Source organism: Cryobacterium zhongshanensis, from assembly GCF_022760445.1.
Taxonomy (GTDB): Bacteria; Actinomycetota; Actinomycetes; order Actinomycetales; family Microbacteriaceae; genus Cryobacterium; species Cryobacterium algoricola.
The window spans coordinates 638,581-692,868 of sequence record NZ_JALGAR010000002.1; the positions used below are offsets into that span (position 1 = coordinate 638,581).

Sequence of the window (54,288 nt, forward strand, 5' to 3'; positions counted from 1 at the left end):
TTCCCGACATCGATATGCCGTTCTTCGGCGGACTTAACACGGCCTTCCGGCTGGCCGCAAAACTAGCCCGGGAGCATGGCGTGCTCAACCGGTTTGTGGTCCTCGCAGCTCCGAACCGAGCGTTCGTCGCTTCGGCTCTCACCGCGGCCTTCCCCGAACTCGCAGCGGCGGAAATCGCCTTCTACGACGGCTCGGATGAACAGATTGCTCTGATACCACCGGCCGACGCCGCTGTGGCCACATTGTGGCTGACGGCCATTCACGTGGCCAAGTCACAAGGCGTCAAGCGGAAGTTCTACCTGATGCAGGACTATGAACCCAGTTTCTATCCGGCCAGCACTCTCTTCGCAATGGCTGAGGAGAGCTATCGGCTGGGCCTGTACGGCCTCTGCAACACGGTCAGCATGCACAGTATCTACACGGAGATGTATCAGGGCTCCGCGACCTACTTCACTCCGGCCGTCGATCAGTCCATTTATCATGCGGAGGGCCGGCGCGAGAAGCTGGCCACTGAGCCAGTCACGATTTTCGCGTATGCCCGGGATCACTTCCGCAATTGCTGGGAACTTGTCTACACGGCTCTCACGGAGATCAAGCGAATTCACGGGGACGGCGTTCGAATCGTCGCAGCCGGCGCTCGCTACCTCCCAGCGAGCGCGGACTTCATCGACATGGGTCTTCTCGACTATCGGGCAACCGGCCGGCTCTACCGGGAGATGGATATCGGTCTCACCATGCAGATTTCGAGGCATCCGTCGTATCTGCCACTCGAATTGATGAGTAGCGGAGTCGCGATGGTTGCCCCGGCCAGCAACTGGTTCACGTGGCTGTTCGACGACGAAGAGAACTCGCTTCTGACCATGCGGACCCTCGACGACATCGTTGCGAAGCTTGATCGACTCGTGCGCGACGCCGAACTCCGACACGAGATTTCGGCTCGGGCCATCAGCACGATTGCGGAGTCACATGCCGACTGGGATGTTGCACTCGGTGGCATCCATGCGTACATGTCTGATCCGGAGAACGCTGAAGCGAAGACGTCTGACAGCTAATGATGAGCGCCTTCGTATCCGCAGCCTGAATCAGGTACAGTCTCATGAAGGGCTGCAGGCAGCCGGCCCTGGGGTAATTGCCGGCCTCGGGCCGCCGTTCGGGCGGATTCACATGCCACCGATCGGCAGGGTAGGCGTTCTCCATGAAATCCCAGCGACTTCGTTCGCTCGCGATCGTTCTCGGCTTCGTGACGGTTCTTTCAGGTCTGCAGTTCGCGCCTGCTCCACCAGCACATGCGGTCGCCGGCTCCGATTTCGATCCCGGCTATCTCATCAGCGACGAGCGCTTCTTCGATCAGAATGCCATGGACGAAGCCGGGATTCAGAATTTCCTCGACGGAGAGGTCCTGACGTGTAGAGCGGGGTACACCTGCCTCAAGGATTACGCGGAGACGACGTTCACCCGTGCCGCCGTCGCCCCTGGCCACTGCGACCAGTACTCCGGCGAGACCAATGAACGAGCAAGCCGGATCATCGCCAAGGTGTCCCAGGCCTGTCACATCAGCCCGCAGACTCTGCTCGTCCTCCTTGAAAAGGAAACCGGCCTCGTCACAGACACCTGGCCGACCGCAGGCGAGTACCGCAAGGCCACCGGATACGGCTGCCCCGATACAAGCAGTTGCGACGCTGCTTTCTACGGTTTTTACAATCAGGTCTACAAGGCGGCGTGGCAGTTCCGTCAGTACACGAACTTTCCCGACCGCCAGTTCAGAATCGGGAACGTAGCCATCGGGTATCACCCCAACGCCGGGTGCGGCTCGTCGACGGTTCTGATCAGGAACCAAGCGACGGCCGACCTATACAACTACACCCCCTATCAACCCAACAACGCCGCGCTCGGGAACCTGTACGGAACCGGTGACACGTGTTCCTCCTACGGCAACCGGAACTTCTGGCGGATCTTCTCAGACTGGTTCGGACAGACCGTCGTACCCCCGCTCTCGCCCGTCGGTAATTTGGAGATCGCGACTGCTTCCTTGGACTCGGCCACGTTCCGCGGGTGGACTTTCGACCCGGAGACATCCGCACCGATCGCAGTGCATCTCTACATCAACGACCAGTGGGGCGGAGCCTTCCGGGCGGACACGCCACGCAGCGACATATCGCTCGCATACCCGTCCTACGGGGCAAGTCACGGTTTCTCATTCACCGTTCCGATAACTGCGGGTGCGGGTGCCTTCCGCGCGTGCCTGTACGCGATCAATGTCGGCGCCGGTGCCAACCAACTGTTGGGGTGCCGGACACTCACGACTCCGACCGGTCCGCCCGTGGGCAGTCTCGACAACGCAACTCTCTCCGGCAACACGGTGAGCTTGAGCGGCTGGGCCTTGGATCCTGATGCTGCGGCGAGCATCGATACCCACGTCTACGTCAATGGGCGCTGGGCCGGTGCATTCCCGGCAGCAACGCTGCGCAACGATGTCGGCCGGGCCTACCCCGGGTATGGAAATAACCATGGCTTCGCGATGGACCTCAATCTAGCGGTTGGGACGAGCGAGGTCTGCGTCTACGGAATCAACATCGGGGGCGGGGCCAACAAAGTCATCGGGTGCCGTACCGTGTCTACGGCTTCGGGTCCGCCCATCGGAAATGTCGAATCCAGCTCTGCAGCAGTCGGGATGGCCCACATCGGTGGCTGGGCCCTCGACCCCGATAGCCCGGACCCCATCGCCGTGCATGTCTACGTGGACGGTCGCTGGGGCGGGGCGTTCACGGCGAACGGTGAACGCACAGACGTCGCCAGGTCCTACCCCGGCTACGGATCAGGCCATGGGTTCAGCGCGGATGTCGCCGTTCCCGGAGGTTCAAGCCAGGTGTGCGTCTATGGCATCAACCTGATGTCCGGGTACAACTCCCTGATCCGGTGCACCACCGTCACCAGCGCTTCTGGTGCGCCCTTCGGGAACTTCGAACCTCCGTCGATCGCAAGTGGTCACGTCACTCTGCAGGGCTGGGTCATTGACCCTGACACTGTCGCGCCGATCGTCGTGCATGTCTACGTGAACGGTCAGTGGGGTGGAGCGTTCACCGGTGACGCTGGCCGAGCGGATGTCGGTCGTGCGTACCCGACATTCGGAACGGCGCACGGCTTCAGCATTCCGATCGTCCTGCCACTCGGACAAAACCAGGTGTGCGTGTTCGCGATCAACGTCGGTCCCGGGTTCAACCCACAGCTCGGCTGCAGGACGGTGGCGGGCTGAGCTGGTCGCCCGTCCAAGGACAGGCGAAGCCGGCGGGACAGGCTGGGCCGGTCTCCCACAGGGGCGCCAGGTGAAGCCTCTTCGCGAGAATTGTTAGACTCTCGGAGCACGTTCAGACCACGAAAGGGCTTTCATGCCGAAAATCCGACCAGGAGTCGTCTCTGTCGTACTCGTCAATTTCAAGGGTGCAGCAGACACGATCGAGGCCATCGCGCACCTGGACCGGGTCGATTGGCCGCAGGAACGGCTCGAGATCGTGGTCGTTGAGAACGCATCCGGTGACGGAAGTGCCGAATTGCTGCGTGCGGCAGTCCCGCACGCCAAGATCGTCGTGTCCCGATCCAACCTCGGGTTCGCGGGCGGTTGCAACCTCGGCGTTGCTGAAAGCAACGGCGAGTATGTCGCGTTTCTGAACAATGACGCCAAGCCGGATCCGCAATGGATACGAGCTGCCGTCGAGAGGTTCTCCGAGTCACCCGCTATCGGCGCCGTGGCCAGCAAGGTCCTCGACTGGGACGGTAACCACGTCGACTATCTGGGATCTGCCCTGACCTGGTTCGGGATGGGATATAAACCCCTGACCGCAGAACCTGTACCTTCGGCGGAGACTCCCGGGATGGACGTCCTGTTCGGGACCGGATCCGCCATGTTCGTGCGTCGTTCGGTTTTCGACGCACTGAAAGGTTTTGACGAACGTTTCTTCATGTTCTTCGAGGACGTCGACCTGGGATGGCGGCTGAACCTTCTGGGGTGGCGCTACGCGTATGAACCGCGTTCCATCGCCTTCCACAAGCATCATGCATCCATGAACTCGTTCGGCTCGTTCAAGGAGACCTATCTCCTGGAACGCAATGCGCTCTTCGCCCTGTACAAGAACCTCGGGAGTGACGCGCTCCGCGAGGCCCTCCCCGCAGCAATGGCACTTTCAGTGCGCCGGGGTATCGCGAAAGGGAAGATCGACTCGACCTCGCTGGATATTCGAAAAGGCAGCGACGACAGCGAGACCCACTCTATTTTCCCCAAGGACTCCGCGGCCTCGCTGTTCGCTCTTGACCAGTTCGTCGAAGAACTGCCGGGGTTGAAGGCGTCTCGGGACGAGATCCAGGCGTCAAGAGTGGTTCCGGACGGTCGCCTGTGGAAGTTGTTCGGACTCACGGATGCGCCGTCGTTCCAAGACGACTACTACCTCGAGGGGTACGAGAAGATTGTGACCGCATTTGATGTGACGGAGCCAGCCGCAGTTCTGAAGGTCGTCATTGTGACCGGCGATCCGATCGGCGCAAAGATGGCCGGTCCGGCCATCCGTGCCTGGAACATCGCGCTCGCGCTGTCGAAGACTCACCTGGTGACCCTCGTGACACTGTCCGGTCTTGAACCTGTCGATGCTCCATTCGACATCGTGCATATTCCGGCGGGTGACGACCGGGCGTTCAGCAAGCTTGAGCGCTGGACGGACGTCATCATCTTCCAGGGCCATGCAATGGCCGTCTTCGACTCGCTGAGACGGTCGAAGAAGATTCTGGTTGTCGATATCTACGACCCGATGCACCTGGAACAGCTGGAACAAGGACGCGAGCTTCCTGCCGCCGTCTGGGACAAGCAGGTTTCCGACGCGACGGCGGTTCTCAATGAGCAGCTGGGCAGAGGAGACTTCTTTCTCTGCGCGTCAGATCGACAACGCCAGTTCTATCTCGGCCAGCTGGCAGGCCTCGGCCGGATCAACCCCGCAAACTATGCCTCAGATCCTGACCTGCTCGGATTGATCAGCGTCGTGCCTTTCGGCCTGGACCGAGTTCCACCCAAACACGTCAAACAGGTTCTGAAGTCGGTGGTGCCGGGTATCGGCGACAACGACAAGGTTATTCTCTGGAGTGGTGGGCTTTACAACTGGTTCGACCCGAAGACTCTGATCAGGGCAGTCGCGGCGTTGTCGGTGGCACACCCGGACGTCCGACTCTTCTTCCAAGGGACCAAGCATCCTCACCCGGGAGTTCCGGAAATGGCGGTCGTTTCGGAATCTCGACAGCTCGCCTCTGAGCTCGGAGCGCTGGAACGGACGGTCTTCTTCAACGCCTCATGGGTTGACTACGCTGATCGGCAGAATTTCCTCACGGAGGCGGATGCGGGCGTGAGTACCCACTTCTCGCACATCGAAACGACGTTTTCGTTCCGGACCCGCGTGCTTGACTACCTCTGGGCGGAGCTTCCTATGGTGCTCACCAAGGGCGACTACTTCGCTGAGCTCGTCGAGGCCGAAAATCTCGGAATTGTCGTTGATTCCGGCGACGAGGTCCAACTTGCGGCAGCACTTGAGAAGATCTTGTACGACCCGGAGTTCATCGCCCTGGCCAAGGCGAACATCGGCCGGGTGCGCGAGAAGTTCTTCTGGGACAACGCTTTAGCGCCTCTCGTCGAATTCATGGAGAACCCGCACCATGCTGCAGATCAGACCGTCAGAGGCCAGAGTCGCTCGCATGCGTCGCTCGAGGAGAGCCGACCACGACGACGTGTGAAGAAGCATGGTTTCCGACATGACCTGGGCTTGGTCATGTTCTACTTCCGCAACGGCGGCCTCCCGGTAATTTCGCGCAAGATCTCGCGGCGCCTTCGCCGTCGGCTGAAGTGACCGTGCCCGCCGCAGCCGACCGAACGGGTGCAAAAATGAATTCTGAAGTGCAACGCCAGGGTTTGATTCCGGCGCCCTCGAGCAGATGGACAGTGCGCGACTGGTTGCTCTGCGGCCTTCTAGTGATAGCCAGCCTGATGGTCGGCCTGGTTCACGTCCCTCAACACGACTCGATCTCGCCGATCGATGAGTTCGTCTACATCGACTATCTGGCCAAGGTACCGACCGAGGGCGTCGTTCATCGCGGTGAGGAAACCGGCGCGTACGCCCGGGAATACTTCGCTTGCCACGGGGTGCGCATGTACATCGGCCCTCAACCGACGCTGTGCCAGTCGAGTTCCTTCAACGACGACGTGGCGTTCCCCTTCAACGGCAAGACATCCGCCGACCTCTATGCGCCTCTCTATTTCGGAACAACGTGGGTCCTTGCCCAGCCGCTCATGTGGGTGGGCATGACTGACTTGACCGAAGCGGGCCGGTACACCGGATGGATCTGGTTGGCAGCAGCGTTGGTGCTTCTGTACATGACGTTTCGCCGACTCAACGTTCCCCGAGGGCTCGGGTTCGGTCTGGGGATACTCCTCGCCGGATCACTGCCCGCTTATTGGTCTCACACCTACATAAGTACCGATGCCACGGCCCTTCCGGCAGGGGCGCTGATGATCTTTCTGGCCATTCGCTACCTTCAGACCCGGCGCCACGGCTGGCTATTGCCGCTCGCTGCGATTGTGGTGGCACTGTTCAAGTTGCAGAATCTCATGGCTGTGGCTGCGGTCGCCGTATTCTTCCTCCTCTACTCCGCTGCAAACGCCACCGGACCCGCCGGCATCGACGCGAGTAGTCGGATCACGGCATGGCGCCGGAGCTCCATTACCCGATTGGGCGTCTTCACCCTCGTCGCCGCGGTGGCCGCCCAAGCGGTCTGGACAGTCACTCGATCGTTGATTGCTGTCGGCCCCGCCCCCGACCAACTCGTCGCAACGCAATTAGGCGGCAAGGCGTTGCTGTCTGAGGTCTTCAAGTTCTTCCCTGGCGCCATCAGCGGAGCCGTTGACCCTTCCTCCCTCGGCATGTACGCCATTGTGATCGCAGGTATCGGTACTAGCGTCGTGGCGGCCGGGGTCTTGGGGCTTCTCGCCACCTCCCCGCCAAAATCGATGCAGGCTTTGTTGGCCTTCTCCGTCTTGCTTGTCGCGCTAGTGTCCGGCCCGGCCTTGGGCGTCGCCAACCTGTTGACCAGTGGATTCTATTTCCCGCTTCCCGCTCGTTACGGCCTTGCTCTTGTCCCGATGTTCCTGTGTTGCGCCGCATTGCTCTTTTCGAATAGGAGATGGGTCGGCAACGCCGTGGGGGCGTGTGGAGTTCTCGTCTTCCTCCTGTCGTTCAGGCTCGCTGAGACACTGACCTGATTCAACGGGTAGCCGTATCCAGGCCCACCGGAGGTGACAGCGTTGCGTGGATGTGGATGTGGATGAGTCGCCGACATCGCACCTGCTGCGGTGTCGGTAGCTCTAGCCGGCAGAAGCGGGGCTCGTCCGCCGACCCGTTGGAGCGGAGAAGACCCAGTAGCGGTACGCGAAGTAGTTCCACGCGGTCGTGATGACCGTGGCCGAGATTTTTCCCGCCCCCCAGCCCCAACCGGTCAGGTCTACCAGCGCGACAATACCGATTGTGGCCAGCGTGTTGAAGGCAAGGAGAGTCAGGTATTTCGCGAGCGTGCTCGCGTGCGGAGATTCCGAACTGAATGAAAAGGCGCGCTGCATGAAGTAGCTGAAGACGAAGCTCGTGAGGAATGCCGTGCCGGTGGCGAGCCACAGCGGCCAGTCGAACACCTGGAAGAGCAGGGCGAGCAAGCCGAAGTCGATGATAAAACTGGCCCCTCCGACGACGAGATAGCGGAAACCGCTGTGGTCGAAGATGATGCGGATCCACGTTCGCTTTGCCGGGTCTGCGGGTGGAACCGGCGACACAGCGGCTTGCTTCGCTTTAGCGGCCACGGTCGGTCCGGTCGTCCTCGGCCTCGGTGCCCGATCCGCTTCCCGCGTCCAGGAGGCGAACCCTCAGTTCGAGCAACGCGACGTGCTCGGCGAGAGTGCGGGTCTTTTCCTCGAGGCGGGTCAACTCGGAGCTGTGCTGCACACTCACGATGACCAGGAGTATCACGCTGACGAAGAATGCGAGATTGCTCGGAATCTCGACTCCAACGGCGGTAGCAGCGAACTGCAGGGTGTCGGGAAAGATGCTTACGACCAGGGAAACAACGGCAGCAAGGAGCCACCAGACAGCGTGGCGTTCGCGAAAGCGCTGGCGCCGGAGCATTTCAACGACAGCGATCAGAGCGAGCGCCGCTGCCGCGATGACGAAGGCGTGAGTGACTGGATTCATGAAAGTACACCTTGTTCGTGTGCCGGAGCCGTTATCGGAGTGCGGAGGAGGGCGATCAGGAGAGCCATACCGGCCCGGCCCAGGTAGATCGCAGAGGTGAACGGATTCTGCGAAGGCACGCCGCCGGCGCGCGGCCGCATCGATACCGGCACCTGGGCGACCGTGCAGCCACCACGCGATGCGACCACGAGGGATTCGATCGTGTCGCCGAGGTACTCGGCAGGATAGTTGTCAGCAAAGAGTCGGACAGCACGTGGCCCGGCGGCCTTGAATCCGCTCGTGACGTCTGTGAGACGGGTGCGGGCGATCCTGCTGAGCGCGACGGCCAGAACTTTCATCGCCCACTTGCGAGGGCCACCGACCTCGTAGTCACCCTCGCCCGCGAATCGCGCGCCGATCACAATGTCCGCTTTGTCCAACTTCTCGAGCAATTCAGGGACGCTACGGGGGTTGTGTTGCCCATCAGAATCGAGCTGGACGACATTGTCGTACCCATTCGCGATGGCGTATTTGAACCCCAGTCGCATGGCTCCGCCCACACCGAGATTGAATGGCAGCACAAGCACCGTTGCGCCGGCGCGCTCGGCGATAGACGCCGTGGCGTCCGTCGAACCGTCGCTGATGACGAGGCAATGGACACCCGGCAAAGTCTCGAGCACCTCTCGAACAACATCACCGACTGCCTCCTCTTCATTGAATGCGGGCATGACAATGAGTGTCTCTTCCAGGGATGACATGATTACGACTCTACCTAAGTGTCCCCGATGATTCCGTTTCGAGACAGCGGAGCGACGGGAACCTGCGTCGGATCATGGCGAGCCGCCGAGCGAGGGGGCCACCGACATGACATAGAGTATGTCCGAGCTTCCCAGCGGAGACGCGGGTGCGCTGGGGAAGATTTCTTCTCCCCTCAACCGGTGGTGGGCTCGGCGCCCACGACGGAAACGGATCAAGACTCAAGTGACGTCCCAACTGGAAGATGACACGCGAGGGATTCCGGTTTCTCGTCCGACTTTGTCCGACCGACCGCGATTCGCGCGAGGGGCGTGGTCGACCTTTGCCGTGGCCTTCGCCATGCTCTTTACCCTTTCCGCCCTGTGGTCGCTCGCCAGTCCGATCTTCTCCGTCCCCGATGAGAGCGCTCACGCCGTGAAGGCGATTGCGCAGGTGCGTGGTGAACTGACCGGCCACGCGATGGAGGGAGTCCGACACCCGGTCGTCGACCTGCCCACCGGGTATGAATTCAGTCCACAGATCCTTTGTTTTGCGTTCCGCCCTGACCAGTCGGCCAGTTGTGGGGCCGAATTGGGGGAACCTACGGGTACCTCCTGGGCGGCGACCTGGGTCGGAACATACAATCCGATCTACTATTACGCGATCGGCTGGCCGAGCCTGCTCTTCACGGGTAGCGCGGGCATCTATGCCATGCGCCTGATCAGTGCGCTGCTTGCTTCGCTCCTCATCGCCGCGGCCTTCCAGATCTCCGTTTCCGGGCGGCGATCCCGGTGGATGCCCTTGGCGGTTGCCTTCATTGCCGCACCGATGAACCTGTATCTGCTGGGGGCGGTCAACCCGAATGGCATCGAAGTCGCCTCCGCACTGGCCCTGTGGGTTGCGTTGCTGCGGCTCCTGCAGGCCTATGTCCCCGCACGACCCTGGCGGTCTACCGTGCCTCGGTGGTATCTATGGGCCGTTGTCACGGTATCTTCGATCGTGCTGGCCAACGCACGGGCACTCGGGCCGCTCTGGGTCGTGCTCGTGGTCGCCTTCTGCCTGGTCGTGAGTGGCTGGCGACCAGTCAAGGCCTTATTCGTCTCGATCCGCAGCTACTGGTGGCTGGGGGCGATCGCAGTCGGAGGCGTGTTTTCGTTGTGGTGGACGCTCAAGGGTGGGAGCCTCTCCGGTCAGGCGAGCGCTGCCGACGCACCGTACGTCGGCGGAACGTTCCTCCAGGGATTCGCCTACGTGATCCGGACGACCCCCAACTTCCTTCAGCAGGCGATCGGATACTTCGGCTGGCTGGACACCCCCCTGCCGGTATGGTCCTATTGGCCCGCGATCGCCGCTGTCTCGGTTCTCCTTGTGATCGCGTTCACGGCGATGGGCCGGCGCCACGTACTGCTGCTCGCCCTCGTTGCCGCCGCGTCACTCCTGGTGCCCGCGCTCGTCCAGGGCTACAGCGTCTCCCAGACGGGCATCATCTGGCAGGGCCGATACGGGCTATTTCTCTACTTGGGGGTGCTGGTCGTCGCCGGATGGCTCCTCTCGGAGCGGGACGGTCGCCGGGTAGCCTTCCTGTCGACCAGGGTCACCTGGATTGGGTCCGCCCTGATCGCCGCGTTCGGCGTGCTGGCGTTCTTCTTCGTGCTGCAGCGTTATGTGATCGGCGGGGCCCTGCCGATCAGCACGATGTGGAAGAACCCGACCTGGCAGCCGCCGTTCGGCTGGATCGTGCTGTTCGGTCTCTACGGTCTCGTCTCCCTCGCCTTCGTCGTGTTCGTCGGCCGGCTCGGCGCGGCGGCGGCCCGGCGCGACCCCGTCGCCGAGGTTCTGGACGGTGAACCGGACTCCAGCGACGCCCTGCCCGACCTGGCTGTCCGTGCCTGAACCAAGAGTCGCGATCGCCTACGACTGCATCTTCCCGCTGAACACCGGCGGCGGTGAGCGGGTCTACCGGCGCATCGCCGAGCTGCTGCAGGACCGGGGCTGCTCCGTCGAGTACGTGACCCGTGGCCAGTGGGCGGAGGGAGAGGTGCCGCAGGCGCCCTTCCCGATCACCTCGGTGTGGCGCGGCGACATCTACGACCCGGCCGGCACCCGCACGCCGGCGAGTGCCGTGGCCTTCGCCCGTGGCCTCTTCACGCACTTCCGGCGGCACCGGCGCGACTACGACCTCGTCATCGTGAGTGCCCTGCCGGTGCTCAACGTGTTCGCGGTGCGGCTCGCGCTCCTCGGCACCCGCAGTTACCTCGTCACCGACTGGCTCGAAGTGTGGAGCTGGCGGAAATGGCGACGCTACTCCGGCCCGCTCGTCGGCACCGTGGCATCCGCCTTGCAATTCGTGGCGCTGCGTCTCGGCGACCTGCACACCGTCAATAGCCGGTTCACCCGCGCCAAGGTCCAGGCGTACCGCTCAGCGGCCGACCCCGTCGTGCTCGGCCTGGTCGACCTGGTCGACGTCGCCGACCGTGCCGAGCCGGGGGCGCATGCCGCCGGCCCGGTCGAGCGCCCAGCCACCGTGCTCTTCGTCGGCCGCCACATTGCCGACAAGCGCCTGACGGACTTGCCCGCGGCTCTCGTCGTCGCGCGGCGCACCGTGCCGGGAGTGCGCGCGACCATCGTCGGAACCGGCCCGGAGACGTCCAACGTGCGGCGTAGCGTCACCGAATTCGGCCTCGACGACGCCGTCGACTTCCTCGGCCGGGTGAGCGAGACGGAGCTGAGCGCGCACTTCGCCGCGGCGAGCGTGCTTGTGAACCCCTCCGCCAGGGAAGGGTTCGGCCTCGTCGTCGCCGAGGCCGCCGCGAGCGGCACCCCGAGCGTGGTGGTCGCGGGTGAGGACAACGCCGCCGCCGAGCTCGTGCAGGACGGGGTCAACGGCTTTGTGGCCGAGAACGTGGGGGCAGAGGCCCTCGGTGCAGCGATCGTGCGGGCGATCGAGGGCGGGGAACCGCTGCGACGCTCCACCCTCGCGTGGTTCCGGGCCGAACGGGTCCAGAGCGGCCTGAGCGCTTCCGTCGGGGAGATCCTCGAGCGTTACCGCGCGGCCAGGGCCCGCTGAATCGAGGCTTCGGTCTGCCGGGCGGTGCGCTCCCAGGAAAACGTGGCGGCGCGGGCCAGTCCCAGCGCCGACCGGCGGCGCAGTTCGGCAGGGTCGCCCAGAAGCTTCGTGATCGACGCCGCCAGTGTCGGAGCATCGAGGGGAGAGACGTAGACCGCGGCATCGCCGGCGACCTCGTGCAGCACCGGGATGCTCGAACAGACGACCGGGCAGCCCTGCGACATCGCCTCGAGCACGGGCAGCCCGAAGCCTTCGAAGAGGGTGGGGAACACGACCATCGTCGATTCGGCGTAGAGACGGTCGAGCTCGTCCGCTCCCAGCCAGCCGCGCAGCGACACCCAGGAGTCGAGGCAGAGCCGGGCGACGAGCGGGGCGAGGGGGTCGTCGCCGTGGCTGCCGGTGACGACCAGGTGCGGCCGGGCGTCGGCGGGGATGAGCGCGAGCGCCTCCAGCAGCAACGGAAAGTTCTTGTGCGGCATCCGGTTGCCGACGGCGAGCAGCTGCCACGGCAGCCGGGCGACCTCGGCGACAGCCGACTGGTCCTCAGCCGGTTCGCGTGCCGCGGGTTGGGATGCGACGGGTTCGGCTGGGCGGGGCTGGGACGGCTTGCCGGCGAGCGGAACCACGTCGATCCGCGCTTCCGGAACGTGCAGGTAGCGCACGATGTCAACGCGGGAGGCCGTGCTGACCGTCAGCACGCGGCGGGCGCCGCGGGCGGCGACCCGGATCATGGTGCGGAGCACGACCGAATAGGCACCGGGCACGTACTCGGGGTGACGGAAGGGCAACAGGTCGTGCACCGTGAGCAGCACCGGGATGCGCGAGTACACCGGGCCCAGGTTCGCCGGGCAGTGGATCAGGTCGGCGCCGAGGCGTCGGGCGAAGCGGGCGACGCTGAACAGTTCGCCGCGGGCCCAGGCGACCCGGTCCTCACCGCTGATGCCGGAGTCGACGACCTCCCCGGGAAACCAGGAGGTGTCCGTGGCGGCGAGTTCCGTCGAGGCGAGAGCGACGAAGGTCAGGTTCAGATCGGTCGGCCGCAGCCGCGAGTAGAGCTCGCGCACGTAGGACTCCATACCGCCCTTCTTCCCGGTGAAGAAGAGCAGGTCGACGAGGACCAGGCTCACTGGGCAGCCACCGCGAGCCGTTCGGCCACGCGCAACCGCCGCCGCCGGGCGAGTTCGTAGACCACGGCAGAGACCAGCTCGGCGACGAGCAGGCCGAGGAACACGGCAGAGAGGTCGTGCAGGGCCAGCCCGATCGCGGCGAGGGCGAAGGCCATCAGGGAGACGGCTGCGCGCAGCCCGGTGAGCAGGCGCGCTTCGCCCATCCGGCGGAGGGCGGCGAAGGGGATGGTGGTCGCGAGCGACGCCGCGCGCCAGCCGCAGGCGAGTACGAGGGGGAGCAGCACCGCGGAGTTCGTCCAGACGCCGCCGAAAATGAGGCCGAGTGCGCCCGTGCGTTCGAGGACGACGAGGACGACGACGGCGGCGAGCACGGCGCCGCCCGAGACGGCGATGTCGAGCCGGGAATGGGCCTTCAACAGTCGGAGGCGCATGAAGTTGAGCGGGATCGCCAGGAGCCCGGAGACCGTGGCGATCGCGGTGAACAGCACTGCGTCGCCGGGGCCGAGCAGGGCCAGGATCATCGTGTTCAAGAGCGGGTAGATCACGCCGGTGATGGCCGTGTCGGCCACGACCCAGCCCATCACGGCCGGATCGGGGCGGCTCGCCCGGTGGGAGACCGGCAGGCACCGCACGATCGTGGCCCCGGCGATGCCGGCCACGAGCGGGATGAGCGCCCACTGCTGGCCCGCGAAGGCAGCGGTGACGCCGCCGAGGGCGCCGAGGCCGACGGCGACGGATGCCCAGATCTCGCGCACATCGAGGCGTTCGGCGACCGAGACACCGCGGCCGACCTCGAGGGCGGCGATCAGGAGCGGAAGTCCGACGCACAGTACGACGGGGTTGGTCGGGTTGACCGCGATCACGAGCGCGGCGAGGAGCGCGAGACCGGCGAGCCAGAGGGGGAAAACGACCCGGCGTTCGGTTGCTGCCGAGCTGAGCCGGGACTCGAGCACGACCGCGAAGGTGAGCTGGCCGGCGAAGGTTGCGACCATGACCGCAACGGCGATGATGCCCTGTTCCGGCCGGCTGAACAGTCGCGAGGAGATCGAGACCGTCGCTGCGGGGATGACGGCGAGGGACACGCCGCCGAGCAGGGTGATCAGGCTCATCGTGGCCTGGCGCAGTCTCACGGGGGAGGGCAGGTCTGCGGTCATCGGGTCACCGCCGTGAACGTGCGGTTGCGGTCGAGGGTATGCCCGAGCATGCCTTCCAGGCGGCCGAGGAAGACCCACCACCCGTCGGTGGCCTCGTTCGTGCTGTGATTGCGCAACCCGAAGAACAAGCCTCCGCCGAGGAAGGCGAACCGCCACCACAGCGGGTACCGCCATCGGGTGACGAGCCTGCCCAGGCCGCGGCCGTAGCCGCGCAGCTTTCGTCGGCGCTCGGCATTCGTCAGGCCGCTCGGGTCGGCGATTCCGCCGACGAAGAGGGTATCCGGCTGCCAGGCGAAGTCGATGTCTGGTTCGGCGCGCAGGAGTGTGAGCAGCAGGTCGGTGGCCTCGCCTGCCTGCCAGGGCGTTGGCGCCCCGGTGCCGATCTCGGGATCGAACCCGCCCAGCGCATCGAACACGTCACGGCGGATCAGGATTCCCATCTCGATCACCGTCCACACGGTGCGCTGGTCGAGCGCGGTGCCTGAGGCGGGCAGCACGAATTTCGGGCCGTTCTCGTCGACGACGGTGAGGGCGCCGGCCCGCAGCTCGTTCGGGAGGCGGCGGAGCCGGTCGAGTGTGGCCGGCGGAAACCACGTGGTGTCATTGGGGAAATTGAGGAGCCGGCCCGGGTCGTCCGGCAGGGCGGCGACGCCCGCGTTGCGGCCACGTGAGGCGCCAGGGGGCGACGTGGCGACCGAAATGCGGAAGGTCGAGGAGTCGAACTCCGCCGCGAGGGCCTGCACCTCCGGGAGGTTGCGTTGGGCGACGACGACGAGGGCGTCATCGGTTTTCATCTGGTCAGCGAGGGAATCGAAGAGTCGTCGCAGGCTCTCGACACGGCCAAGCGTTGACACCACGAGTCCAAGGTTCACAAAGCACAGTCTGTACGATAAAAGAGCCGCACCAACAATGACGGGACCTGTTTCACGCATGCCACTCACCGAGACCCTCGAACTTTCGATCCTGATGCCGTGCCTCAACGAAGCCGAGACCCTCGCGGTGTGCATCGACAAGGCACAGGCCTATCTGGAGCGAAGCGGGATCTGCGGTGAGGTGCTCATCGCCGACAACGGCAGCACCGACGGGTCCCAAGAGATCGCCGCGGCGCACGGCGCACGCGTCGTCGCCGTCGCGGACAAGGGGTACGGCAGCGCCCTGATCGGTGGAATCGCGGCGGCCCAGGGCACGTACGTGATCATGGGCGACGCCGACGACAGTTACGACTTCAGCGATCTCGACGGGTTCATGGAACGGCTCCGGGCCGGCGACGAACTCGTGATGGGCAACCGCTTCCTCGGCGGGATCGAACCGGGCGCGATGCCCCCGCTGCACAAATACCTCGGCAACCCGGTGTTGTCCTGGATCGGACGGGTGCTCTTCCGCTCGCCGATCAAGGACTTCCACTGCGGCCTGCGCGGCTTCAACCGCCGCTCGATGCTCGCGCTGCACTTGCAGACGACCGGCATGGAGTTCGCGAGCGAGATGGTCGTGAAGTCGACCCTCGGCGGCTCCCGGGTCAGCGAAGTCCCGACCACCCTCAGCAAGGACGGGCGCAGCCGCCCACCGCACCTCCGCAGCTGGCACGACGGCTGGCGCCACCTCCGGTTCCTGCTGATTTTCAGCCCGCGTTGGTTGTTCCTGATCCCCGGGACCCTTGCATTCGGAATCGGAATGATCGGGTCGGTGCTCCTCAGCGCGGGGCCGATCGTCGTCGGGCCCGTTGGGTTCTATTCCTCGAGCCAGATCTATCTCGCGGCTCTCGCCGTCGTCGGCTACCAGGCCGTGCTGTTCGCCATTCTTACCAAGATCTACGCCCAACACGAGGGCTTCCAGATTCCCCGAAGCCGCAACTTCGATCGCCTGCAGAAGAAGATCAGCCTCGAGAGTGGCGCCATCATCGGTGCGCTCCTGTTCATCCTCGGCCTCGGCATCGCGATCGCCCAGCTCGCCGGCTGGGCCGCGAGCGGCTACGGCGCACTCGAGGCGGATGCGGCGATCCGTGGCGCCGTCCTCGCTGCGCTCCTGATGATGCTCGGCGCGCAGACGGTGATGGCCGGGCTGTTCCTCGGTGTGCTGTCGGTCGGCCTGAAGCGCGTCTAGCCGTGCCCCTTTCGGTCTCCGTGGCGCTCTGCACCCACAATGGTGCTGCTTTCGTCACCGAACAGCTGCTCAGCATCCTGAACCAGTCGCGGCCGCCCGCCGAGATCGTGGTCTCCGACGACAACTCCACGGACGACACCCTCGACGTCATCGACCGGGTCTGGTCCGCCTGGCGGGCCGACCACCCGGCCGTCACCGTCGCGGTGCGGATTCTGCGGAACCCGGTCGCCCTCGGCGTGACCGCCAACTTCGAGCAGGCGATCGCGGCCTGCACGGGCGACCTGATCGCGCTGAGCGACCAGGACGACGTCTGGCACGCCGACCGGCTCGCGAAGATCGCCGCGGTGTTCGAGCGCAGGCCCCAGCTGGCGCTGCTGCACACGGATGCCCGGCTCGTGGACTCGGACGGGCATCCGCTGGGCGTCACCCTGCTCAACACCCTCAGGGTCTCGTCGGCGGACCGGTACGCCGTGCATTCCGGGTCCGCCATCGACGCGCTGCTGCGCCGGAACATCGTGACCGGGGCGACCCTCGTGCTGCGCCGCGACCTGGCGGCCCGGGCGCGGCCGTTCCCGGCGGAGTGGGTGCACGACGAATGGCTCGCGATCGTCGCCGCGGCGACGGGCACGGTCGACCTGCTCGAGGAGCCCCTCGTGGACTACCGCCAGCACGACGGCAACCAGATCGGGGCGTCCTCGCTGGACGCCGCGGGTCGGCTCGGCCGCCTGACCGCGCCGCGGACCGCCCGCAACGCCCGGCTGCTCGCCCGTGCCCGGGTTCTGCAGGAGCGCTCGGTGGCCCTCCGCCCGCGGCCGTCCGCGGACGTGCTGGGACGGATCAACGCGAAGCTCGCCCACGAGCGGATGCGCAGCGGGCTGCCGGCCTCGCGGCTGCGCCGCCTGCCCCCGGTGTTCCGGGCCTGGAGTGCCGGCGATTACTCCCGCTTCGGCCTCGGCCTGCCCGACGTGCTCCGGGACCTCACCCAGCCCGTCTAGTTGCGCGTCGACGGCTCACGCGGGGTAGTCGACCTCGTCGTCGGTCTCGGGTGGGCGGGGCTTGGGTTGCAGGGAGCTCCGCCAGCTCTTGCCCTGCGCGGCCGCGAGGGCGCAGATCAGGAGCAGCAGCCACCCGGCCTCTGCGAGCACGGTGCTCTCCGCGAGGCTCGTGACGATCAGCACCACGAGGATGAGCGGCGCCCACGCGTAGACGAGGGTGCGCTTGTTGGAGGCGAGCACCCAGGATCGCCAGAAGGCGAGCACGACGAGGATCAGGAAGCTCAGGAAGCCGATCAGGCCGACCTGGAAGTACACGTCGAGGAAGGCGTTGAGCCCGGTCTCGTAGTGGCGGTGGGTGCTGAAGTCGAGCCAGCCGTACGGGGTCGCCGTGCCCGGCCAGAGGCCGGACCAGCCCCAGCCCTCGAGCGGGTGCAGGCCCACGAGGCGCCACATCTCCCGCCACAGGGTGGCGCGCACGCCGAATTCGCTGCGCGCGTTGAGCGCTTCGACGATCGCCCCGCGGGTGAGGAAGGCGACGACCCCGGCGGCGACGGTCAGTCCCAGCAGGGCGAACTGCAGCAGCCTGCGACGCGGCTGCGGCGTGTTGCGCAGCCAGGTCAGGGCGAGTCCGGCGAGGCCGACGAAGACCGCGACGACGAAGATGACCGGTGACCCGGTGAGCAGGAGGCAGGCGGTCGCCCCGATCAGCGAGACGATCCCCACTCCGCGCCGCACCGACCGGGTCCGTAGCTCGATGACGAACGTGACACCCGCAACGAGAGCCGCGAAGCCGAGCGCGTTGCGGGAGCCGAAGATGCCCTGGATCGGGCCGAGTTCGTCGAGGTGCCCCTGGATGTCGAGGAACCGGATCGGTGCGTCGAGCAGCAGGCCGGCGACGATTTCGAGGGCGAGGGAGGTCGCGAGCAGCACCCGGAGCACGTCCCCGGTCGCCCGCACGATCTGGATCATGGTGCGCGCGAGCACGATGTAGAGCGCGAGGAACGCGAAGGCGAGCTGGTAGATCAGTCCGATCGCCGTCGCGAACGGGTACCCGGTCCAGAGCAGGGACAGCGCGCACCAGCCGAGGAACACCAGGATCGAGATCGGCAGCAGGCCGTGCCACTCGATCTGTCTCCTCCGGGCGACGAGGGAGAACGCGGCGAGCACGACGAGCCCGGCGAGCACGCCGATCAGGCCCGGCCAGCCGATCAGCCCGCGCAGGAAGACCGCACCGAACGCCGTTGCGATCGACGCCTGGGTCAGGGCCGTGGCGAAGGGCGGGCCCCGGAAGAGCCGCATGAGTGCCCTCGGCAGTTCGGGGGAGTGCGCGCGGGAGTTCATGGGCTTCCTAGGGTACCCGCCGGCATCCGTTCGGCCCGGTCCCGTCGGTCGTCGACGGCCAAGCGGATGTCTACGGCATCGGCCGGTTGAGGACCTGCTGCCGCTTCGTCGTGACGCTGACGAGCACGAGGAGCACCCACCCGTATTCGATGAGCAGCCGGCTCTCGGCGACGCTCTGCGCGATGAGCGCGGCCATCAGGAGCAGCGGGAGCAGGGCGGAGACGGTGTACGGGGCGGTGTCGGAGACGCTCGTGCGCGGGCGGTCGACGGCGAGGAACCAGGACCGCCAGAGGGCCCCTGCGACGATGGTGAGGAAGGCGAGGAGACCGATCACCCCGACCTGGAGCCAGACGTCGAGCCAGGCGTTGTGCGCCTGGAGGTAGACGACGCCCTTGCGGCTCGCGAGGCCGGCGAACGGTTCGGCCCACGGCACCCAGTAGCTGACCCACCCCCAGCCGAATGCGGGGCGCTGCACGGCGAGGTCGGTGACGCTCGCCCAGATGTCGAGGCGGCCGGTGAGGTCCTCGCTCTTTCCGAAGAGGCTGAGCAGCCACGGCGACAGGGTCGCCACGGCGACACCGCACGCGACGATGAGGCCGGCGGCGGCGAGATAGACCGGGCGGCGCCGCTGCGGGCCGCGGCGGCGGGTCCAGAGCGCGAAGAGCAGCACGATCGCGACGAAACCGGCGGCGAGGGTCACCGTGGCCGAGCGGGTGAGCACCAGCACGACCGCGGCGGCGGCGAGCCAGGCGATGCCCCAGCCGCGCCGAACAGAGCGGGCCGCGAGCTGCACGGCGAAGACGATGACCGCGAGCAGCGCGACGAAGCCGAGCAGGTTGCGGTTGGCGACGATGCCCTCGATCGGGCCACCGTGAAAGAGCAGTCCGCGGGACCAGTAGAACGCGTCCGGGATCTTCTCGCCAGGGTAGGACACCCAGAGCGGGAGCACGGGTTGCCGCACGAAGGCGCCGACGATCACCTCGAAGAGCAGCGAGAGGGCGATGACCCAGCGGAGCGCAGCGGCCAGGGTGCGGAGCAGTTCGGCCCAGCTGAGCACGAGGGCCAGGAAGAGCGCCGCGATCGTCGTGGCCCAGAGCACGGCGACGCCGATGGCCGAGGCGCCCGGGTAGAACGACCAGGCGATGGACAGCGTCGTGATGACGAGGAAGACGCCGATCGAGCGCGGGAACTTGGCCCACACCCAGTCCGGCTTCAGGCGGGCGAGCAATACGACGCTGCCGACGAAGACGACGAGCGCGATGGCGCCGAAGCCCCACCAGCCGAGCAGGTTGCGCCAGAATTGACCGGCGAGGGCCGTGAAGAACACGAGCGTCGCAAAGGACCGGACGACGAGACGGCTCTGCACGGCGGGCATGAGTCCTAGAGTACTGCCGGGGTTCCCTCCCGGTTGCTGCCGGGTGTCGGGCCATCCAGACAAATTTATACCCATGGGGGTATAGTTCAGCCATGAAGATTCTTATTGTGGGCGGAGTGGCCGGCGGCATGTCGGCCGCGACGCGGATGCGCAGGCTCGACGAAGCGGCAGAAATCATCGTATTCGAGCGGGGGCACTACGTGTCCTTCGCGAACTGCGGGCTGCCCTACTATGTGGGCGGACTGATCGAAGACCGGTCGGCGCTGCTGCTGCAGACGCCGGAGTCGCTCGCGAGTCGCTTCCGGCTCGACGTGCGAATCGACCACGAGGTCACCGGCATCGACCGCGCGGCCCGGACGGTCAGCGTGCGCGACACGGTCACGGGGCGGATCAGCACCGAAGGCTACGACCGGCTGGTTCTCGCGGCCGGGGCGACCACACGCAGTGTGCTTCCTGCCGGGTCCGACGTGCCGCTGTACACCCTGCGCACGGTCGACGACGTCGACCGGATCACCGCGCTGCTCACGGAGGCGGCCGGGCCGGGCGGTACGGTCGAGGTCTCCGCCGTCGTGATCGGCGCCGGCTTCATCGGCCTCGAAGCCGTGGAGAACCTCGTCCGTCGCGGCGTGCACGTCACGGCCGTCGAATTCGCCGGCCAGGTGCTCGGGCCGCTCGACCCCGAGATGGCGGCCCCGGTCGCCGCGGTGCTGAAGGCGCACGGCGTTGACGTGCGGGTGGACACCTCGGTGCGGAGCGCATCCGCCGGTCGCGTGACGCTCAGCGACGGAACGGATGTGGCGGCGGACCTGATCATCGAGGCGACCGGAGTGCTCCCAGACACCTCTCTCGCCGCCGCGGCCGGTCTGCGGATCGGCGAGAGCGGCGCGATCTGGGTGGACGACACCCAGCGGACGAGCGACCCGCTGATCTACGCCGTCGGCGACGGCGCCGAGAAGGTCGACGCGATCAGTGGTGGGCCGACCCGGATCGCGATGGCCGGGCTCGCGAACCGGCACGGCCGCGCCGCCGCGGACAGCATCGCCGACAGCGCCGGCGACAGCCTTGCCGGCGCGCCCGGGGTCGCCGTCGCCGCGGAGCCCGCCTTCGGCGTCGCGATCGTCGGCGTCTTCGGGACGACCGTGGCCATGGTCGGCTGGAGCGAACGCCGCCTGCTGGCCACCGGCCGGGCGCACCGGGTCGTGCACACCCACCCGAGCGACCACGCCGGCTACTACCCGGGGGCCGAGCCGATGTCGGTCAAGCTGCTCGTCGATGCCGCGACGGACGCGATCCTCGGTGCCCAAATCGTGGGCGGTCACGGGGTCGACAAGCGGATCGACGTGATCGCGACGGCGATGGCCGGCGGCCTGACGGCATCCGCTCTCAGTCGGCTCGAGCTCGCCTATGCGCCGCAGTACGGTTCGGCGAAGGACCCGATCAACCAGCTCGGGTACGTCGCGGACAACCTCGCGGCCGGTACCACGCGCAGCCTGCAGTGGCACGAACTGCCGGCGGCGCTCGCCGCGGGCGAGACCTTGGTCGACGTGCGCACGGCGGGGGAGTTCGCCGCCGGGAGCATCCCCGGGGCCGTCAACGTGCCGCTCGACGAGCTGCGCGACCGGTTCGGCGAGCTGCCGGCCGGGTCTCTCGTGGTGCACTGCCAGGTCGGGCAGCGCGGTCACACCGCGGCGCGGCTGCTCAGCCAGCTCGGCCGTGAGGTGCGTAACCTCGACGGAGGCTACAAAACCTGGGCAGCGGGGGCCGCAGCGCTCGCCGCATCGCCGCGCGCCGCGGTTGCTTCGGCTTCTTCGGCCGCTTCTGTTCTCCCCGTTTCTCCCGCTGCTCCTGCTCTCCCCACCGAAAGGATCGTCGCATGAAGGAAATCACCGTCACGGAACTCGCCGCGCTCGACCACCCCGCCGTCGTCGACGTGCGCGAACAGGCCGAGTACGACTCCGTCCACGCCGAGGGAGTGCAGTTGATCCCGCTCGGTGAGCTCGTGCAGCGCCTCGACGAGGTGCCACACACGGGACCCGTCTACGTGGTCTGCCACCTCGGCGGGCGCAGCGCCCAGGCGACCGGCTTCCTCGCGGCGCAGGGCATCGACGCGATCAACGTCGTCGGCGGCATGGACGCGTGGCAGCGCGCCGGGCTGCCCGTTTCCGGAAAGGCTTGAGATGACCACTGAAACTGTCGCCGTAGCGGATGCCGCTGTATCGGCTGGCGCTGTGCAGGGGGCCGCGCACGCCGCGAACCAGAAGAAGATCCTGAACCGGTTGCGCCGGGCACAGGGCCAGCTCGGCGCGGTGATCGCAGCCGTCGAGTCCGGCGGCAGCTGCAAGGACGTCGTGACCCAGCTCGCCGCGGTGTCGAGCGCCCTCGACAAGGCGGGCTTCGTGATCGTGTCGACCGCGATGCGCGACTGCATCGACAACCCGGACACTCCCAACGCGCTCACGGTCGACGAGCTCGAGAAGCTCTTCCTCACCCTCGCCTGACCCCTCGCGCCCGCCCCGGACCACCGGTCAGGGGCGGGGCGGGGCGTCAGCGGCGGGTGAGGTGGGTGACCGTGAAGCCGCCGGGGGCGACGGTGACGGATGCCCGCGCCGGGTTCCCGCGCTCATCCGCGTGGGCGACGGGCCGGCCCGCGGCGTCGTACGCGGCCTGTTCCAGCCGGAACCCGCGCGGCACGAGCACGGGCCGCACGCTGGACTCCCGTGCGGCGCTCACGTACAGCGTCGAATCGCCGGCCGCTCCGGTCACCGTGACCGTCGACACGAGCGGCTGCAGCAGCATCGCGTCGATCGCCGCCGCCCCGCTCGACGTGCCCGTGACCGCGGTGGCCCCGGCCGGTAGCGTGCGGGACAGTGAGAGCGGAATCAGGCGGCCGGGGGCATCCGTGAGTCCCTGCGCCCCTGCGCCACCGTTCGCCGTGCTGCCGAGCGCCGTCCGGGCGGATGCCCAGCTCGTGGTCCCTGAGCGGCCTTCGGTCTGGTTCACGATCGGGTAGACGTTGCGGGCCTGGTCGCTCGCCGGGACCGGGACGCTGAGCGACCCGCCCTTCGTGAGGCTCACGAATGCACCGCCGGAGAGGTTGGCCTCGCCGGTCCACGCCGATGCGGGCGTGACGACCGAGCCGCCGGTGATCATGCCGGACTCGGCTTCGACGACGCTGAGTCCTGCGGTTGCGACGGTCTTCTCGATTCCGAGCGCCTTGGCCCGCAGCGCGGGATTCGCGTCGAGGGTGAGCATCGTCAGCAGGGTGTGGATCGTGGATTCGGCGCCCGAGTTCGGGTTGACCCGGCCGTCGCGCTCGATGCCGTCGATCGCGGTGCCCGTCGCCGGGTTGTATGCCGGGAGGCCGCTGCGGTTGGCGCCGAAGAACCAGCCGGCGTAGATCGCGGCGACGTCGAGCAGGCCGGGCGCGTTCGCGGCCTTCGCGGTCGCGACGAGGCCTTCGACCCGGGAGTCGACGCCGTAGGCGATCTGCGCCTCGCCGGGGGTCGGGCTCCACGCGTTGTCCGCCCCGCCAGCGGCGAGGAGCTGCGGGGTGAACTGGGCGGAGTCGGCGACGGCGGCTTTCAGCAGGTCGGGCCGGCCGAGCACGGTCGAGGCCGTCGCGACGGCGGCAGGAGCCAGGCCGCCCCAGGCGTGCCAGAGCGACTGCGACTTGTTCCACGGGAGAATCGCGCCGAACGGCCACTGGGTGACCGAACCGGAGGACATCGCTGCGACGCCCTCGGTCAGCCGGGTGAGCGCGGTGCGCACCACGGTGTCGCCGGGGTCGGCCGCGCTGAAGGCGGCGAGGCCGAGAGCGGCCTCTGCCGAGGCATCCGCCCCGCCCGCCACGAGCCAGGCCGGGACCTTCACGCCGTCGGCGACGTCGAAGGTGCCGTAGCGGGCGAGGGACTGCCGGTTGAGCGCGTCGAGGCTGAGGTGCAGCCGGTCCTGGAGGAAGGCGGCGAAGGCGGGGTCTGCGCCGGCGCCGGATCCCGCGAAGGCCGCGTAGCCCTCGCCGAGGGCCCACAGGGTGCGGGCGACCCAGTACGACTCCGCCGAGTCGCTCGGGTCCGGCAGCTCCTTGGGCGTTGCGCTCGGGGTCAGCGTGCCGTCGGCCTGCTGCCAGAGCACGACGTTGCCGGCGTTCGGGCCGGTCGCGGTCTGCAGATAGGTCAGGGCGCGCAGGGTCTGCACGGCGTGGTCCCGGCTCGCCGCGTCGCCGGTGAGCTTCCAGTGCCGCAGGTAGACGACGGCGGTGCGTGCGATGTCGTCGGCGTTGTATGCGCCCTGGGTCCAGTGGCCGGTGGCGGCATCGAGGGAGCCGCCGCCGATGCGGGTGTAGCTGCCGTCGGCGTTGCGGTTGGCGTAGGTCCAGGGGGCCAGCGCCGTCGGCTGCTCGGCGAGGCGCCAGGTCGTGTGCTCAGCGGTCTGCGCGAGGGGAACCGCGTCGAGCAGGACGTTCAGGTGCGCGAGGTTCGTGAGCGGCTGGCCGGCGGCGGCAGCGGTTGCGGTGTCTGCTGCAGCGGATGCGGCGGGCCGGCCGGGCTGCGCTGCCGCGGCTCCCGCACCCGCTCCCCACAGGAGCAGGGCGACCGCGCTCGCCAGGGCGACGGAGCCCAGCGCGGATCGGCCCCGGGCGGATCGAAGCGGGGTGGGACGGAAACGAACGGCATTGTGCGTCATGGGTGACTCTCCTTCGAGTACTGAACCGGTTCAGCACTCCCCACTAAACCGGTTAAGGTCGGGACTGTCAAGGACGGCCGTCGCCGGGCATCCGTGGTGGCCTTGATAGTTTGGACTCAACCGAGTCGTACGAGACGTACAGGAGCAGTCATGTTTGTGGGCATCAGCAATACACCGCGCGACTATGCGTGGGGCTCGACGACCGCGATCGCGGGACTGCTCGGCACGACTCCCTCCGGCAAGCCTGAGGCCGAACTCTGGCTCGGGGCGCACCCGGGGTCGCCCTCCGTGATCACCGACCCCTCGCGCACGGGCGGGGCGGGAAACCTCGTCGACTGGATCCTCGCGGACCCCGCCCGGGCGCTCGGCTCAGCGCTCGTGGCGGAGGAGAGCGACGCGGGGTCGGTGCCGCCTCGGCTGCCGTTCCTGCTCAAGGTCCTCGCCGCAGCGAGCCCGCTCTCGCTGCAGGCGCACCCGACGAGTGAGCGCGCGCGCACCGGCTTCGCCCTGGAGAACGCCGCGGGCATCCCCCTCGACGCCTTCGACCGCAACTACCGCGATCAGTTCCACAAGCCCGAGATCATCTTCGCGCTGAGCGAGACCTTCGAAGCGCTCTGCGGCTTCCGCGAGCTCGGAGAGGTGCGGCGCATCGTGGGGGAGCTCCGCGCCCTCGACGCCGCGTCGGAGAACCCGCAGCCCGGCGCCCTCGACGCACTCGAGAGCCGGTTGCTCGGCGACAGCGGCCTCCGCGACACCGTCGACTGGCTGCTGCGCGACGGCCGCGGCGGCGACACCGGGGAAGTGGCCTGGCTCGTCGAGCGCGTGGTCGGCCTCGCGCAGGACGCCGTCTACCTCGCGGAGGGCGGCGCCGCGATCCGGTTCCCGCTCGAACTCGCGACCGTGCGCGACCTCGCCCTGGCCTACCCGGGCGACCCCGGTATCGTGATCTCCCTGCTGACCAACCGGGTGTCGCTCAAGCGCGGCGAGGTGCTCTACCTGCCGGCGGGCAACATCCACGCCTACCTGCTCGGGCTCGGCATCGAGCTGATGGCGGCCTCGGATAACGTGCTCCGCGGCGGCCTCACCCCCAAGCACATCGATGTCGACGAGCTGCTCGACGTGCTCGAGTTCTCCCCGGTCCCGGTACCCTACCTGGCCCCGATCGTGCACACGCCCGGCGTCTCCGAGTACCGACCCGATGTCGCCGACTTCGCGCTCGTGCACATCGAGGCCTCTGCGGCGGATGCTGCCGCAGGCGCTGCAGATGCCGCCGCCGGTGTCCCGATGCGCCAGTTCACGCTCACGGGACCGGGAATCGCGCTCTGCACGGCCGGAGGCTTTCTCGTGGCCGGTGCGACGGCATCCGTCACCCTGAAGCGCGGCGAATCGGTCTACATCACCCCGGACGAGGGCACTCTCACCTTCGCGGGCGCCGGAGACGTCTTCCTCGCCACCACCCCCTAGTACCTGGACCCCCTGACCTTCTGGTCGACCTGGTCGACGCGAGGGGCCGCGAGGTCAGCCGGCGCGGCGGGCCCCGAAGGTGCGCCGGTACGCGGTCGGGGTGGTCTGCAGCACCTTGAGGAAGTGGTGCCGCATCACGGCGGCGCCGCCGAACCCGGTGTCGCCGGCGATCTCCTCGAGGCTGCGCGAACTCTCCTCGAGCAGCTGCTGCGCCCGCAGCAGGCGCTGCCGGTTGAGCCAGGCCGTCGGCGTCGTGCCGAGTTCGGCGCGGAAGCGCCGGGCGAAGGTGCGCGGCGACATCAGCGAGCGCCGGGCGAGCTCCTCGACGGGCAGTTCGCGGTCGAGGTTCTCGAGCATCCACGCGGTCACGCTCGCGAACGAGTCGCTGTCGAGGTCGACGACCGGCGCCTCGATGAACTGACACTGGCCGCCGTCGCGCTGGGGCGGCACGACCATCCGCCTCGCGATGTTGTTGGCGACGGATGCCCCGAGCACCTTCCGCACGATGTGCAGGCACGCGTCGATGCCGGCCGCGGTCCCGGCTCCCGTCACCACCCGGCGGTCCTCGACGAAGAGCACGTCGGGGTCGACGCGGGTCTCCGGGAATGCCTGCGCGAGCGCATCCGTGTACATCCAGTGCGTCGTGCTGCGGCGGCCGTCGAGGATGCCCGCCTCGCCGAGCACGAACGCACCGCTGCAGACGCTCAACACCCAGGCGCCCCTGGCCTCGGCGTCGCGCACGGCCTGGAGTATGGCGGGATGCACCGGCGTCCCCTTGTCGTATGCCGGAATCGCGACCAGGTCGGCGTCTGCCGCCGCGGAGAGGTCTTCGGTGACGATGATGTCGAAGCCGAGCTTGGTGCGGATCGGCCCCGGCTCGGCGGCCGTGACGTGGAAGTCGAAGACGGGACCGCCGGTGTCGCTCCTGTCGATGCCGAAGACCTCGCAGATCACGCCGAACTCGAACGGCGCCATGTCGGGCAGGGCGATGCAGACGACCTTGTTGAGCGCGGCGGGGGCTGGCGCGGCGAGCATGAAAACCTCCGGAAATAGCGTTGGCAGGAAATAGTCGAACACTGGCAAGGCTGCCACTCGCGGCAGGATATCGCAATGCCTAGAGTTCCTGCCATGATGACATTCCTGGTGGTTCTTCTCGCTCTTCTCACGCTCTGGAGCACCGTCGCGACGTTCAGCACGGTGACCCGCGACGGCTACGGCGACCCGCAGATCGCCCGGCGCGCCCACGGCCCCGACGACGACTGGCCCTGACCCGCGCGCCCTTTCCGCCGCTTCGCGCCTGGCACGCCTGGCGCGAAGCGGCGCACCGGGCGCGCAGCGCCGGAAACGGCCCGAACGCTAGGCTTGCAGCACCGGCATCGCTTGGTTGCCGAGTGATCTTGCGAGGGTACACATGGCGTGGCTTGTCACCGGCGGAGCCGGCTATATCGGATCCCACATCGTCCGCGCATTCCTCGCCGAGGGCATCGACGTCGTCGTGATCGACGACCTCTCGAGCGGCCACGCCGAATTCGTCCCCGAGTCCGTGCCCTTCGTGCACGGCGACCTGCTCGACGGCCCCCTGCTCGCCCGCACCTTCGCCGAGTATCCGATCACGGGCGTCGTGCACGTCGCGGGCTTCAAATACGCCGGCGTCTCGGTGCAGCGCCCGCTGCACACCTATGAGCAGAACGTCACGGCCATGGCCACCCTGCTCGCGGCGATGCAGGATGCGGGCGTGTCGCGGATGGTGTTCTCCTCGAGCGCGGCCGTCTACGGCACCCCGACGACCTCGCTCGTCACCGAGGAGACCCCGAAGAACCCGGAGTCCCCGTATGGCGAGACCAAGCTCATTGGCGAGTGGCTGCTCCGCGACCAGGCGGTCGCCGCCGGACTGGGCTACACCGCGCTCCGTTACTTCAACGTCGTCGGCTCCGGCGCCCGGGAACTCCGCGACACGAGCCCGCACAACCTGTTCCCGATCATCTTCGACGCCCTCCTCGACGGCCGCACCCCGCGGATCAACGGCAACGACTACGCGACCCCCGACGGGACCTGCGTGCGCGACTACATCCACGTGGCCGACCTCGCAGTCTCGCACGTCGCGGCCGCGCGCCTCCTCGACGCCGGCACGGCGATCGAACCCGTCTACAACCTCGGCAGCGGCGACGGCGTCTCCGTCGGCGAGATCATGGCGACGGTCGCCCGGGTGACCGGCATCGACTTCACGCCCGACATCGGTCCGCGCCGGGCCGGCGACCCCGACCGTATCGTCACGAGCGGCGCGCTCGCAGCCAGGGACCTGGACTGGAAAATGCGGCACAGCCTCGAAGAGATGGTGCGCAGCGCCTGGGAGTCGCGGCAGGCGGCATCCGTTTCCTAGGCCCAGTGGGGCGGTTGCGTCAAGACCCCGGCAAGGTCACATTTTCTGACTTTGGGCGAGTCGAAACTCTCGAGCCGACATTGAGGGTTTATTATCGGCGACTTGACGTGGGGGAATTACACGGCTGTAATTAGTGCGGACGAGTTATTTGGGCACGTATTGCAAGGGGTGGGAGACGATATGCCGCAAGCCGAGTATCGTTCCGGAGTTCCCGAGGACTGGTTCGTCGATCCCGTTCGCTTGGGCATTCCCGGAATTCGCAAAGACAGCACCGGACACACCCTTCCTGACGAAGGCGACGCCCTCGCCTGGCAGGCGGATTCACTCTGCGCCCAGACAGACCCCGAGGCCTTCTTCCCCGAAAAGGGCGGCTCCACCCGGGATGCGAAGAAGATCTGCACCTCGTGCGAGGTGCGCACCCAGTGCCTGCAGTACGCGCTCGCCAACGATGAGCGCTTCGGCATCTGGGGCGGTCTCTCCGAGCGCGAGCGGCGCAAACTGCGCAAGCGCGCCAGCTGACCGTCGTTCCGACGCGGATCGCACTCGTGAATCGGGGCGTGCATATCGGGCACGCCCATCCAGGGGCCCCCGCTCCGGGGCGATGCAACCTAGGCTTGGCTTGATATGCATGCACGAGTCACAGCCATCCTTGTCGCCCGCAACGGCGCGAAACACCTTGAGCGCACTCTCGAGGCTCTGAGCCGGCAAACCCGCCAACCGGATGTCGTCATCACCGTCGACTGCGGATCCAGCGATGCGACGGCCCAGCTCCTCGCCGCGCACGGTCCGACGCACTTCATCTCCGCCGACTCCGACCTGACCTTCGGGCAGGCCATCGCTGCCGCCGTGCGCGTCATGGCGCCGCCGGAATCCGACAGCGAGATGCTCTGGCTGCTCGCCCAGGACAGCGCCCCCGAACCCCCAGCTCTCGAAGCGCTGCTCGGCGAACTCGAGATCGCGCCCTCCGTCGCCGTCGCCGGACCCAAGATCATGGACTGGCGCGCCCACGACTACATCCACGACGTCGGCCTGTCGATGACGCCCGGTGGGGCGACCGTCACCCTCGTCGAGAGCGAACTCGACCAGGGCCAGCACGACGGCATGAGCGACGTGCTCGCCGTCGACGCCGGTGGGATGCTCGTGCGTCACACCGTCTGGAACCAGCTCGGCGGCTTCGACCCCGGCCTGCCGTCCGCGGACGACGCCCTCGATTTCTGCGTGCGCGTGCGCCTCTCCGGCCGCCGGGTCTCCGTCGTCGCCGCGGCGCGCGCCGCCTCGGCAGGCGACGGCGTCGCCGGGCTCAGCGGGTCATCCCGCGGCCGGGCCCGCCGCAAGCGGCTCCGCGTGGCCAGGGCCGCGCAGCTGCACCGGCGCCTCGTCTACTCAGCCGGGTGGCTGATCCCGCTGCACTGGATCGCGCTCGTGCCCTTCGCGTTCTTCCGCTCCATCGGAGCGCTGCTGCAGAAGGAGCCCGGCTCGATCCCCGGCGAGTTCTCCGCCGCCTTCCGCACCGCGTTCAGCGGCTCCCGGGTGCGCAACGCCCGCCGTCGACTCGCCGAGACCCGCACGCTCGGCTGGGGGTCGATCGCGTCGCTGCGCCTGACCACGGCCGAGGTGCGCCGCAGGCACGCGCTCAAGCGCGAGGCCGTCCTCGTCGGCATCGGCGCGGACCGGCCGGAGATCCGCTTCTTCGCGAGCGGCGGGGCCTGGACCGTGCTCGCTGCGGCGCTCGTCGGAATAATCATGTTCTCCGCCCTCCTCGGCGCGCAGAACCTCGGCGGCGGGGCACTGCTGCCCCTGTCGAGCACCCCGGCCGGGCTCTGGGCGAGCGTCGGCTACGGATGGCGCGACCTCGGCCTCGGCTTCGTCGGCGCCGCCGATCCCTTCGCCGCCGTGCTCGCCGTGCTCGGCTCACTCACGTTCTGGGCCCCCTCATACTCACTCGTGCTGCTCTACTTCGTCGCCATGCCGCTCGCCGCGCTCGGCGCCTGGCTCGCGGCGACCCGCCTGACCGACCGCGGGTACCTCCGCTTCACCGCCGCGGCCCTCTGGGTGCTCGCCCCGACCTTCCTCACCGCGTTCTCCGCCGGCCGCCCGGCCGCGATCCTCGCGCACCTGCTGCTGCCCTGGTTGTTCTTCGCCGGCTACTCCGCCGGCCGGTCGTGGTCCGCGTCCGCGACGGCATCCCTGCTGTTCGCGGCCGTGCTGTTCTGCGCCCCGTCGCTCACTCCGGCGCTGCTCATCCTCTGGCTGCTCTGCTCCGTCGCGAGCGGACGCGGCATCGCCCGGCTCATCGGCATCCCGCTGCCTGCCCTCGCCATCGCGCTCCCGTTGATCCTGAATCAGGGCCTCCGCGGGTCCTGGCTCGCGCTCCTCGCCGACCCGGGGGTGCCGGTGCCGAGCACTCCCGCCCCCGACTGGCAGCTGCTGCTCGGCTTCCCGACCGGCGACTTCGGCGGCTGGAGCACGCTGCTGGGCCAGGCCCCCGCGCTGCAGGGCCTGCCGCTGTCCTGGATCATCCCCTTCCTGTTCGCCCCGCTCGCCATCCTCGCCGCGCTCTCGCTGTTCCTGCCCGGAATCCGGAGCGCGAGTGTCGCAGTCCTGACCGCCCTGCTGGGAGCCGGAACGGCGATCGCCGCGACGCAGCTGAGCCTGGCGACGACGGGCGCCGCGAGCGTCACCATCTGGCCGGGCGCAGGCCTGAGCCTGTACTGGCTCGGCCTCGTCGGCGCCGTCATCTTCGCCCTCCGCGAGCTGCGTCGCTTCGCCGTCGCCCCTGCCGTCGCCGCAACGCTCCTCCTCGCCATCGCCGTCGTCCCGCTCGCCGCCGCGCTCCCGCTCGGCCTGAGCGCCGTTCGCGAGGGCAGCGACCGCACCCAGCCCGCCTTCGTGACCGCAGAGGCCCAGACGGATGCCCGGGTCGGTACCCTCGAAATCATCCCGCAGTCCAATGGCGGCATCCTCGCGACCATCGTGCGCGGAGCGGGAACCACGCTCAACGAGCAGAGCACCCTCGTCAACACCACGACCGCGCTCTCGGCGGCGGACAAGGAACTCGCCACGCTCGCGGGAAACCTGGCCTCGCGGAGTGGACTCGACGCCTCGGCCGGACTGGCCGACCTCGGCATCCGCTTCGTGCTGCTGCGGCCCGCCGCACTCACCGGCACCGGCGGCGGAACCGCGACGGCAAGCGCCGCGGCCACGGAGACCCTGGCCAGGGCGAGGACCGCGCTCGACGGCGAGGCCGCACTCGTGCCCGTCGGCGACACCGCGTACGGGCGGCTCTGGCGCCACGACGGGCCGGCCTCCGCCGCGGGGGTCACGGCGAGCGAGGTCCCGGCCAACGCCGGCGGCGTCCTGTCCCTCGCCGCACTGCTCCTCGCCGCGATCACGGTCGGCTCGGCCCTGCTGCTGTCGATCCCGACCGGGGCGGGCCCAGAAGCCGTGCGCCAGGCGAACCGCGACGCCATGCGCCGCTCGGCACGCTCGGACACCCAGGACCGCAAGGCCGAGGCGCGAGACCTCCACCGCGAAGAACGCAGCGTGAAGTCCGAGGCTCGGACAGCCCGCGCCGAGGCTCGTGCCGCGCTTCGGCGGAGCGTGAAGGCCGGCGCGATCGTGCCGGCCGAGGGCACCCCGGCAGCCCAGGCGATCGAGTCTGCGGAAGCCGCTGAGGCCGCAGAGGCCGCGGCGGTCGGAGAGCTCGCCGCCGCCGTCGAACTCGCGCACGGTGCGGAACCGGAGAGCTCTTCGGAGCTCGCGCACACCTCCGACCAGGTTCACGAAGGCACCGACGAGACCACTGACACGACCGCGGCCGAGTCCGCTGTCGAAAGTGCAGACACAGCCGCACCAGACCCTGCTCCGCCGGCGCCGGCGGCCGAGGCACCCGACCAGGATCAGGCGACGAACCGCGTCGATCCTGCCGGCCCCCCGAGTGGACAGGAGAACCCGAACAATGCCAGGTAAGCGCGCCATCGCCCGGACCGGTGCCCGGTTCCTCATCGCCTTCGGCGTGCTCGGCGTCGCCGGCGTGCTCGGAGCGGCGGCCATCGTCGTACCCTGGCCGGCCTTCGGCGCAGCGCCGGCCTACCTGGCCGTCTCGCCGGTTCCGAGCGAGCAAGTCCGGGTCTGCCCGGGTCCACTGCTCACCCTCGCAGAGGACTCCACCCAGGCGAAGACCGCGAGCTCGCTCGGGCGCGCCGCGACCGCAGCCGGCGCCTGGGCTCCCGCCAAGACCGCATCGAAGACCGCGGTTCCCGCCGGTGCGTGGAGCGCACCAGTGGCGAGCCTGCTCAGCGCCGTCGACAACGGCAAGACCACAGACGGCGCCGCCGTCAAACTCAACATTCCGGTCGCGAACGGAGCATCCACGGCGCCGCTCGTGGCCGGCAGCCAGTCCCAGTCCGTCGCAGCGGAGGCCGTCCTCGGCGGTCTGGCCGTCGCGGCCTGCGGCGAGGCCAGCGGCGAATCCTGGCTCGTCGGCGGGTCGACGGATGTCGGCCGCACGACGCTCGTGCTGCTCAGCAACCCGACAACCGTCGTCGCAACCGTCGACCTCGACGTCTTCGGCGAATCCGGCCGGGTCACCGCGCCGGGCTCCACCGGGATCCTCGTCCAGCCCGGCGCCCAGCGCGTCGTCTCCCTCGCCGGCCTCGCGCCGAACCTCCGCTCTCCCGTCGTGCACGTGACGACGCAGGGCGGCCAGGTGGTGGCCACCCTCCAGCAGAGCATCGTGCGCGGCCTCGCGACCGGCGGGGTCGACCTACTCGGGACATCCGTCGCCCCCAGCCTCGAACAGAGCATCCCCGGCCTGCGCATCGAGAACCTTCCGGCCGACGACGCCGGAAGCGACGCGGGCGGGGTCGCGAGCGACACGCCCTCCGTACGGCTGCTCGCCCCCGGCGACACGGCCGCGACCGTGCAGATCGGCGTGATGAGCGAGGGAGGGCAGGCCGCGGGCACCTCCGTCGAGGTCACGCTCCAGCCCGGCCTCGCGACCGACGTGCCGCTCTCCGGACTCGCGGTCGGCAGCTATTCGCTCACCGTGTCGAGCAACCAGCCCGTCGTCGCCTCCGCGCTCGGCTCGGCCACCGGAACCAACGGCCGTGACTTCGCCTGGTTCGCGTCCTCGGCCGCACTCACCGGCGACTTCGCCGTCGTCACGGCTCCCGGACCCTCCCCCCTGCTCAGCCTGCTGAACCAGGGCACCAAGGACGTGACCTATACGGCGACCGCCGAGAACGGCGTATCCGCGAGCGTGACGGTCGCGGCCGGTGCGGCCGGAGCGCTGCCGCTGTTCGCGTCGACGCGGTATCTCGTGTCGGGCGGCGCCGCGACGGTGTCGTCGGTCGGCTATGCGGATGCCGGCATGCTCGCCTCCTTCCCGGTGCGCCCACCGGGCCCGCTCGCCGAGGCGATTCGCGTCTACACCCACTGACCGTCACCTTTCCGGTCCCTGGCTTTCCGCCGAGTGGCTCAAAGTCGGAGTTTTTCGCGACACGCCGTCTTCGCGGCCAGCGGATGCCGCGTGTCGCGATTTTCTCCGACATAGCGAAATAGCCTGCCTGCTTTCGCCGCGCGGTGCGACGCGGGGGATGCAAGACTGGACACCCCGCCCGCCGAACGAGGAGCACCGAGTGACCGAGCAGACTCCCGCGCCACCGCTCGCGCATGCCCCGGTGGAGATCGCCGTGATCGGGGGATCCGGCCTGTACCGGCTCTTCGACGCCGGTACCGTCACCGAGATCATCGTCGACACCCCATACGGGCCGACGTCCGCACCGATCACGGTCGGCGAACGCGCCGGCCGCCGGGTCGCCTTCCTGCCCCGGCATGGCGCAGGACACACCGAGGCCCCGCACCGGATCAACTACCGCGCCAATATCTGGGCGCTTGCCTCCCTCGGCGTCCGCGCGATCATCTCCTCCTCGGCCGTCGGCGGCGTCAGCCCCGAGTACCCGCCGGGGCTGCTCGTCGTCACCGACCAGTTCATCGACCGAACGAGCGGCCGCGCCGACACCTTCTTCGACGAGGGCGTCGTCGCGCACCTCGCGGCAGCAGACCCCTTCGACCCGGTCCTCCGCCGCACCGCGATCGCCGCCCTGAGCGCACTCGGTGAGCTGTTCGCTCCCACCGGCACGGTCGTCGTGATCCAGGGGCCGCGGTTCTCCACCCGGGCGGAGTCGCTCTGGTTCCGCGCCGCCGGCGCCCACATCGTCAACATGACCCAGTACCCCGAGGTCGTGCTCGCGTCCGAACTCGGAATCGGAACGGTCAACCTCTCCTTTGTCACCGATGCCGACGCCGGACTGGCCCCCGCCGAACCCGGCGCGGACGCAGCGGCATCCGCTCTCGAGGCGCGCCCGCATGAGACGGCCTCGACCGAGACGGCCGTGCCTGAGACTGCAGACACGGATGCCGTCACGGCCGAGCTCGTGTTCGCCCGGCTGGCCGCGGCGCAGCCCCGGATCCTCGCGGCCATCGACGGAATCCTCCGCGGCATCCCCGCCGGCTACGCCCCGCGGCCCCTGATCGATCCCGCGCTGATCCGCGCCGTGCTCGACCGGCCTGTGCGGACGGCGCAGACGGCGCGGACCGTGCTGCCCGTGCAGTCGCCGAGGTTCGCGACTGCGACTGGCAATCCTCCCGTTCCGCATCCCGTCCCCGTGCCCGCGCCGACGACCGAACCCGGGCCCGCCCGATGAGCCCCCGGCTGCTCGTGACGGGCGGCGCCGGGTTCATCGGCGGCGTCATCGTGAGCCAGGCGCTCGCTCGAGGCTGGGACGTGCGGGTGCTCGATTCCCTGCGTCCCGACGTGCACGGCGGGCTGCCCGCGATCGACGCGCGGGTCGACCTGCTCGTGGGAGACGTGACGGACCCGGCGACGGTCGACCTCGCCCTCTCCGGAGTCGACGCGGTCTGCCACCAGGCCGCGAAAGTCGGCCTCGGTGTCGCCTTCTCCGATGCGCCGGACTATGTCCGCAGCAACGAGGTCGGCACGGCCGTGCTGCTCGCGGGCATGACCGTCGCCGGCATCGACCGGCTCGTGCTCGCCTCCTCGATGGTCGTCTACGGTGAGGGTAGCTACCGCGGCCCGCACGGCTTCACCCGGCCCGGCCCGCGCCGGGAAGCCGACCTCGCCGCCGGCCGGTTCGACCCGCTCGACCCGGAAACGGGCGAACCGCTCGAGCCGCTCCTCGTCACCGAGGACGACCCGCTCGACCCGCGCAACGTCTACGCCTCGAGCAAGCTCGGCCAGGAGTACCTCGCGAGCAGCTGGGCCCGTTCGACGGGCGGGCGCGCGATCGCCCTCCGCTACCACAACGTCTACGGTCCGGGGATGCCGCAGAACACGCCGTACGCGGGCGTCGCGTCCCTGTTCCGGTCGGCCCTCGAACGCGGCGAGGCACCGCGGGTCTTCGAGGACGGCAGGCAACGGCGCGACTTCGTGCACGTCGCCGACGTCGCATCCGCCAACCTCGCCGCACTCGAGCACACCATAGGCGCCCCCGCCGCGCTGTTCCGGGCCTTCAACGTCGGGTCGGGGGTCGTGCACACGATCGGGGACATGGCCGAGGCGCTCAGCCGCTCCGCCGGCGGCCCCGGCCCCGTCACGACGGGCGAGTACCGGCTCGGGGATGTGCGGCACATCACCGCGTCCTCCGAGCGGCTGCGCACCGAGCTCGGCTGGTCGCCCGCCGTCACCTTCGAGGACGGCATGCTCGCCTTCGCGACCGCTCCGCTCCGGGCCGCCGTCCGCCGCTGACCCACCGCTGATCAACCGCCGCGGATGCCCAGGCGACGTGATGCCATACTCTGGAAGGCTCGCGTGAATCGGGCAGGATGAGGTCGATCATGGAAGATTTCCTGGCAGCCAACCGCGCCAACTGGGACGACCGCGCCACGGCTCACGCCACGCGCACCGGTCTCGGCTACGGGGTCCAGCGCTATCTGGAGGACCCAGGGTGCCTGTCCGATGTCGTGCGCTTCGATCGAGAGCGGCTGGGCGACATCCGTGGGCTGCGCACCGTGCACCTCCAGTGCCACATCGGCACAGACACGCTGTCCCTCGCCCGGCTCGGCGCCCGGGTCACGGGGCTCGACTTCTCCCCGGTGGCGCTCGCGGAAGCGCGTGCCCTGGTCGCGGAGAGCGGAGATGCCGTCGTGTTCGTCGAGTCCGACCTCTATTCAGCGCTGTCCGTGCTCGAACCGGCGAGCTTCGACCTGGTCTACACGGGCATCGGCGCCCTGTGCTGGTTGCCGAGCATCCGTCGATGGGCGGATGTCGTGGCCGGCCTCCTGGCGCCGGGCGGGCGTCTCTTCCTCCGGGAGGGCCACCCGGTGCTGTGGACGCTCGACGAGCGGATCGCCGACGACCTGCACCCGCGGTTTCCCTACTTCGAGCGCGCCGAGCCACTGCAGTGGGACTCGGATTCCAGCTATGTCGCGACCGACCGGCCGATGACCGCAACGACGACCTACGAGTGGAACCACGGTCTCGGCGAAATCGTCACCGCGTTGCTCGAGGCCGGCCTCACGCTCACGGCTCTCGTCGAGCACGACAGCGTTCCGTGGGAGGCGCTCCCCGGGCAGATGACCGAGCGCGCGGGCGGCGAGTTCGCACTCGACGCGCGGGCGGGCGTGCTGCCCCTCAGCTATACGATCCAGGCGGTGAAGCCAGCCGCGGCATCCTGACCGACCGGCGGCTGTCGGTGCGCGGGCGGGCGCGTGCGCGAGCGGATGCCTAGACGGCGACCGCGCGCCGCGGCAGGAGCACGTCGAAGCGGCATCCGTTCGGCACGTTCTGCACGACCACTTCGCCCTGGTGCGCGGCGACGATGCCCTGCACGATCGCGAGGCCGAGTCCGGCGCCTCCGGGGGAGCGCGGCTCGCTCGCCCGCCAGCCGGCCTCGAACACCCGCGCGATGTCCTGCTCCGGGATGCCGCCTGCCGCGTCCTCGACGGAGATCAGGGCCCCGCCGTCCCCCCGTTCGCTCACCGACACCGTGATCGGGCTCCCGGACGGCGAGTGCTGGATCGCGTTCATCACGAGGTTCCCGACCACGCGGGACAGCTCGCGCGGATCGGCGAGAACGGTCAGCCCCGTCTCGCCCGCGAACCGCAGGTCGAGGGACTTCGCCTGCGCGACCGGCCCGAAGCCCGCGACGGTGTCGCTGATCAGGTCGTAGAGCGCGACCGGCTCGAGCGCGAGACGCAGCGTCCCCGAGTGGATCCGAGACAGCTCGAAGAGGTCGTCGACCATCCCGCTCAACCGGTCGACCTGGTCGCGCATCCGCGGGTAGTACCGGGCAGGGTCCTCGACCATCCCGTCCTCGAGCGCCTCCGCCATGGCACGGATGCCGGCGAGCGGCGTCCGCAGGTCATGCGAGATCCACGCGATCAGCTCGCGCCGGGATTCCTCCACCCGTCGCTCGCGGGCCCGCGACTCGGCGAGGCGGGCGCCCGTCGCCGCGAGTTCCCCGGCGAGGTCGCTGAACTCGGTCGTGCTGTGCCGCGGGGCGACGGCGTCGTCGGCGGTCGCGACCGCTTCGCCGCGGCCGAGGCGCTCGGCCGCGCTGCGCAGGTGCCTGCTGTCGCGCACGAGGGTGCGCCCGAGGATCGCGGCCATCACGAGCGACACGAGCCCGGCGACCGCGGCGACCGAGTAGAAGACGCCGAGGTCGTGCGGCGAAACGTACATCTGGGTGGCGACCGCAGACATCCCCCCGACGACGGAGACGATCGCCGCGAGGGCGACGAGCATGAGCTGCACCACGAACGAGGAGCGCTTCATCATGCGCAGCGCGAGCAGCCCGAGCGCGCCCGTGACGACCGCGCACGCGAGGGCGTTCAGTGCGACGATGACGAGCACCTCGGTCGTCATCGGGTCGTCCCGTCTGCCCTGGCGGCATCCGCTGCGCCGCGGGTGCCCACCGAGCCGAGCGGGACCGGGTCGAACCGGTAGCCGACACCCCACACCGTCTGCAACAGCAGCGGATGCGCCGGGTCGGCCTCGATCTTCTCTCGCAGCCTCCGCACGTGCACCGTCACGGTCGAGAGGTCACCGAATTCCCAGCCCCACACGGAGCGGAGCAGGTCATCTCGGCCGAGGACCGTGTGCGGGTGCCGGATCAGGTAGGAGAGCAGGTCGAATTCGCGCACCGTGAGCACGAGCGGCGTGCCGCGCAGACGCAGCTCGTGCGCGGCGGTGTCAAGGGTGAAGTCGCCGACCACGAGCGGCGCGGACGGCTGGCCCGATGCCTCGTTCGCACCCTGCCCGGCCGAGTGCGCGGCCGCCTGGGCCGCGGCCTGGCCGGTGCGCCGCAGCACGGCCTGCACCCGCAGCACGAGTTCGCGCGGGGAGAACGGCTTGGCGAGGTAGTCGTCCGCGCCGGCCTCGAGGCCGTCGATGCGGTCGTCCTCCTGGTTGAGGGCGGTGAGCATGATCACGGGGATGGCCCAGGTGCTGCGCACTCGGCGGCACACCTCGATTCCGTCCAGGAGGGGAAGCATCCGGTCGAGCACCACGAGGTCCGGCCGCTTCTCCTCGGCGAGGCTGAGGGCGCTCAACCCGTCCGGGGCCTCGTCGACCACGAAGCCGGCGGCGCGCAGGTAGCGGCAGACGATCTCGAGCACGGTCGGGTCGTCGTCGACCACGAGGATGCGGCGCTGCCCCGCGTCGGCGGCGGGGTCGGCCGGCGTGGGCCCGGCCGCGGGGACGGACACGGGAACGGACACGGGAACGGCATCGGGTCCGGGGACACCGGGTGTGCGAGGGGCTGTCACGGTCTCAGGATACGGTGGCTCCGGCCCAGCGGGAACGCCGCGGCGAGCGTCACGGTCTTCTTCCTCACTCCGTAATGTTCTTGGCCCGGTTCGGGGCCGGTCCCCCTTTAGGGTCGGAAGATGACTCCGATCCAGGTCGACCTCGTGCTCCCGTGCCTCAACGAGGCCGGTGCCCTGCCCTGGGTGCTGTCGCGCCTGCCGGAAGGCTACCGGGCGATCGTCGTCGACAACGGCTCGACCGACGGGTCAGCCGAGGTCGCTGAGGCGGCCGGCGCCCTCGTCGTGCATGAAGAACGCCGAGGATTCGGGGCCGCCGCCCACGCGGGGCTCCTCGCCGCGACCGCCCCGATCGTCGCGTTCTGCGACGCCGACGCCTCGATGGACCCGGCCGAACTGCCGCGCATCGTCGGCCCGATCCTCGCCGGCGACGCCGACCTCGTGCTCGGTCGCCGCCGTCCGACGACCCGCGGATCCTGGCCGCTGCACGCGCGGCTGGCCAATTCCAGTCTTTCCTGGCGCCTGCGCCGAATAACCGGTGTGAACATACATGACCTCGGCCCCATGCGGGCCGCGCGGCGCCCGGCGCTGCTGTCCCTCGACCTCCAGGACCGACGCAGCGGCTACCCGCTCGAGATGTTCCTGCGCGCGGCCGACGCGGGCTGGAACATCCGCGAGGTCGACACGGCCTATGCGCCGCGGGTCGGGCGCAGCAAGGTGACCGGAACGATCCGCGGCACCGTGACCGCGATCGGCGACATGTCCGCCCTGCTGCGCGAGGCCCGGAAATGACGGCCCTCGTCGTGATCGCCAAGGAGTGCCTGCCCGGCCGGGTCAAGACCCGCCTGCACCCGGCGCTCTCCTTCGAGCAGGCGGCAGAGCTCGCCGCCGCGAGCCTCGACGACACCCTGACCGCCGCGCTCGCCCTCCCGGCCTCGCGCCGCATCCTCGCCTTCGACGGGGTGACCCCGCCGCGCCTGGCCGCGGAGTTCGAGATCCTGCCCCAGGTCGCCGGTGGCCTCGACGAGCGCCTCGCCGCCATCTTCGACGCGCTCGACGAACCCACCGTGCTGATCGGCATGGACACCCCGCAGGTGACCTGCGACCTGCTCGCGCCGGTCTTCACCGACTGGTCGGACGACACGGATGCCTGGCTCGGCCTCGCGGACGACGGCGGCTTCTGGGCGCTCGCGCTCGCGGCCCCGCGCCCGGGATCGCGGCACGGACGGCCCCGGCGCGGGGACCTAATTCGCGGCGTCCCGATGTCGATGGACGACACCGGAGCCCGTCAGCTCGATCGACTCCAGGAGGCCGGCCTCCGCGTGCGGCACCTGCCCGTGCTCACCGATGTCGACACGATCGCCGACGCGCACTCCGTCGCCGCCACGGTCCCGGACGGTCGCTTCGCGCGCACCCTCGCCGCGATGGCCCCCGGGACTGCGGCCGACCGCACGATGACCGGGCGCGGCGCTCCCCGAGCCGGAATGGCGGTGCGCGCATGAACGCGCAGGTTGCCCACGTCCTCGAAGGGGACATCCTCGAACGGGACCGCCTCGACAACCTCCCCGGCGAGCGGGCGTCCGCCCTCGGCCTCGCCCCCGCGACCTTCGGCGCCGGTGGAGCGGAACCGTACGCGGCCGCACTGCGCAACGCCGACAACGTGCTCTACCTGCGGCGCTCCCGGGACGGCGGCCTCACCGCCGCCGCGACCATGGACGCCGGCCGCTGGAGCGCCGACGCCGACGACACCGACCAGCGCCTGCTCGACGGGCTCACCGGTCCGGTGCTCGACATCGGTTGCGGCCCCGGCCGGATGGTGCGCGCCGCGATGGATCGCGGCCTGTCCGCGCTCGGGATCGACGTTTCCCCGACCGCCGTGCGGATCGCCGTCGACGCCGGCCTCAGTGTGCTCAAGCGCAGCGTCTTCGACCCGATGCCGCTCGAAGGCGGCTGGGCGGGCGCCCTCCTCGTCGACGGGAACATCGGCATCGGCGGCGACGTGACCGCGCTCCTGACCCGCTGCGCCGAGCTTCTCGCACCCCGGGGCGCGCTCCTCGTCGAGGTCAGTCACGACCCGTCCCGCAACGAACGCTACGACGGCCGGCTCGAGGATGCCTCCGGACTCCTCAGCGACGTCTTCCCCTGGGCGGAGGTCGGCGTCGACGCCCTCGCCGGCCACGCCGCGGACGCCGGACTCCGGATCGACCACGACTGGCGCCTCGACGGCCGCTGGTTCGCCCGCCTCCTGCACGCCTGAAACCCCGCCGAGACTCGCTCGCCCCCGCCCCCGCGCCCGCAACCGGGCATTCGCCCCTCGTCTCGATCGACGTAAAGTCGGAGCTTTTCGCGACACGCCGGCACTTCCGGCAGCGGATGCGGTGTGTCGCGAATTTCTCCGACCTTACGGTTCGCGCGCGCGACTCGGGTCAGCGCAGCCGCTTCCGGCCCCGCGCGTAGAGGCCGAACGACACGGCCGCCGTGATCACGGCGAGCACGCCCCAGAACACGGCGAAGTTCACGCCATAGCCGAGCGGCAGCACGGTCGGGTTGCCGGTTCCGCGCGACTGGGCGATCAGCAACGGCACCACGATCAGGGTCATGATCGAGCCGACCACGAGCGCTCCCTGCACGACGAGGATGACCGTCCCGCTGGTCCGGTGGCCGGCCCGGCGCAAGAGGATCCCTCAGAAGAACACGAGCGGCGAGATCACCGCGTCGTGCAGCACGATCGCGGCGCCCATCCACAGTGCGATCCCGGGGATCCGCGCCGGCTTCACGGTGTCCAGCAGCACGTACGCGCCCCACGCGAGGCCCGCGAGTCCGAGGCCGATCAGAACGACCCGAGTCACGCGGAGCGCCGGACTCAGCGCCGGATTCTCTCGCGGGTTCTCGAGCGGGTTCGGCTGCGGCGCCGTCCCGGTCTGCGCGGTTACACTCGCGGTACTCATACGTCCATCGCCTCGATCCGGCTCAGCCATTTGGTTTGCAGCACCCCGGGCCGCCCGGGGGCGATCATCCGGGCCGGGTAGCCGTGCTCGAGGTCGAGGGTCTCCCCGTTGAGCTCGAGCGCCACGAGCGTGAGCGGGTCGCGCACGTACTCCGACCCCATCGTCGTCTGCCGGTACCCGCCCTTCTTCTCGAGACTCGTCAGGCGAAAGGATGCCGCGGCATCCGCGGACACCAGATCGGCCAGATCACGCAGGCGAACCCCGCGCCACCGCGCCAGCTGGCTCCAGCCCTCGACGCAGGCGATCGGCAGTTCCACCTCGGTCTGCGGCAGGGCGAGCAGCTCGGCCCGGCTGAAGCTGCGTTCCACTCCGGCGTGCACCACCGTCAGCACCCAGCCGGCCGCGAGGGCATCCGCGGCCACGTCCGCCTGCTTCGACGTGCGGTTGACCGGAACGCCCTGCTGGCCGACGCCCTTCTTCCGCGGAGCGAAGGCGTTGATCGAGTCGAGCGGGGTGACGGTCTGCCCGGCGGTCAGCACGACGACGGTGCCGACGCTCACCCCGACCGAGGTCAGGAAGCCGCGCCGGCTGAGCCGGTTGCGGGCGGCTTCGGTCGTCCGGGCCGGGGGAGAGGGATCCGCGGCCGGTCCCGATGCCGGTCCGGTGCCCGTGCCCGCTGCGGTCTGCGGTGCCGTGCCCGAATCGGGGGCGTCCGGCCCGGATGCGCTCGACCGTGATCGCTCCACTCGTAGCGCCGGCGTCGCGTCGATCCAGGCGAGCAGCCGGCCCGTGACCCCGGTCGGCCGGCTCGAACCGAACAGGCGAACGGCCTCCGGCGTCGCCGCGCGGTCGTGACCCACGGCATCCGTCAGGTGGTCGTCGTCTCCGGAACCGTCGTCCGCCTTCTTGCGCCAGACCCCGGCGATGATCGGCAGCTTGATGCCGATGTGCAGGGCGAGCGAGCCGATCAGCACCCAGCCGAGCGCGAAGTGCGTCTCCCGGAACGGGAACGGCCACGGGTACCACTGGTAGGTGTTGAGCAGGCCGATCGTGATCTGCACGAGTGAGGCGCCCACGAACAGGGCAATCGACGCGCGCTCGAGGAAATTGAGGAACGATTTCACCGGCGGCTGCTGGAACAGGTCGGGGAAGACGATGTACAGCTTCGCAAGCAGCAGCGGGAAGCAGGCGATGCCGGCGACGATGTGGGTGCCCTGGGTGAACTGGTAGAGCAGTTCCGGCCGGGTCGCGAAGTGCATGCCCGGCAGCGGCTCCTGCAGGAAATGGCTGTACAGCCCGGTGCCGAAACACAGCACGAAAGCGATCCCGAGCAGCCGGCCGATCACGGTCGCCATCCGCGGGTTTCGCACGGGGGAGGCCAGCGCTCGCTGGGCTTCGTACATCACTTGGCGCATGTTCCATTGCACCATCCAGCGGATGCCGCCGGGCCGGTCGACACCTTACGGTTCCGTGACGGGGCACGCCCGTTCGGCTCTCCGAACCGGGATTGGGCGGCGCTCGCCGCGGAACTCCGACAGGATGGCCTCGTGCGCATTACGATCATCTCCCTGCTCCTGGCCGCGAGTGCGACGCTGACCGGCTACTGCGTGCTGGTCTTCTCGCTCTTCCAGCCGACGCGGGACACCGTCCCCCTCCTGGTTTGCACGGGGGTGCTCTGGGTCCTGTTCGCCGCGGCCGTGTTCCTGCTCCGCGGGGTGTCCGGGCGGGCCGTCGTGGTGCTCGTGCTCGCCGGGTCGCTCGGGATCGGGGTCGCGGCGATGGTCGGGCCGCCGAACACGAGCACCGACTCCGCGCGGTACGCCTGGGACGGCATCGTGCAGAACGCCGGGATCTCGCCATACGCCTACGTCCCGGCCGACGACCGGCTGGACCCGCTCCGGCCTGAGTGGCTGTTCCCGGCGACGGTGCCGTCCGGTACGGTTCCGGAGACCTGCCAGGGGCAGCGGATCGTGGTCACCCACAAGACCGCCTCGGACGCCGTGTTGTGCACCGCGCTCAACCGGCCAACGGTCCCGACGATCTACCCGCCGGCGGCGGAACTCTACTTCGCGGGCATCCGCTTTCTGGTGCCGCCGACGGCGACCTACTGGCCGCTGCAACTCGGCGGGCTCGTTCTCAGCCTCGGAACGACGGGGTTGCTGCTGCTCGGAATGCGGCGCCGCGGCATCCCCCAGCGGTTCGCCGCGTACTGGGCGTGGTGCCCGCTCGTGGCCTCCGAGGCGATCACGAATTCGCACGTCGACCTGCTCGGCGTGGTGTTCACCCTCGCCGCGGCGCTCCTGGTCACCCGGGCGCGGTACTGGCGCGGCGGCATCGCCCTCGGGATCGCGATCGCGGTGAAGCTCGTGCCCGTGATCGCGGCGCCGGCGATGCTCCGCCGGCAGGGCTGGAAGGTCGGCCTCGCCGCGGTCGTCACGTTCTTCGCGCTCTACGTGCCGTACGTGCTCACGACCGGGATCGGCGTGCTCGGCTACCTGCCCGGGTATCTCAGCGAGGAGGGCTACGACAACGGCAAACGCTTCGCGCTCGTCTCTCTCATCGCCCCGGGAGGCGCCGCGGTCTTCGTCGCGGGCGGACTGCTCGTGGTCATTGCGGCGCTCGTGCTCTGGAAGACCGATCCTGACCGGCCCTGGCTCGGCCAGCTCGTGATGATCGGCAGCACCCTGCTCATCCTGAGCCCGCGGTACCCGTGGTACGCGCTGTTGCTGCTGCCCTTCGTCGCGCTCAGCGGCCGCTGGGACTGGCTCGCCATCCCGCTCGCCCTGACGCTGCGGCAGATCCTGCCCTCGCTCGAACTCACCTGGGCGATCACGGCCGCTCTCATCATCGTTCTCGCCGGCTCGGCCGTCCGGCTCGACCCGGACGTGCGGGCGCGGATGCTGGCCGCACCCCTCCGCGCCGCGCGCTTCCTGCGCCCCCCGCGCTAGGCATCCGCCAGCGCACCCCGCCCCGGAAAAGCGCACCCCGCCCCGGAAAAGCGCACCCCGCCCCGGGAACAGACCGGTTAACGCCGAATTGCGGACAATGGGCCTTCGTCGTGTCGACGAAGGCGCATTGTCCGCAATTCAACCGGGCCGGTCAGGCCCCGCGCCCTGCGGTGTTACTTGGTGGCGACGGTGATCTTCGCGATGCCGACGAGGAGCTGGTCCTTGACCGCGTCGGTACCGAAGGTCTTGTTGAGCAGGCCGGCGGCGACCGAGGAGATGTGCACGGTCGTGCCCTCGAGGATGGCGTTGTCGCCGTCCATCTGCAGCGGCTTCAGGGTTCCACCGTAGAGGTCGAACAGGAGGACCTGGGTCGCGGCGGAGGTGCCGTTGACCGAGACGTCACCGAAGAGCTTCGAGGTGCCGGGGTCGATCGTGAAGTTGGTCAGGTCGACGACGGTCGAGCCGGCCGTGAGCGAGAAGCCGGAACCCTCGTGCTTGATCGAACCCTGGACGAACGGGCGGTAGCTCTGTGCCGGGTCGTAGTAGTCCACGTTTCCGCCGGTGATCGGGAAGTGCAGGCTGCCGTCCGTGAGGGTGGCTGTCCCGACCGTGCCGGGGGTGAGGCCGAGGGTCGTGAGCGCCGCGGCGAAGTCGCCGTCGAGGAGGACGGCCGTGTCGACGCCCTTGAGGGACGGGATCGACGCGACGGGCGTCGGAGCGGAGGACGAGGTCGCGGAGGGAGTGGATGCGGCGGAACCGGCGGTTGCGGTGCTGGAGCAGGCGGCGAGGCCTCCGAGGAGGAGTGCTGCTGCGGCGAAGCTGATGGTTGCCTTCTGGAAAGTGCGCATGATGTGATCCTTCGTGTCTGTGGGGGAAGTGGTTGTCGTTGGTGCTGACAATGGTTCGGCCCCGACACGGAATCGGTTTGGAATTACTTTTCGGAACGCATCCGCCGGCCCGCATTCAGGGCAGAAGCGGCGCTGTGAGCTGTGAGCCGTGCGCTTTTAGAAGTGGCGGAAGCGATCGGGCGCGAGGTCCCACGGATCCTTGCCGAGCAGTTCGGCGATGGCGCGGAAGACACAGCTCTCGATCACCATGCGGCGGTGCAGGTCGTCGTTGCGGTGCAGCCGGGTCAGGCGCTGGATCGGCAGTCGGTAGAACACGATGCGCCGCTCGGCGGCGTGCACGGCCCAGCGTTCGACGCCGACGCCCGGGACCACGGAATAGGGACCGGCCGCGACCTCGAAGGCCACGTCGGCGAGCTGGTCAGGCCAGACCGACCGCAGGTAGTCGACGGTCGAGGCGACGGTCATGTCGAACAGGTCGATCCGGGTGTGCAGCGGGGGCAGGAACGGGCCCGTCGCCGAGCTGCGTATGCCGCGACCATGCCGATCGCGACGGCTTCCGCGCTGCATCGGCGCGGGCGGCGGCGCAGCAGAACGACGGGATCGGGACATGCGTCCATCCTACTTCCGGCGCCCACGCGGGTACCCTGAACGGTAATGTCATTCCGCCCCTGCTCCCGCGTCGCCTGTCCGGACGAGTCCGTCGCAACGCTCACCTTCGACTACGGCGACTCCATGGCCGTGCTCGGCCCGCTGTCCATCCAGCGCGAACCGCACGCCTTCGACCTCTGCGACCGGCATGCCCGCCTCACGAGCGTCCCGCACGGCTGGCAGCTCATCCGGCTCAGCACGATGGGCACACCGGGTACCCCTGCCGAAGCGGATGCCCCGGGCGGCCCCGACGCCTGATCCCGGGTCCAGCGCGGGCGAACCCCAGGCCGGGGAATACACCCAGCCGGGGCGGCTCAGGGAATGGCATGATGGTCGCATGACTGTCGCCCCGTCCCCGGTATCCACCGCGCCATCCCTCGCGCCCATCTTCAAGATCGCCAACCCGCAGCTCGCCGAGGCTGGCCGGCACCAGTTGCGTCTCGCCGAGAACGAGATGCCCGGCCTGATGGCCCTCCGCGCCGAGTTCGGCGAATCGAAGCCGCTCACCGGCGCGCGCATCGCGGGGTCCCTGCACATGACCGTGCAGACCGCCGTCCTCATCGAAACCCTCGTGGCCCTCGGCGCGCAGGTGCGCTGGGCGAGCTGCAACATCTTCTCCACCCAGGACGATGCCGCCGCGGCGATCGCGGTCGGCCCGACCGGAACCCCCGAGGCCCCGGCCGGCGTTCCCGTCTTCGCCTGGAAGGGTGAATCCCTCGAGGACTACTGGTGGTGCACCCAGCAGATCTTCGACTGGAGCATCGAAGCCGCCGCAGCGGGGGAAACCTGGACCGGACCGAACATGATCCTCGACGACGGTGGCGACGCCACGATGCTCGTGCACAAGGGCCGCGAATTCGAACTCGCCGGCGCCGTGCCCGAGGCGACTGCGTCCGACAGCCACGAGTACCGGGTGGTCCTGGACGTGCTCCGGCACTCGCTCGCCGAGTCCTCGAACCGCTGGACCGAGATCGCCGCCGGCCTCGCCGGTGTGACGGAGGAGACCACCACCGGCGTCCACCGCCTGTACGAACTGGCCAGCGCCCACGAACTGCTCTTCCCCGCGATCAATGTGAACGACTCGGTGACGAAGTCGAAGTTCGACAACAAGTACGGCATCCGCCACTCCCTCCCCGACGGGCTCAACCGGGCGACCGATGTGCTGATCGGCGGCAAGGTCGTCTTCGTCGCAGGGTACGGCGACGTCGGCAAGGGTGCGGCCGAGGCCCTGCGCGGCCAGGGTGCGCGCGTGATCGTCAGCGAGATCGACCCGATCAACGCGCTGCAGGCCGCGATGGACGGATTCCAGGTCGCCAGGCTCGAGTCGGTCGTCGAACAGGTCGACATCTTCGTGAGCGGCACGGGTAACTTCAACGTGATCCGCACCGAGCACATGCTGAAGATGAAGCACCTCGCGATCATCGCGAACGTCGGCCACTTCGACAACGAGATCGACATGGCCGCGCTCGAGATCCTCGAGGGTGCCGTGCGCGTCGAAATCAAGCCGCAGGTCGACGAGTGGCGCCTGCCGAGCGGGCGCAGCATCCTCGTGCTCTCCGAGGGGCGACTGATGAACCTCGGGAACGCGACGGGACACCCCTCCTTCGTGATGAGCAACTCCTTCACGAACCAGGTGCTCGCCCAGATCGAGCTGTACTGCTACCCGGAGAAGTACCCGGTCGGCGTGTACGTGCTGCCGAAGCACCTGGACGAGAAGGTCGCCCGGCTGCACCTCGACGCCCTCGGCGTCGAACTGACCGTGCTGAGCCCCGAGCAGTCCGCCTACATCGGCGTGCCGATCGACGGCCCGTACAAGGTCGACCAGTACCGCTACTGACCCGCACGCCCTGTTTCAGAGCGCCCGCGCCCACCGCTCCTGCGGCGGCCGCGGGCGCTCTGTCGTATCCGCCGGCGTCCCCTCCCGCCGCCCGCCCGCAGTCGGGTGGGCTTGTTTCGTGCCGCGAGAGCGTACTTTTGGCCCTTAAACCGCGGGTTTAGGGGCCAAATGTGTACTCTCGCGGATGCTCGTGGGCGGGCATCGGGGGTCGTGACACGCCCGGGGTGGGCCGGGTTTTGACGGGGTGAGTGGGGGCACGTAATGTCTTCACGTACCCCAAAGGTGCGGAAAAGCCGCAGTGCTTTCCGGCCTCACGTGGGACCACAGTTTCTATCTTCTTTGCCTTGTTTGTCCCCTTTGCTGGGGTAACGGGCATTGCAGGTCTAGGCTGGTAACTCTCCTTCCTTTCGGTTGTTTGTCTGGTCGGTGGTCAGTGTTTCGAGTTCGCTTTGGCGTGCTCGGAGGGCGGATCTCACCGGATTTGACAGGGACTGATCGGGTCGGTAAGTTAGACAAGTTGCCTCGGAGCGACAGCCACTAAGCCGGTTACGGTGTGGCCTGAAGCCGGGTGCGTCCGATCCTTGAGAACTCAACAGCGTGCACAATGTCAAATGCCAAAAACCTCGTGGTTTGGATCCGTTTCTAGCGGTGAAGGATCAAGAGATTCCTTTGGAAAACATTTATAACAACAAAGCAAGTCAGTAATGATTTGTTCTGTCAGTTTCAAACTTGTGGTTGGTCCGCCCATTCCGGCGGTCAGTCACACTAGATGTGCCGGATGTTCGCATCCGTGCAATCAAACATTTACGGAGAGTTTGATCCTGGCTCAGGACGAACGCTGGCGGCGTGCTTAACACATGCAAGTCGAACGATGATGGAGAGCTTGCTCTTCGGATTAGTGGCGAACGGGTGAGTAACACGTGAGCAATCTGCCCTTGACTCTGGGATAAGCGTTGGAAACGACGTCTAATACCGGATACGACCTTGGAAGGCATCTTCCTTGGTGGAAAGAATTTTGGTCAGGGATGAGCTCGCGGCCTATCAGCTAGTTGGTGAGGTAATGGCTCACCAAGGCGACGACGGGTAGCCGGCCTGAGAGGGTGACCGGCCACACTGGGACTGAGACACGGCCCAGACTCCTACGGGAGGCAGCAGTGGGGAATATTGCACAATGGGCGAAAGCCTGATGCAGCAACGCCGCGTGAGGGACGACGGCCTTCGGGTTGTAAACCTCTTTTAGTAGGGAAGAAGCGAAAGTGACGGTACCTGCAGAAAAAGCACCGGCTAACTACGTGCCAGCAGCCGCGGTAATACGTAGGGTGCAAGCGTTGTCCGGAATTATTGGGCGTAAAGAGCTCGTAGGCGGTTTGTCGCGTCTGCTGTGAAAACCCGAGGCTCAACCTCGGGCCTGCAGTGGGTACGGGCAGACTAGAGTGCGGTAGGGGAGATTGGAATTCCTGGTGTAGCGGTGGAATGCGCAGATATCAGGAGGAACACCAATGGCGAAGGCAGATCTCTGGGCCGTAACTGACGCTGAGGAGCGAAAGCATGGGGAGCGAACAGGATTAGATACCCTGGTAGTCCATGCCGTAAACGTTGGGAACTAGATGTGGGGACCATTCCACGGTCTCCGTGTCGCAGCTAACGCATTAAGTTCCCCGCCTGGGGAGTACGGCCGCAAGGCTAAAACTCAAAGGAATTGACGGGGGCCCGCACAAGCGGCGGAGCATGCGGATTAATTCGATGCAACGCGAAGAACCTTACCAAGGCTTGACATATAGAGGAAACGGCTGGAAACAGTCGCCCCGCAAGGTCTCTATACAGGTGGTGCATGGTTGTCGTCAGCTCGTGTCGTGAGATGTTGGGTTAAGTCCCGCAACGAGCGCAACCCTCGTCCTATGTTGCCAGCACGTAATGGTGGGAACTCATGGGATACTGCCGGGGTCAACTCGGAGGAAGGTGGGGATGACGTCAAATCATCATGCCCCTTATGTCTTGGGCTTCACGCATGCTACAATGGCCGGTACAAAGGGCTGCAATACCGCAAGGTGGAGCGAATCCCAAAAAGCCGGTCTCAGTTCGGATTGAGGTCTGCAACTCGACCTCATGAAGTCGGAGTCGCTAGTAATCGCAGATCAGCAACGCTGCGGTGAATACGTTCCCGGGCCTTGTACACACCGCCCGTCAAGTCATGAAAGTCGGTAACACCCGAAGCCGGTGGCCTAACCCTCACGGGAAGGAGCTGTCGAAGGTGGGATCGGTGATTAGGACTAAGTCGTAACAAGGTAGCCGTACCGGAAGGTGCGGCTGGATCACCTCCTTTCTAAGGAGCACAGCAGTGCCGTCTGTATACAGCGGAACACCACTGCCAAGCCATACGGAGACGAATGTTCTTCGATGGCGCTCATGGGTGGAACATTGACATTGATGCAGGTCTAGAACGTTGGATCCCGGTACGCTCGCTTGTTGTTTACAGCAGGGGAGTTGGAAAGGGTGTCTCGTCGAGGGTTTGCATATTGCACGCTGTTGGGTCCTGAGGGACCGGAACATTCCTGGCTTTTAGCCGGCGGATGAACTGTTCCTCTGGACCTTTTCTTGTCAGCAGTCGTACCGAACTTGTTCGGTCGCTGGCTTGGAGGGGTACCGCCCGTACTTTGAGAACTACACAGTGGACGCGAGCATCTTAAATTTGAACCCTTCGGGGTCAAATTACAAAGATCTATTTATAGATCATTGGTCAATTTCGATCGTGAGACGAAAGTTTTACGATTCTTAATCGATTCAAACTCATGTGATTTCAAATTTCTAAGAGCAAACGGTGAATGCCTTGGCATGTAGAGCCGAAGAAGGACGTAGTAATCTGCGATAAGCCTCGGGGAGTTGATAAACGAACTGTGATCCGAGGATGTCCGAATGGGGAAACCCCGCCAGGCCCGTGAGGTGACCTGGTGACTCCCGCCTGAATATATAGGGCGGGTAGAGGGAACGTGGGGAAGTGAAACATCTCAGTACCCACAGGAAGAGAAAACAATAGTGATTCCGTTAGTAGTGGCGAGCGAACCCGGAAGAGGCTAAACCGATCATGTGTGATAGCCGGCAGGCGTTGCATGGTCGGGGTTGCGGGACTTTTCTGCTGATTCTGCCGAACAGTGAACGTTACAGATTTGTATAGACGAACAGGATTGAAAGCCTGGTCATAGAGGGTGCGAACCCCGTAGTCGAAATGCAGTGATGGCGTGAAGAGTATCCCAAGTAGCACGGGGCCCGAGAAATCCCGTGTGAATCTGTCAGGACCACCTGATAAGCCTAAATACTCCTACATGACCGATAGTGAACAAGTACCGTGAGGGAAAGGTGAAAAGTACCCCGGGAGGGGAGTGAAATAGTACCTGAAACCGTTTGCTTACAAACCGTTGGAGCAGCCTTGTTGCTGTGACAGCGTGCCTTTTGAAGAATGAGCCTGCGAGTTAGTGATATGTGGCGAGCTTAACCCGAGAGGGGAATGCGTAGCGAAAGCGAGTCTGAATAGGGCGATTCAGTCGCATGTCCTAGACCCGAAGCGAAGTGATCTATCCATGGCCAGGTTGAAGCGACGGTAAGACGTCGTGGAGGACCGAACCCACTTCAGTTGAAAATGGAGGGGATGAGCTGTGGATAGGGGTGAAAGGCCAATCAAACTTCGTGATAGCTGGTTCTCTCCGAAATGCATTTAGGTGCAGCGTTGCGTGTTTCTTGCCGGAGGTAGAGCTACTGGATGGCCGATGGGGCCTAAAAGCTTACTGACGTCAGCCAAACTCCGAATGCCGGTAAGTGAGAGCGCAGCAGTGAGACGGTGGGGGATAAGCTTCATCGTCGAGAGGGAAACAACCCAGACCACCAACTAAGGTCCCAAAGCGCGTGCTAAGTGGGAAAGGATGTGGAGTTGCACAGACAACCAGGAGGTTGGCTTAGAAGCAGCCACCCTTGAAAGAGTGCGTAATAGCTCACTGGTCAAGTGATTCCGCGCCGACAATGTAACGGGGCTCAAGCACGCCACCGAAGTTGTGGCATTGATATTTTTGGTAAGCCGCACACTTGTTGTGTTGGTTCAGCCGTGTTGATGGGTAGGAGAGCGTCGTGTGGCCAGCGAAGCGGCGGTGTAAACCAGCCGTGGAGGCTACACGAGTGAGAATGCAGGCATGAGTAGCGAAAGACGGGTGAGAAACCCGTCCTCCGAAAGATCAAGGTTTCCAGGGCCAGGCTAATCCGCCCTGGGTAAGTCGGGACCTAAGGCGAGGCCGACAGGCGTAGTCGATGGACAACGGGTTTATATTCCCGTACTGGCGAAAAACCGTCCAAGCTAATCCAGTAATGCTAAGCATCTGAATCCCACTGACCGGAGCCTTCGGGCCGAGGGGGTGGGCCTAGCGTGCGACCCTATGCTGGTGCGGTTAGCGTATTAACAGGTGTGACGCAGGAAGGTAGCTGAGCCGGGCGATGGTTGTCCCGGTCTAAGGATGTAGGCCGAGAGATAGGCAAATCCGTCTCTCATATAAGGCTGAGACCCGATGGGTAGCCCGTAAGGGCGAAATCAGTGATCCTATGCTGCCAAGAAAAGCATCGACGCGAGGTTTTAGTCACCCGTACCCCAAACCGACTCAGGTGATCAGGTAGAGAATACTAAGGAGATCGAGAGAATCGTGGTTAAGGAACTCGGCAAAATGCCCCCGTAACTTCGGGAGAAGGGGGGCCGGAGGCGTGAAGGGATTTACTCCTGGAGCGTTCGAAGGCCGCAGAGACCAGTGGGAAGCGACTGTTTACTAAAAACACAGGTCCGTGCCAAGTCGCAAGACGATGTATACGGACTGACGCCTGCCCGGTGCTGGAAGGTTAAGAGGAACGGTTAGCCGCAAGGCGAAGCTGAGAATTTAAGCCCCAGTAAACGGCGGTGGTAACTATAACCATCCTAAGGTAGCGAAATTCCTTGTCGGGTAAGTTCCGACCTGCACGAATGGCGTAACGACTTCCCAGCTGTCTCAACCGCGAACTCGGCGAAATTGCATTACGAGTAAAGATGCTCGTTACGCGCAGCAGGACGGAAAGACCCCGTGACCTTTACTACAGCTTGGTATTGGTGTTCGGTGTGGCTTGTGTAGGATAGGTGGGAGACTTTGAAGCTTGGACGCTAGTTCAGGTGGAGTCAACGTTGAAATACCACTCTGGTCATATTGGATATCTAACTTCGAACCGTGATCCGGTTCAGGGACAGTGCCTGGTGGGTAGTTTAACTGGGGCGGTTGCCTCCTAAAAAGTAACGGAGGCGCCCAAAGGTTCCCTCAACCTGGTTGGCAATCAGGTGTCGAGTGTAAGTGCACAAGGGAGCTTGACTGTGAGACTGACAAGTCGAGCAGGGACGAAAGTCGGGACTAGTGATCCGGCAGTGGCTTGTGGAAGCGCTGTCGCTCAACGGATAAAAGGTACCTCGGGGATAACAGGCTGATCTTGCCCAAGAGTCCATATCGACGGCATGGTTTGGCACCTCGATGTCGGCTCGTCGCATCCTGGGGCTGGAGTAGGTCCCAAGGGTTGGGCTGTTCGCCCATTAAAGCGGTACGCGAGCTGGGTTTAGAA

General features: G+C 67.5%; 43 protein-coding genes and 2 rRNA genes (1 of these 45 only partly in view). 28 read left to right on the forward strand and 17 right to left on the reverse strand.

Annotated elements, in window-relative coordinates; all coding sequences use genetic code 11:
* From MQH31_RS11330 to MQH31_RS11345, 4 genes are all read left to right on the forward strand, one after another.
* Nucleotides 1-1,052, forward strand: the 3' portion of a protein-coding gene (locus MQH31_RS11330; protein ID WP_243012119.1) for a rhamnosyltransferase WsaF family glycosyltransferase. Its footprint begins 1,882 nt before the window's first position; 1,052 of the gene's 2,934 nt are visible here — the last part of the coding sequence; its start codon lies off the left edge, out of view; its stop codon occupies nt 1,050-1,052.
* Between the two features lie 143 nt (nt 1,053-1,195).
* The gene (locus MQH31_RS11335) at nt 1,196-3,253 is read left to right on the forward strand and encodes a hypothetical protein (protein ID WP_243012120.1); all 2,058 of its coding nucleotides are present in this window, start codon (nt 1,196-1,198) and stop codon (nt 3,251-3,253) included.
* A gap of 133 nt (nt 3,254-3,386) precedes the next feature.
* Complete coding sequence (locus tag MQH31_RS11340) at nt 3,387-5,879, forward strand: glycosyltransferase (protein ID WP_243012121.1); 2,493 nt, start codon at nt 3,387-3,389, stop codon at nt 5,877-5,879.
* A 35-nt stretch (nt 5,880-5,914) separates the two neighbouring features.
* A complete protein-coding gene (locus MQH31_RS11345; protein WP_243012122.1) occupies nt 5,915-7,288 on the forward strand; it encodes a hypothetical protein in 1,374 nt (457 codons plus the stop codon).
* A gap of 102 nt (nt 7,289-7,390) precedes the next feature.
* On the opposite strand, the gene MQH31_RS11350 is transcribed toward MQH31_RS11345, so the two are convergent.
* Genes MQH31_RS11350 through MQH31_RS11360 form a run of 3 tightly spaced genes read right to left on the reverse strand, consistent with a single transcriptional unit; the run spans nt 7,391 to nt 9,001 of the window.
* Nucleotides 7,391-7,876, reverse strand: a complete 486-nt coding sequence (locus MQH31_RS11350) for a GtrA family protein (RefSeq protein ID WP_243012123.1) — start codon at nt 7,874-7,876, stop codon at nt 7,391-7,393.
* On the reverse strand, nt 7,866-8,264 hold the full coding sequence (locus MQH31_RS11355; protein WP_243012124.1) for a DUF2304 domain-containing protein: 399 nt from the start codon (nt 8,262-8,264) through the stop codon (nt 7,866-7,868). Before MQH31_RS11355 ends, MQH31_RS11350 begins: the two co-directional genes overlap by 11 nt.
* Nucleotides 8,261-9,001 carry a glycosyltransferase family 2 protein gene (locus MQH31_RS11360; RefSeq protein ID WP_243012125.1) on the reverse strand — a complete coding sequence of 247 codons (741 nt, stop codon included), beginning with the start codon at nt 8,999-9,001 and terminating at the stop codon, nt 8,261-8,263. The genes MQH31_RS11355 and MQH31_RS11360 overlap by 4 nt, the downstream gene beginning before the upstream one ends.
* A gap of 337 nt (nt 9,002-9,338) precedes the next feature.
* Between MQH31_RS11360 and MQH31_RS11365 the strand changes: the two genes are divergently transcribed.
* Together MQH31_RS11365 and MQH31_RS11370 are read left to right on the forward strand one after the other, a co-directional pair.
* Nucleotides 9,339-10,871, forward strand: coding sequence for a DUF2142 domain-containing protein (locus MQH31_RS11365; protein WP_243012126.1), 1,533 nt, complete (start codon nt 9,339-9,341; stop codon nt 10,869-10,871).
* Nucleotides 10,864-12,045, forward strand: a complete 1,182-nt coding sequence (locus tag MQH31_RS11370) for a glycosyltransferase family 4 protein (protein WP_243012127.1) — start codon at nt 10,864-10,866, stop codon at nt 12,043-12,045. Before MQH31_RS11365 ends, MQH31_RS11370 begins: the two co-directional genes overlap by 8 nt.
* Here MQH31_RS11370 and MQH31_RS11375 read toward each other — a convergent pair.
* Genes MQH31_RS11375 through MQH31_RS11385 form a run of 3 tightly spaced genes read right to left on the reverse strand, consistent with a single transcriptional unit; the run spans nt 12,021 to nt 15,198 of the window.
* Nucleotides 12,021-13,172 carry a glycosyltransferase family 4 protein gene (locus tag MQH31_RS11375; protein ID WP_243012128.1) on the reverse strand — a complete coding sequence of 384 codons (1,152 nt, stop codon included), beginning with the start codon at nt 13,170-13,172 and terminating at the stop codon, nt 12,021-12,023. The two genes, MQH31_RS11370 and MQH31_RS11375, sit on opposite strands and share 25 nt — an antisense overlap.
* On the reverse strand, nt 13,169-14,326 hold the full coding sequence (locus MQH31_RS11380) for a hypothetical protein (protein ID WP_243012129.1): 1,158 nt from the start codon (nt 14,324-14,326) through the stop codon (nt 13,169-13,171). Before MQH31_RS11380 ends, MQH31_RS11375 begins: the two co-directional genes overlap by 4 nt.
* Nucleotides 14,323-15,198, reverse strand: a complete 876-nt coding sequence (locus MQH31_RS11385; protein ID WP_243012130.1) for a glycosyltransferase family 2 protein — start codon at nt 15,196-15,198, stop codon at nt 14,323-14,325. Before MQH31_RS11385 ends, MQH31_RS11380 begins: the two co-directional genes overlap by 4 nt.
* A 58-nt stretch (nt 15,199-15,256) precedes the next feature.
* Between MQH31_RS11385 and MQH31_RS11390 the strand changes: the two genes are divergently transcribed.
* Both MQH31_RS11390 and MQH31_RS11395 read left to right on the forward strand, forming a co-directional pair.
* Complete coding sequence (locus MQH31_RS11390; protein WP_243012131.1) at nt 15,257-16,426, forward strand: glycosyltransferase family 2 protein; 1,170 nt, start codon at nt 15,257-15,259, stop codon at nt 16,424-16,426.
* Nucleotides 16,427-16,428: 2 nt separating this feature from the next.
* Nucleotides 16,429-17,421: a glycosyltransferase family 2 protein gene (locus MQH31_RS11395; RefSeq protein WP_243012132.1), complete on the forward strand. Its 993-nt coding sequence runs from the start codon at nt 16,429-16,431 to the stop codon at nt 17,419-17,421.
* 15 nt (nt 17,422-17,436) lie between these two features.
* Here MQH31_RS11395 and MQH31_RS11400 read toward each other — a convergent pair whose 3' ends face one another.
* Nucleotides 17,437-18,762 carry an O-antigen ligase family protein gene (locus tag MQH31_RS11400; RefSeq protein ID WP_243012133.1) on the reverse strand — a complete coding sequence of 442 codons (1,326 nt, stop codon included), beginning with the start codon at nt 18,760-18,762 and terminating at the stop codon, nt 17,437-17,439.
* A 70-nt stretch (nt 18,763-18,832) separates the two neighbouring features.
* A complete protein-coding gene (locus MQH31_RS11405; protein ID WP_243012134.1) occupies nt 18,833-20,137 on the reverse strand; it encodes an O-antigen ligase family protein in 1,305 nt (434 codons plus the stop codon).
* A gap of 92 nt (nt 20,138-20,229) precedes the next feature.
* Here MQH31_RS11405 and MQH31_RS11410 point away from each other — a divergent pair, with 92 nt between their 5' ends.
* From MQH31_RS11410 to MQH31_RS11420, 3 genes are read left to right on the forward strand one after another with little or no spacing between them, the layout of a single operon-like run.
* Nucleotides 20,230-22,014, forward strand: coding sequence for an FAD-dependent oxidoreductase (locus MQH31_RS11410; protein ID WP_243012135.1), 1,785 nt, complete (start codon nt 20,230-20,232; stop codon nt 22,012-22,014).
* The gene (locus MQH31_RS11415; protein ID WP_243012136.1) at nt 22,011-22,313 is read left to right on the forward strand and encodes a rhodanese-like domain-containing protein; all 303 of its coding nucleotides are present in this window, start codon (nt 22,011-22,013) and stop codon (nt 22,311-22,313) included. The genes MQH31_RS11410 and MQH31_RS11415 overlap by 4 nt, the downstream gene beginning before the upstream one ends.
* Before the next feature lies 1 nt (nt 22,314).
* Entirely contained in the window at nt 22,315-22,635 is a 321-nt protein-coding gene (locus tag MQH31_RS11420) for a metal-sensitive transcriptional regulator (protein WP_243012137.1), read from the forward strand.
* A gap of 46 nt (nt 22,636-22,681) precedes the next feature.
* Here the strand turns inward: MQH31_RS11420 and MQH31_RS11425 are convergent, their stop codons facing one another.
* Complete coding sequence (locus MQH31_RS11425) at nt 22,682-24,820, reverse strand: hypothetical protein (protein WP_243012138.1); 2,139 nt, start codon at nt 24,818-24,820, stop codon at nt 22,682-22,684.
* Between the two features lie 150 nt (nt 24,821-24,970).
* Here MQH31_RS11425 and manA point away from each other — a divergent pair, with 150 nt between their 5' ends.
* Entirely contained in the window at nt 24,971-26,284 is a 1,314-nt protein-coding gene (manA, locus tag MQH31_RS11430; protein WP_243012139.1) for a mannose-6-phosphate isomerase, class I, read from the forward strand.
* A gap of 54 nt (nt 26,285-26,338) precedes the next feature.
* Here manA and MQH31_RS11435 read toward each other — a convergent pair whose 3' ends face one another.
* Nucleotides 26,339-27,319, reverse strand: coding sequence for a GlxA family transcriptional regulator (locus tag MQH31_RS11435; protein WP_243012140.1), 981 nt, complete (start codon nt 27,317-27,319; stop codon nt 26,339-26,341).
* A 93-nt stretch (nt 27,320-27,412) separates the two neighbouring features.
* On the opposite strand from MQH31_RS11435, the gene MQH31_RS11440 reads away from it, so the two are divergent.
* The 8 genes from MQH31_RS11440 to MQH31_RS11475 all read left to right on the forward strand — a co-directional run bounded on the left by MQH31_RS11440 (nt 27,413) and on the right by MQH31_RS11475 (nt 37,361).
* Nucleotides 27,413-27,553 carry a hypothetical protein gene (locus MQH31_RS11440; protein WP_243012141.1) on the forward strand — a complete coding sequence of 47 codons (141 nt, stop codon included), beginning with the start codon at nt 27,413-27,415 and terminating at the stop codon, nt 27,551-27,553.
* 142 nt (nt 27,554-27,695) lie between these two features.
* Nucleotides 27,696-28,664, forward strand: coding sequence for a UDP-glucose 4-epimerase GalE (gene galE / locus MQH31_RS11445; protein ID WP_243012142.1), 969 nt, complete (start codon nt 27,696-27,698; stop codon nt 28,662-28,664).
* Between the two features lie 180 nt (nt 28,665-28,844).
* Nucleotides 28,845-29,183, forward strand: coding sequence for a WhiB family transcriptional regulator (locus MQH31_RS11450; RefSeq protein WP_134531668.1), 339 nt, complete (start codon nt 28,845-28,847; stop codon nt 29,181-29,183).
* Nucleotides 29,184-29,288: 105 nt separating this feature from the next.
* Nucleotides 29,289-32,633, forward strand: a complete 3,345-nt coding sequence (locus tag MQH31_RS11455) for a glycosyltransferase (protein ID WP_243012143.1) — start codon at nt 29,289-29,291, stop codon at nt 32,631-32,633.
* Nucleotides 32,623-34,104: a DUF5719 family protein gene (locus MQH31_RS11460; protein ID WP_243012144.1), complete on the forward strand. Its 1,482-nt coding sequence runs from the start codon at nt 32,623-32,625 to the stop codon at nt 34,102-34,104. Before MQH31_RS11455 ends, MQH31_RS11460 begins: the two co-directional genes overlap by 11 nt.
* Before the next feature lie 199 nt (nt 34,105-34,303).
* Nucleotides 34,304-35,371: an MTAP family purine nucleoside phosphorylase gene (locus tag MQH31_RS11465; protein WP_243012145.1), complete on the forward strand. Its 1,068-nt coding sequence runs from the start codon at nt 34,304-34,306 to the stop codon at nt 35,369-35,371.
* The gene (locus tag MQH31_RS11470; RefSeq protein WP_243012146.1) at nt 35,368-36,432 is read left to right on the forward strand and encodes an NAD-dependent epimerase/dehydratase family protein; all 1,065 of its coding nucleotides are present in this window, start codon (nt 35,368-35,370) and stop codon (nt 36,430-36,432) included. Before MQH31_RS11465 ends, MQH31_RS11470 begins: the two co-directional genes overlap by 4 nt.
* 89 nt (nt 36,433-36,521) lie before the next feature.
* A complete protein-coding gene (locus MQH31_RS11475; RefSeq protein WP_243012147.1) occupies nt 36,522-37,361 on the forward strand; it encodes a class I SAM-dependent methyltransferase in 840 nt (279 codons plus the stop codon).
* 49 nt (nt 37,362-37,410) lie between these two features.
* Here MQH31_RS11475 and MQH31_RS11480 read toward each other — a convergent pair whose 3' ends face one another.
* The gene (locus MQH31_RS11480) at nt 37,411-38,550 is read right to left on the reverse strand and encodes a sensor histidine kinase (protein WP_243012148.1); all 1,140 of its coding nucleotides are present in this window, start codon (nt 38,548-38,550) and stop codon (nt 37,411-37,413) included.
* The gene (locus MQH31_RS11485; RefSeq protein ID WP_372488146.1) at nt 38,547-39,452 is read right to left on the reverse strand and encodes a response regulator transcription factor; all 906 of its coding nucleotides are present in this window, start codon (nt 39,450-39,452) and stop codon (nt 38,547-38,549) included. Before MQH31_RS11485 ends, MQH31_RS11480 begins: the two co-directional genes overlap by 4 nt.
* A gap of 120 nt (nt 39,453-39,572) precedes the next feature.
* Here MQH31_RS11485 and MQH31_RS11490 point away from each other — a divergent pair, with 120 nt between their 5' ends.
* The 3 genes from MQH31_RS11490 to MQH31_RS11500 are packed head-to-tail and all read left to right on the forward strand — an operon-like array spanning nt 39,573 to nt 41,706.
* On the forward strand, nt 39,573-40,241 hold the full coding sequence (locus tag MQH31_RS11490) for a glycosyltransferase family 2 protein (RefSeq protein ID WP_243012149.1): 669 nt from the start codon (nt 39,573-39,575) through the stop codon (nt 40,239-40,241).
* Nucleotides 40,238-40,951, forward strand: coding sequence for a TIGR04282 family arsenosugar biosynthesis glycosyltransferase (locus MQH31_RS11495; RefSeq protein ID WP_243012150.1), 714 nt, complete (start codon nt 40,238-40,240; stop codon nt 40,949-40,951). The genes MQH31_RS11490 and MQH31_RS11495 overlap by 4 nt, the downstream gene beginning before the upstream one ends.
* The gene (locus MQH31_RS11500; protein WP_134531659.1) at nt 40,948-41,706 is read left to right on the forward strand and encodes a class I SAM-dependent methyltransferase; all 759 of its coding nucleotides are present in this window, start codon (nt 40,948-40,950) and stop codon (nt 41,704-41,706) included. Before MQH31_RS11495 ends, MQH31_RS11500 begins: the two co-directional genes overlap by 4 nt.
* Nucleotides 41,707-41,875: 169 nt before the next feature.
* On the opposite strand, the gene MQH31_RS11505 is transcribed toward MQH31_RS11500, so the two are convergent.
* The 3 genes from MQH31_RS11505 to MQH31_RS11515 are packed head-to-tail and all read right to left on the reverse strand — an operon-like array spanning nt 41,876 to nt 43,800.
* Nucleotides 41,876-42,124, reverse strand: coding sequence for a hypothetical protein (locus tag MQH31_RS11505; RefSeq protein WP_243012151.1), 249 nt, complete (start codon nt 42,122-42,124; stop codon nt 41,876-41,878).
* Between the two features lie 9 nt (nt 42,125-42,133).
* The gene (locus MQH31_RS11510) at nt 42,134-42,397 is read right to left on the reverse strand and encodes a hypothetical protein (protein WP_243012152.1); all 264 of its coding nucleotides are present in this window, start codon (nt 42,395-42,397) and stop codon (nt 42,134-42,136) included.
* On the reverse strand, nt 42,394-43,800 hold the full coding sequence (locus MQH31_RS11515; RefSeq protein WP_243012178.1) for a molybdopterin-dependent oxidoreductase: 1,407 nt from the start codon (nt 43,798-43,800) through the stop codon (nt 42,394-42,396). The genes MQH31_RS11510 and MQH31_RS11515 overlap by 4 nt, the downstream gene beginning before the upstream one ends.
* Before the next feature lie 144 nt (nt 43,801-43,944).
* Between MQH31_RS11515 and MQH31_RS11520 the strand changes: the two genes are divergently transcribed.
* Nucleotides 43,945-45,345: a glycosyltransferase 87 family protein gene (locus MQH31_RS11520; protein ID WP_243012153.1), complete on the forward strand. Its 1,401-nt coding sequence runs from the start codon at nt 43,945-43,947 to the stop codon at nt 45,343-45,345.
* Nucleotides 45,346-45,518: 173 nt separating this feature from the next.
* Here the strand turns inward: MQH31_RS11520 and MQH31_RS11525 are convergent, their stop codons facing one another.
* Both MQH31_RS11525 and MQH31_RS11530 read right to left on the reverse strand, forming a co-directional pair.
* Nucleotides 45,519-46,193, reverse strand: coding sequence for a hypothetical protein (locus MQH31_RS11525; RefSeq protein WP_243012154.1), 675 nt, complete (start codon nt 46,191-46,193; stop codon nt 45,519-45,521).
* Nucleotides 46,194-46,349: 156 nt separating this feature from the next.
* Nucleotides 46,350-46,802, reverse strand: coding sequence for a metallopeptidase family protein (locus MQH31_RS11530; RefSeq protein WP_134531655.1), 453 nt, complete (start codon nt 46,800-46,802; stop codon nt 46,350-46,352).
* Nucleotides 46,803-46,847: 45 nt separating this feature from the next.
* On the opposite strand from MQH31_RS11530, the gene MQH31_RS11535 reads away from it, so the two are divergent.
* The 4 genes from MQH31_RS11535 to MQH31_RS11550 all read left to right on the forward strand — a co-directional run.
* Nucleotides 46,848-47,099 (forward strand): DUF3499 family protein, encoded by a 252-nt coding sequence (locus tag MQH31_RS11535; protein WP_134531654.1) that lies wholly within the window; start codon nt 46,848-46,850, stop codon nt 47,097-47,099.
* A 79-nt stretch (nt 47,100-47,178) separates the two neighbouring features.
* The gene (ahcY, locus tag MQH31_RS11540) at nt 47,179-48,678 is read left to right on the forward strand and encodes an adenosylhomocysteinase (RefSeq protein WP_134531653.1); all 1,500 of its coding nucleotides are present in this window, start codon (nt 47,179-47,181) and stop codon (nt 48,676-48,678) included.
* 803 nt (nt 48,679-49,481) lie between these two features.
* Nucleotides 49,482-51,001 (forward strand): 16S ribosomal RNA (locus tag MQH31_RS11545).
* Nucleotides 51,002-51,473: 472 nt separating this feature from the next.
* A 23S ribosomal RNA gene (locus MQH31_RS11550) occupies nt 51,474-54,288 on the forward strand; the annotation flags it as partial.

Bases quoted from the DNA above. Each gene is read 5' to 3' on its own strand.
- MQH31_RS11450 (WP_134531668.1), top strand. From the start codon at position 28,845: ATGCCGCAAGCCGAGTATCGTTCCGGAGTTCCCGAGGACTGGTTCGTC.
- MQH31_RS11515 (WP_243012178.1), bottom strand. From the start codon at position 43,800: ATGTACGAAGCCCAGCGAGCGCTGGCCTCCCCCGTGCGAAACCCGCGG.
- MQH31_RS11415 (WP_243012136.1), top strand. From the start codon at position 22,011: ATGAAGGAAATCACCGTCACGGAACTCGCCGCGCTCGACCACCCCGCC.
- MQH31_RS11390 (WP_243012131.1), top strand. From the start codon at position 15,257: ATGCCACTCACCGAGACCCTCGAACTTTCGATCCTGATGCCGTGCCTC.
- MQH31_RS11345 (WP_243012122.1), top strand. From the start codon at position 5,915: ATGAATTCTGAAGTGCAACGCCAGGGTTTGATTCCGGCGCCCTCGAGC.
- MQH31_RS11455 (WP_243012143.1), top strand. From the start codon at position 29,289: ATGCATGCACGAGTCACAGCCATCCTTGTCGCCCGCAACGGCGCGAAA.
- manA (WP_243012139.1), top strand. From the start codon at position 24,971: ATGTTTGTGGGCATCAGCAATACACCGCGCGACTATGCGTGGGGCTCG.
- MQH31_RS11475 (WP_243012147.1), top strand. From the start codon at position 36,522: ATGGAAGATTTCCTGGCAGCCAACCGCGCCAACTGGGACGACCGCGCC.
- MQH31_RS11420 (WP_243012137.1), top strand. From the start codon at position 22,315: ATGACCACTGAAACTGTCGCCGTAGCGGATGCCGCTGTATCGGCTGGC.
- MQH31_RS11400 (WP_243012133.1), bottom strand. From the start codon at position 18,762: ATGAACTCCCGCGCGCACTCCCCCGAACTGCCGAGGGCACTCATGCGG.
- MQH31_RS11535 (WP_134531654.1), top strand. From the start codon at position 46,848: ATGTCATTCCGCCCCTGCTCCCGCGTCGCCTGTCCGGACGAGTCCGTC.
- galE (WP_243012142.1), top strand. From the start codon at position 27,696: ATGGCGTGGCTTGTCACCGGCGGAGCCGGCTATATCGGATCCCACATC.
- MQH31_RS11405 (WP_243012134.1), bottom strand. From the start codon at position 20,137: ATGCCCGCCGTGCAGAGCCGTCTCGTCGTCCGGTCCTTTGCGACGCTC.
- MQH31_RS11440 (WP_243012141.1), top strand. From the start codon at position 27,413: ATGATGACATTCCTGGTGGTTCTTCTCGCTCTTCTCACGCTCTGGAGC.
- MQH31_RS11425 (WP_243012138.1), bottom strand. From the start codon at position 24,820: ATGACGCACAATGCCGTTCGTTTCCGTCCCACCCCGCTTCGATCCGCC.
- MQH31_RS11495 (WP_243012150.1), top strand. From the start codon at position 40,238: ATGACGGCCCTCGTCGTGATCGCCAAGGAGTGCCTGCCCGGCCGGGTC.
- MQH31_RS11530 (WP_134531655.1), bottom strand. From the start codon at position 46,802: ATGTCCCGATCCCGTCGTTCTGCTGCGCCGCCGCCCGCGCCGATGCAG.
- MQH31_RS11355 (WP_243012124.1), bottom strand. From the start codon at position 8,264: ATGAATCCAGTCACTCACGCCTTCGTCATCGCGGCAGCGGCGCTCGCT.
- MQH31_RS11510 (WP_243012152.1), bottom strand. From the start codon at position 42,397: ATGAGTACCGCGAGTGTAACCGCGCAGACCGGGACGGCGCCGCAGCCG.
- MQH31_RS11525 (WP_243012154.1), bottom strand. From the start codon at position 46,193: ATGCGCACTTTCCAGAAGGCAACCATCAGCTTCGCCGCAGCAGCACTC.
- MQH31_RS11360 (WP_243012125.1), bottom strand. From the start codon at position 9,001: ATGTCATCCCTGGAAGAGACACTCATTGTCATGCCCGCATTCAATGAA.
- MQH31_RS11380 (WP_243012129.1), bottom strand. From the start codon at position 14,326: ATGACCGCAGACCTGCCCTCCCCCGTGAGACTGCGCCAGGCCACGATG.
- MQH31_RS11480 (WP_243012148.1), bottom strand. From the start codon at position 38,550: ATGACGACCGAGGTGCTCGTCATCGTCGCACTGAACGCCCTCGCGTGC.
- MQH31_RS11500 (WP_134531659.1), top strand. From the start codon at position 40,948: ATGAACGCGCAGGTTGCCCACGTCCTCGAAGGGGACATCCTCGAACGG.
- MQH31_RS11365 (WP_243012126.1), top strand. From the start codon at position 9,339: ATGCTCTTTACCCTTTCCGCCCTGTGGTCGCTCGCCAGTCCGATCTTC.
- MQH31_RS11340 (WP_243012121.1), top strand. From the start codon at position 3,387: ATGCCGAAAATCCGACCAGGAGTCGTCTCTGTCGTACTCGTCAATTTC.
- MQH31_RS11470 (WP_243012146.1), top strand. From the start codon at position 35,368: ATGAGCCCCCGGCTGCTCGTGACGGGCGGCGCCGGGTTCATCGGCGGC.
- ahcY (WP_134531653.1), top strand. From the start codon at position 47,179: ATGACTGTCGCCCCGTCCCCGGTATCCACCGCGCCATCCCTCGCGCCC.
- MQH31_RS11335 (WP_243012120.1), top strand. From the start codon at position 1,196: ATGAAATCCCAGCGACTTCGTTCGCTCGCGATCGTTCTCGGCTTCGTG.
- MQH31_RS11410 (WP_243012135.1), top strand. From the start codon at position 20,230: ATGAAGATTCTTATTGTGGGCGGAGTGGCCGGCGGCATGTCGGCCGCG.
- MQH31_RS11435 (WP_243012140.1), bottom strand. From the start codon at position 27,319: ATGCTCGCCGCGCCAGCCCCCGCCGCGCTCAACAAGGTCGTCTGCATC.
- MQH31_RS11490 (WP_243012149.1), top strand. From the start codon at position 39,573: ATGACTCCGATCCAGGTCGACCTCGTGCTCCCGTGCCTCAACGAGGCC.
- MQH31_RS11460 (WP_243012144.1), top strand. From the start codon at position 32,623: ATGCCAGGTAAGCGCGCCATCGCCCGGACCGGTGCCCGGTTCCTCATC.